Raw genomic sequence first — 49,020 nt, 5'->3', positions numbered from 1 at the left:
CCGAGTACATCCAGTACGAGGGCGTCCGGCCGGCACGCCGAGAGCACGCACCGGACGCCACTCCTTGACGGGCAAACGTTGCCTGCCGCGGCACTGGCCGGGGCGCGAGGACAGCTGCCGGCTTCTGCAGGCCGCCTGCCGGGCCGCGCCGCACCGGGCAGTGCCCCGCGCGAGCGGACGCAAGCCGGCAGGCGGCGCGGTCGCCGGGGTCGGCGCGCCGTGCTGGAGGAATGCGCCGGGGCGCCCTTTCCCGTTCGTGGTCCGGCAAGGGCGCGCTGCTGATCGGCACCGGGCGCGGGTGCACCTGACCGCGGCAAGCCGTCAAGCCGGATTACTCTTCACGCTCCGTGGACCGTGCTGTGTGGTGGGACGTGCTCCGACCGCGCTCGTAGGATGCACAGGAACGGCATCGACCACCTGCGGGGGACGTGTTGAGTGAGCCGGCCTGCGTCGCGCCCGAGGTCCGGGACCGGCTCGTCGTCCGGTTCGGCGCCGATGTGCTCGCTTGGTGTGACGAGTTGCCGGCCCTCGTCCATGAACTCACCGCTCGTTGGAACCTGGGTCTCGTCGCGTCGGGAGGGGGAGGCACCTCGCGGGTGTTCCGATGCTTGCGGCGTGACACTGGTGCCTCAGTGTGGCTGAAGCTCACGCCAGTGCCCTTGATCGCTCGCGAGGAGGCCGAAGCCCTGCGAGCCTGGGCAGATGTGCCGTCGGTCGTCACTTTGCTGGCAGCGGACCTAGCTGCCGGGGCACTGCTGCTGGAGCATGTGGAGCCGGGAGTGCCGGTGCGGGGAGCTCGGTTGGAATGTGGCCGAGGTCGCGGCCCTACTGCGAGACCTGAGGGTCTCGCCTGCCGTGCCGGGGGAGCACTCGGTACTGCGACCGCTCTCACACCGGATCGACTTCCTGTTCGACTTGACTGAACGCAGGCTGCCGGCGGCCCGCCGCACGGTGTGGTTGCCCCGACGGCGCTCGGTCAGGCCCGAGCGGCTGCTCTGGAGCTTGCAGCCAGTGGGCCCGTGGGACTCGTGCATGGTGATCTCCATCCAGCCAACGTGCTGTCTGGTCCGGGCGCCCGCATGGTGGCGATCGACCCGAGGCCGGCATGGGGCGACCCGGACTTCGACGCTGTGGACTGGGTGCTCGGAGGAGTTGCAGACCCAGCCGTGCTGGAGCAGAGGATCGAGGCGTTGGCGGCGCTGGTGCCTGGCCTGTCTCCTCATAGGGTGCTGCATTGGTGCCGGGCTCTGACCTCCCTCGTCGCGGTACCCAGAATGTGTGCGGGGCGGGACGACGCGGAGACCCAGTTCCTCCTTGCCCTGGCCGGCGGCTGATCCGTCCTCTGCTACCACCACGTGTCCCGAAGCGGTGCCCCTTGGGCCCCTCCTACGCCTGCGACGGCGCGCGGCATCGCCTGCCGTCTACGACGCCGTTCGACGCACTGATCCTCGTCTCAGCAGCGTGCCAGGGCACGTCCGTGCACCTGGGGCCGGTTCCGGCACTTCACCCTTGATGCATCTCTCCGGTGGACGCCTGGCCATGGCAGCGCCCCGAGCACCCGCTGCCGGCGCCCTTGCCTCGACCCCCGAAGTTCGGGGAACCAGAGCCGGCCGTGTTTGCTCTCGGTGTGGCTGTCGTCGTCGAGGCGGCGGGTTGACGGGGTCCTGTCTCCTACAGCTTGCGGCCGAGTGCTGCGGCGTGCTGTTGCATCACCGGGGCGATGTGGTTGCGGAGTTCGTCGACGGTGACGCGGGAGCTTGAGGCGCTGACGGAGATGGCGGCGATGAGCTGGCCGGCCGGATCGTGGACGGGTACGGCGATGGAGAGCAGCCCGAGTTCGAGCTCCTCGCTGTTGATTGCCATGCCTGCGGTGCGGACAGCCCGGACGCGGCTTTCGACTTCGGTGGCCGTGGTGGGGGTCCCTGGGGTGCGTGCGGGGAACGGAGCGGCGGCGAGGTAGTCGGCCAGCTCGGCTGCGTCCAGGGCGCCGAGCAGGACCTGTCCGGTGGAGGAGGCGTAGAGGGGGAGCCGGGCGCCGACTCGTATGCCGTTGTCGATGAGCCGGGTGCCTTCGCTGCGCGCGATGAACAGTGATTCGTTGTCGTAGCGCACGGCCAGTGAGGCGGACTCGTCGGTTGCGTCGCGGATGGCGGCCAGGTGCGGCTGGGCGAGTTGGGGGAGCGCGGCGGACTCGCTGTAGGTGGCGCCGATGCGCAGTACGCGGGGAGTGGGCGTGAAGAACTTCCCGTCGAAGGTGACATAGCCCAGCTCGGTGAGTGTGTTCAGGCAGCGGCGTGCCGTTGCCCGGCTCAGGCCGGTGGCGCGGGACGCATCGCTGATGGTGAGCCGGGGAGCGCCGTCCCCGAAGGCCTCGAGGACCGCGAGTCCTTTGGCAAGCCCTGCCATTCCTTCGACGGTCATGCGATCTCCCCCTTGACAGACGTGACTGCTGGCACATCTACTGGCGACGTTCGGAAAACGAGCACATGTTCGCATAGCGAACGAAAAGTTGTCAAGCACTGCTGGAGGTGCACGCATGAGCGCACGGAATGCCGGGACGGGTGCTGCCGCGCCGGCCGGGGTCTCGGAGCGCCGCTGGCCCGAGTCCCTGACCGAGGTGCCGTACTGGGTCTTCCAGGACGAGGACGTCTACCGGGCCGAGCAGGAGCGGATCTTCCACGGCCCGATGTGGAACTACCTCTGCCTCGAGGCCGAGCTGGCCGAACCGGGCGACTTCTGCGCCACTTTCATCGGCGAGCAGCCCGTGCTCGTGACGCGCGACCACGACGGCCAGATCTACGCCTTCGAAAACCGGTGCGCCCACCGCGGCTCGCTGATCGCCATGGAGCACTACGGCCACACCAGGGACTTCACCTGCGTCTACCACGCCTGGACGTACAACCTGCAGGGCGACCTCACCGGTGTCGCCTTCGAAGAGGGCATCAACGGCGAGGGCGGCATGCCGCCGGAGTTCTGCAAGGCCGCCCACAGCCCCCGGCGGCTGCGGCTGGCCACTGTGCACGGCCTGGTCTTCGGCAGCCTGGACAACGACGTACCCGGGATCGAGGAATACCTCGGCCAGGAGATCCTCGACCGGATCGAGCGGGTCCTCGGCGGCCGCAAGCCGGTCGTGCTGGGCCGGTTCACCCAGAGCCTGCCCAACAACTGGAAGCTGTACATGGAGAACGTCAAGGACTCCTACCACGCCAGCATCCTGCACCTGTTCTTCACCACCTTCGGGCTCAACAAGCTGAACCAGAAGGGCGGCATCATCGTCTCCGAGAACGGTGGCCACCACGTGAGCTGGTCGGCCATCAACCGAGAGGCGGAGACCGGGGAGCACTACAGGGACCAGAAGATCCGGTCCGACTCCGAGTACCAGCTCCAGGACCCGTCGCTGGTCGACAGCTTCAGCGAGGTCGGGGACGACATCACGCTGCAGATCCTCTCGGTTGCGCCCGGCTTCGTGCTCCAGCAGATCCAGAACTCCGTCGCCGTACGCCAGGTGCTGCCGACCGGGGTGGACTCCACCGACCTGCACTGGACCTACCTCGGCTTCGAGGACGACACCGAGGAGCAGCAGCTGACCCGCCTCAAGCAGTCCAACCTGGTCGGCCCGGCCGGCTATGTCTCCATGGAGGACGGCGCCATCGGCGGCTTCGTGCAGCGGGGCATCACCGGGGCGAGCAAGGAGTTCGCGACCGTCCAGATGGGCGGTGACCAGGCGGTCTCCAGCGAGAGCCGGGTCACCGAGGCCTCGATCCGCGGGTTTTGGAAGGTTTACCGCGAGGCCATGGGTTTCGCCGTCGGCGCGGGCGAGGGAGCACAGGCCTGATGGATGCACACCACCTGATCAGCCGCGCCCAGGGGCACTACGTCCGCGCCATCGATGACGGCCCGATCGAGGACTGGCCGGAGTTCTTCGCCGACGACGCCTTCTACAAGGTCACCACGGCGGACAATCACCGCCGCGGACTGCCGGCCGGGATCATCTGGGCGAACAACAAGGCGATGCTCAAGGACCGGGTCTCCGCGCTGAAGGAGGCCAACATCTACGAACCGCACGCCTACCGGCACATGCTCGGTCAGCCTGCGGTGCTGGAGGAGAGCCGGGCCGGCGCGACCAGCGAGACCTCCTTCCTGGTCATCCGCATCACCGGGAACGGGCCGGCCGATGTGTTCGCCAGCGGCCGCTACCTCGACGAGTACGTCTTCGAGGACGGCAGAGCCCTGATCAAGAAGCGGATCGTGGTCTGCGACAGTTCCCGTATCGACACACTGCTGGTGCTGCCACTGTGACCGGGACACCCAGACTGCTGCTCACCACCGGCGACCCCAACGGGATCGGGCCGGAGATCGCGCTCGCGGCCGTCGCCGAGCTCGCCGACCAGGCGCCGGTCGTGGTGGGCGACCGCCATGTACTCGAACCGTACGCCGAGCGCGCGGGGCTCGTGCTGCGCGCGGCGCAGCCGGGTGCGGCCGCCGAGCGCGGCGTGTGCGACCTGGTCGACGTCGGCGCCCTGGCCCCCGGTGACCTGGCGGTCGGCCGGGTCACCGCGCCCGCGGGCGCCGCCACCATCGCGTACACCGCCGCAGCGGTACGGCTGGCGATGGACGGCAGTTACGCCGGAGTGGTCGCCTGCCCGCACTCGGAGACGGCCGTCCACCGGGCCGGAATCGTCTTCGCCGGCTACCCGCCGCTGATCGCGGAGCTCACCGGCACCGCGCTCGAGAAGGTCTTCCTGATGCTGGTCGGCGGCGGTCTGCGCATCGCGCACGTCACACTGCACGAGCGGCTGGCCGACTCGCTGGCCCGCCTCACCCCCGAGCTGGTCACCGACGCCGGGCTGGCGCTGCACCAGGCGCTGCGGGCAACTGGCATCGCCGATCCCCGGATCGCAGTCTTCGGGCTCAATCCGCACGCCGGTGAAAACGGCCTGTTCGGCGACGACGACAAACTGGTCACCGAGCCCGCGGTGGCTGCTCTCCGCGAGCTCGGCGTCCGCGCCGAGGGCCCTGTCGGAGCCGACATCCTGCTCGGCGGCGCCCGCGACCACGACGCCTACCTGGCGATGTACCACGACCAGGGGCACATCCCGGTCAAGGTCCTGGCAGGACGTACCGCGGCCGCAGTCACCATCGGTGCCGGTGCGCCCTTCGCCAGCGTGGGCCATGGTCCCGCCTTCGACATCGCCGGGCAGGGCAGCGCCGACCCGGGCGCCGTGCTCGCAGCTCTCCGGCTGCTCGCCAACGACTGTTCAGGAAGGCTGAGATGACCTTCACCATCAGTGTCCGCGGCTCCGACATCGCCTTCGGCTGCGAGCCGGGGCAGAACGTCCTGGACGCCGCCGAGGCGGCCGGCTGGGCGATTCCGTACTCCTGTCGCAAGGGCGTGTGCGACACCTGCCTCGGCTCGGTGACCGCGGGCCCGCTGGACGTGCCGGGCAGCGAGGCCGTCTGCGGCCCGGCCGAGGTCCGGCTCTGCCGGGCACAGCCGGCCGGCGACATCGAGATCGCGCCGCGTCGGATCGCGGCACGCACCCCGCCGGTGCGCAAGCGGCTGACCACGACGGTGTACCGGCGCCGCCAGGTCGCCCCCGGCGTCACCGTTCTCGACCTGCGCTACCCCATCGGCCGGCGGACGCCCTTCCAGGCCGGCCAGTTCCTCAACGTCATCCTCGACGACGGCGATACCCGCTCGTACTCGCTGGCCAACGCACCCCAGCACAACGACCTCGCCCAGCTGCACGTCCGGCACGAACCCGACGGCGTGTTCTCAGCCCGGATCCTGCAGCAGCTGGAGTTCCACGACACCGTGGAAATCGAGGCGCCCTTCGGCGAGTTCTTCGTCGAGGACGGCGACGGGCCCCTCCTCCTGCTCGCCACCGGCACCGGGTTCGCACCCATGCGGTCGATCATCCTCGACCACATCGCCCGGCGCCTGACCCGCCCGATCCACCTGTACTGGGGCGCACGCACCCTCGAGGATCTCTACGCCCACACCACCCTCCAAGCCTGGACCCGGCGCTACCCATGGTTCCGGTTCACCCCCGTGCTCTCCCGGCCGCACACCGGCTGGGAAGGCGCCGGCGGTTGGGTACAAGCAGCCGCGATCGCGGACCATCCCGACCTGAGCAGCCACCACATCTACGCCTGTGGCAGCGAAGCAATGACCCGAACCGCCGCCGAGGAGCTGGCGCGCGAGCGCGATGTGACTCCCGACCGGTTCCACTCCGATGCGTTCGTCTCGGCCGCGGGAGCCCTCGCCGGCGTCGAGTAACCCTTCTCCATGTGGAGTGCATTATGTCCGACACCACTTCATCCCCGTCCGCCGCCGTATCGGACCCGCCGGAGCCGCTCAAGCTGCCCGGCTTCATCGACGGACGCCGCCCGGGCGGTTTCCAACTGCGCACCGTGCTGCTGTGCGGGCTGGTCATGCTGCTCGACGGGTTCGACACCCAGGCGATCAACTACATGGCCCCGGCCATCACCCAGGACTGGGGCATGTCCAAGGGCACCATGGCCACGATCTTCTCAGCCGCACTGGTCGGCCTGATGATCGGCTATCTGCTGCTGGCCCCGCTCTCCGACAAGTTCGGCCACAAGCGACTCGTCATGGCGGGAGTCGCCATCTTCTCGCTCTCGACCCTCGCCTCGGTGTGGGCCCAGAGTCCCGACCAGCTCCTGATCATGCGGGTGATCACCGGAATAGGCCTCGGCGCGGCCACCCCGAGCACCATCGCGCTCACCGCCGAGTACAGCCCCAAGCGGCTGCGAGCCAGCCTGGTCCTGGCGATCTACTGCGGTTTCTCACTCGGGTTCGTGGTCGCCAACTACGCCGCCGACTGGCTCATCCCCGCCCACGGCTGGCGCTCGGTCTTCGTGGTCGGCGCCGTGCTGCCCCTGGCCCTGCTCCTCGTACTGGCCTGGCAGCTGCCCGAGTCGATCTCCTACATGCTGCGCCGCGGGGAGAACGCCAAGGCGTACGCCCTGTGCCGCCGGATCGACCGGACGCTGCCGAAGACAGACAAGGCGCACATCGAGGCGGAAAGCGCCACCCCCGGCAAGCGGGTCAAGGTCACCGACCTGCTCTCCGGCCGCCAGCTGCTCGGCACGGTCCTGCTGTGGGTCGTCTTCGCGATCAACCTGGCGATGTTCTACGGCCTGCAGAGCTGGATGCCGACCATCCTTGCCGATCGCGGCTACTCCGCCGGCACCCTGGCGACCGCCGCGTCCATGACGACCATCGGCGGCATCGTGATCGCCTTCGTGGTCGGGCCCGCCATGGACCGGCTGGGCGCCTACGGCTCCCTGGGCACGCTCTACTTCGCAGGCTGCGGCTTCCTGGTCCTCATGGGCCTGGCGCTGGGCTCGCCCGTCTGGACGGTCCTGGCGACGATCTTCCTGGTCGGCTGCGCCGTCAGCGGCGGCCAGAAGAGCGTCATCGCACTCGCTGCGGCCTTCTACCCCGAAGAAGTCCGCTCCACCGGCGTCGGCTGGGCGTTGGGCATCGGCCGCGTCGGCGGAATCGTCGGCCCGATGATCGTCGGAGGCATGCTGGCCGGCGGCATGGGCCACGAGCAGCTGTTCCTGCTCCTCGCGATCCCCACCGCGCTGTGCGGTCTGATCGTCCTGTACCTCGGACACCGCGCGAAGCAGCTCAAGACGGCCTGATCCCGGACACCGGCACTGCGGGGGACGGCACCGGCCGGCACGGCCGGTGCCGTCCCCCGCACACGGTGTACGCGCCGATTACTGCGCCCGGGCAGGTCGGGCCGCGTGGGCGTCCTCGCCCCAAGGACGCCGCCGAGCCGATCACGTCGACGGATGTCCAGCTGGTCGAGCCTTCCTCGAGTTCCTCGCCCACATCCCCGGCGAGGAGCGGGAGCTCGGGCCTGCTGGCCAACCGGGCTCTGGAGCCGTACACCGGGCCGACGGACAGCGAGGAGGACCGGCACGAACTGGTCGTCAGAAAACGGTGTATACCCGCTTCCGCCGCTACGCCCTGGACGGCGTGTCCACCCGGGCCCTTCAGCAGATCCAGGCCCAGGCCGACGCGGCCGGCGACCTCGACTGGCCGGTCCAGACCGACTCCACCGTCGTCCGCGCCCCCGCGTAAACGCGGCATCGCACACGTCATCCCCGAGAAGACCGACCAGCGTCATACCTGCTCTGGGCAAGATCCGTTCGAAGACGGACCCTAGTAGCTGTCGTAGCTGGGCCTGCTGTTGGGCCGGTAGACGCCGACGACGGTGCCGCCCTTCGTCGTCGAGACGCTGACCGGCTCCAGCGCAGTGGGGATCGCTCCGTCGGCGAACAGCCGCTTGCCGGTGCCGATGATCACCGGATGGATGGTCAACCGGTACTCGTCGACGAGGTCGTGCCGCATGAGGGTCTGAGCGAGGTCGCCGCTGCCGACGACGTTGAGGTTGCCGCCGTCGGACGCTTTCAGCTTGCGTACGGCGTCGACGATGTCGCCCTCCAGCAGCGTGGAGTTCTGCCACTCGACGGACGTCAGGGTCCGGGACGCCACGTACTTGTGCATGCTGTTCATCCGATCGGTGAACGGGTTGTCGGGATCGGCGGTCGGCCAGTACGACGCGAAGATCTCGTACGTCTTGCGGCCGAGCAGCATCGCGTCAGAGTGCTCGTACCAACCCGCGATGGCCGTACCGACCTCGTCGTCGGCCACCGGTTTCTGCCAGCCGCCGTGCTCGAAGCCGCTCTCAGCGTCCTCGTCCGGACCGCCCGGCGCCTGCATGACGCCGTCCAGCGTCAGGAAAGTGCAAACGATGATCTCGCGCATGGTGCGCTCCCTTCGTCGGGGGGTAGACCGCACGACCGCTGGAAACTCATCGGCGGAACCTCCCGGGGACAGCACACCTGGCGCCGGGCCGGCGGCATCTCCCCAAGCCGTCGGCGCCACCGGACACGTCCACGTGATCAAGTCCTTGCACCGCTTCCGGGGAACACTGGCCGACAGCGGGCTCGCACGTCATCCCTGGGCCCGTGACGCGCTCGGTCCGCAGGTTCGCGACCTGATCGCGCCAGTGACGTAGGCGCTGACAGTTTCCACAGCGCGCATGATGGCGTCGATGGCGGCCAGCATGGCCTCGGTCACGGCGAGGCCGTTCGGGTCAAGGGCGGGCGGCGGGGACGTCACCTGGTACCACGTCAGGGAACCAGCGGCCCAGCCAGCACGGCCACCCCCGCCTCGCGGTCCCCGGCCCAGGTCACCGATCCGGTATCCCGAGGCTTGCGCCCCCACAGCATCAGCAGCAGGTCCTCAGCAAGGCCCGAGACCTCCGCGACCGGCTCACCGGTCCCATAGGTCCAACAGCGGCCCGAATCGGTGGCGGTGATCCGCACGGCCTGCTCGGCACGGATGGCGGCCCCCTTGGAGATCATGAGGGGCGCCATGGTGTCGAAGACCTCGGCAACACCGTCGGCGGCGAGTGCCGGATCCATCGGTGTCGTCGGGCCGAGCGCGTGCTCGGCGTCCCACCGGTGCATCAGCGTCTCCTGACTGCGGCGCCGACGCCAGAATCCGACTGTGTGCGGTGGGAAGAACGTCCACGCCTCGGTCGAGGGATCAACCGACAGCGCCTGCACGAGTGCGTCCGCCGTCTCGGCATACCAGGCTTTGAGGCCGGCAGGCTCACGGGGCGCGGCACCCTCGTCATAGCTGTAGCCATGCCCCTCCCGCACCGCCGCGACGACCCACAGGTTCCCCGCTCCCATGTGTACGGCCAGATCCACCAGCCTCCAATCGCCGCAGTGCTCGATCGGAGCCGACAAATCACCGTCCAGCACCGCGTCGAACGCATCCAGCTCGCGCCGAAGTTCCACCAGATAGTCCACGACGCCAAGGTACAGCCCACCAACCATGCGGGGCTTGCCGCACGACCAAGGCGAACGCTCCCTGATGGGGCGCCACTAGGATCCGTCTTCACAACGGACCCTGCCCAGAGCAGGAGCGTGGCGCGGGAGACCGCTGCTTCTCAGCGGCACATCTTGGACCTCGACTACTCACCCCCGGGAGGCCGCGAGTTGGTTAAAACTCAGGGCAGTTCGGTGAGAACTCAGGGGTCTGTCGCCCTCATGTCAGGGGTGGGCCCGTGGGTTCGCGGTGAAGTCGCGGGGTCGGGGTTGGTGAATGCTTGCCGGCTGTGCACGAGCAGCTCACGCATCCCCGGGGTCTGCGTGTTCTTCCAGATCAGGGCGAGCACTGCGGGGGTATCAACATCATGGATGGTGAGGGCGGTGAGCCGGTCGCGGTAGCTCGCGGCCATGGAGTCGCTGAGGACGGCGACGGCGAGCCCGCGGGCGGCGAGGCCGGCGATGGCGTCCGCGGCGCTGGCCTGCAGAGTGATCGCCGGTTGGAGGCCCTGTGCGGCGCAGGCCTGGTCGAATACCGTGCGCAGACCGGCGCCGGGCGGCATGCACACGATCGGGTAGGCCATCAGATCGCGCAGGGTGAGCTGTCGCTGTGTCGCCAGGGGGTGCCCGGCCGGCACTGCCGCGACGAGCCGCTCGCTGATGATGGTCAGCGCGTCCAGCCCGTCGGGGGTGGCGGTAGCGGCCCCTATGAGTGCCAGGTCGACGGTGCCGGTGCGCACCTTCTCGACGAGCCGGTCGGAGCCGTCCTCCAGCAGTGAGATCTCCACACCGGGATGTGCCTGGTGGAACGCGGCGAGGGCGTCGAACAGCGGGGTGAGGGTGCAGCCGATGACCATCCCGACGGTGAGGTGCCCCCGGATCAAGCCGGTCACCTCGCCCACCGCCTGGCCGACGGCCCCAGCGGCGGCGAGTGCGGCGCGGGCGTGTTCGAGTGCGGACTTTCCCGCGACGGTGAGGGTGACGGTGCGGGCCGACCGGTCGAACAGCTCGGCTCCGAGTTCCCGTTCCAGTTGGCGGATCTGGGCGCTGACGCCGGACTGGCTGATGTGCACCCGCTCGGCTGCCCGGGTGAAGTTCTGCTCCTCGGCGACCGCGACGAAGTATTCCAGCTGCCTCAGCTCCATGACTGCGGATTCTAGTTTCCAGAAGATTCATCTGTTGGACTTCTGGCCAGTCGGCGGCGACGCTGGGAAGCGCCAAAGCCCGACGTCAGGAGGAATTCATGCCGGAGTACGAGAAGGCCCTGCGGCCCGAGGACATCACCCGCTTGTTCGTCGAACGATCCAACGCCGGAGATGCGGCGGGGGTCGCCGCGCTTTACGAGGAGGGTGCGGTGATGGCCTACCCGCCCGGCGACCGGACGGTGGGCCGGGAGGCGATTCGTGCGCTGTGGGAGAAGGTACTGGCCAACGGTCCCCGTTTCGAGCAGGAACAGCCGCTGCCGACGCTGATCAGTGGCGACATCGCCCTCACCTCGACTCCTCCGAAGGACGGGGCCGGTGCCCGGGCGCAGGTCGTCCGGCGCCAGCCTGATGGAAGCTGGCTGCGCCTGCTCGACCAGCCCGAGTTCGTCGCACCCACCCGCTGACCCCTCGCCTCGTGAGTTCGCGGAACTGAAGGCTGTTGGGCGTGGCCCCGAGGGGTCGGTGCCCCCAGAGAGGCCGGATGCCAGGTAGTGGTGCTGGCCGCTTGCCGGCAGCCGCGTTGTCTGCACCAGCGGGTTGAGTGGTGCTCAGCCACTTGGAAGTGGGTCACTTTTGCGAAGTGTGGACGGTAGTCAACGTGGCGCGAAGTCCTCTTGAGACGGCCTGCAGGCGGCAAAAGACTGCTGCGTAGCAAGGCCGCGCCTGCATCCCGGGAGGCGCGGCACAGCAGTCACGATCGCAATGCGAGGAGAACGCCGATGCCCGACGCCGGCCGTCGAGACGCCGAACACTCGATCACGCTGACCGACGGCACCGCCACGCGGACCCGTGAGGCGGGCCCCGTCGATCTGGTGCCGGTCCAGGAACTGCACCGCCGCTGCTCGCCGGGCAGCCGAGCCCTGCGGTACCACGCGGGCAAGTCCGGGCTGTCACCTGCCGAATGGCGTCAGTTGTCCAGCCCGGAGCGCGGCACCACGCTGGTGACCGCTCCGGCCGATCGTACGGACCACATCATCGCCATGACCAACGTCATGCGCACACATCAGCAAGGGGTGGGGGAACTCGCGATCCTGGTCGAGGACGCGTGGCAGGCCAGGGGGCTCGGCACCGCGCTGGCCGAACATGCGGCGACCTTGGCCCGCCGCGAGGGACACCACACGCTGACCACCGCGGTGGTGGCGAGCAACAAGCCGATGCTCCATGTCCTGGGGAAACTGGATGCGACGCCGCTCGACGCCACCGGGCCCGTGCTCGACCTCCACATCCTGCTCTAGGTACGGCTTCGACGATCACGGGTGATGGATCACGACGGGGTAGCCGGACAGGTTCCTGGCCCCCGAACCGCTCGCGTCTCGCTCGCCCCCACCGGTCCGGTGGGTGAGCGCCCGGCGAGTTCCTGCAGGCGCCACAGACGGTACGTCACAGTGTTGCGGTGGCAGTACATCCGGGCGGCGGTCTCGGTGGCGGACCCACTGGCCGAGTAACCACACGACGTAGTCGTGGCGACAGTCCGCCCACGTCGACAATCCGCCCGCGTCAGACGTCGGCGGACACTGTGCCGCGGATGAGGTCCGCAGCCCGTTCCGCGATCATGATCGTCGGTGCGTTGGTGTTGCCCCTGACCACGGTCGGCATGACCGAGGCATCGACCACCCGTAGCCCCGCCACACCGTGCACGCGCAGCTCGTGGTCGACCACCGGGCCGATCGCGCAGGTGCTCGTCGGGTGGTACAGGGTCTGCAGCTCGCGCCGCGCGTAAGCCAGCAGGTCGGCGTCGCTGTCGGACGGCGGCGTCAGGAAGTCCGACCGGCGGTGGAGGCGCAGGGCGGGCTGTCCGACGATGTCCAGTACCAGCCGCAGCGCCCGGATCGCTGTGGCCCGGTCCTCCGCGGTGGACAGGTAGTTGTGCAGGATGCGCGGCTTGGCGCTGGGCAGCGTCGAGCGCAGCGTGACCTTCCCGCGGCTGGTGGGTGCGAGCAGCACCGCGCCGATGTGGAAGGCGTGATCGGTGGCGGCTCCCAGCCCCTCCTGGTGGAACATGGCCGGTACGGCGTGGATCTGCACGTCCGGGGCGTCGAGACCGCCTGTGGTGCGGAAGAACCCGCCGCCCTCACCGACGTTCGAGGTGAGGGGCCCGCGGCCTGCGGCTTCCAGCAGCCGCAGGTTCTCGGAGGTCTCAGCGGTGAGCAGGGATTCGGTGTCGGTGAGATGGACGACGGCCAGATGCGGGTGGTCCTGGAGATTCTCGCCGACCGGCAGGTTCACCTTGGGGGTGATGCCGAGGGTCGCAAGCTCGTCGGCGACGCCGATGCCCGAGAGCATGAGCAGCTGGGGTGAGTTGTAGGCGCCCGCTGAGAGGACGACCTCCCGTTCGCACCGAAGTTCCTGCGTCGCCCCGGCCCGGTCCACCTCGACACCGACGGCCCGTTCCCCGTCGAGGAGGACGCGGGTGCACTGCACCCCGGTGAGCACGGACAGGTTGGGCCGTTCGACGGCCGGCCGCAGGTAGGCGTCGGCCGTGCTGCACCGCAGGCCGCCGCGCTGGGTGAGCTCGTAATACCCGACGCCGTCCTGCTCAGGGCCGTTGAAGTCGAGGTTGACCGGATGCCCCGCCTGCTGAGCCGCTGCCAGGAAGGCGTCGATGAGGGGGTTGCGGGAGCGCCCGGGGTTGACCGGGAGCGGGCCGCCGGCGCTGTGCCATTCGGAGGCGCCGGAGTGGTGGTCCTCCGACCGCAGGAAGTACGGCAGTACGTCGTTCCAGCCCCAGCCCTTGGCGCCGACGGCGGCCCATGAGTCGTAGTCGCGGCGGTGGCCGCGGATGTAGATCATGGCGTTCATCGAAGATGAGCCGCCGAGCATGCGGCCGCGCGGCAGATAGCGCCGTCGGCCCTCGAGGCCGGGCTCGGGCTCGCTGAGGTAGTCCCAGTCGTACTTGGTCCGGAACAGCTTCGGGAACGCGGCCGGGACGTGGATCTCCTGGGCGTCGTCGGCCGGGCCCGCCTCCAGGAGCAGGACGCGTACGTCGGGGTCCTCGCTGAGCCGGGCGGCGAGCACACAGCCCGCGGATCCCGCACCCACGATGATGTAGTCGTACATGGTGTGCCCTCTCTCTCGGCGGCCGGACACGCGGTCAGTACTGGATGGCCTTGGTCTCCAGGAACTCCTTGAAGCCCGGGCGCCCGGCCTCCCGGCCCACGCCAGACTGCTTGTACTCCCCGAACGGGGCAAGGGGGTCGAATGCGCCACCGTGGACGGGGCGGGTTGCGGGGGGTGGCCAGGGCGTGGTGCGAAAGTGGATCAAGGTCGTGGTTGGTCACGTCCCACGCGGTGGACGGCGAGCAGCCGTGGGTCCGGACCACCGCACAAATATGTGATCACGGGGGACGAACGGGTGCTGACTTCGGCCGAGTGCCTGAACTGATCGCACCCACAGGCCGGCTGCAATCCTCGTGGCTCGCAGCACGGGACGAGTGGCCTCCAGGTGCCCACCAGGACGGGACAGGTCTGCGCTTCGCACCTGATGCCGACCTGGACAGCCCCCGCGTCCTCTCGGAGTGGGTCGAACGACTGCAACAGCAGTCGGACAGGTCAGTTGCTGTGGGCGAAGAACGCGTCCACGCCACCCATGGGTGGATTGTCGAGGGCAACAGCTACCTGGGAGCCATCGATCGGCGGCACTACCGTCCGCGGACGGCGGCGCCCCGGGAGACGAGACTCCGCGCGCGCTGAGGGAGACTGGCGGCCTCCAGCGCACTGTATCTCCCGCTCGCCACCAGCTGGAACTTGACACCCTCCCGGCCTTCCGGGTGCTCGTAGCCGTCGGGGAGGAACCGCCGGTAGTGCTCGCTGGCGCGTTGGAAGAACTGCGGGCGCTCGGAACGGGGGAGACATCCCTCCAGATTGAGAAGGAAGAGGTAATGACGGATCATACGGGTGAAGAGAAAGGGAGCCACAACGTCCAGGACGTCGCGCGCCTCGAGCAGGTCGAAGCTCTCTTCGTACCGGCCGAAGACGTCGAAGTGGGTGCCGTCCGGTGAGCCTGCGGGGTGTTGAGTGTGCCGGCGGCGGATCTGGACGCAGTTCCATTTCAGGACGGCGACCCGGTCGGCGCCGAGCATGGCGCGGTGGACGACTGTGACCTCCTCGTGGAGGCCGTCGGGGAACGCGAGTTCCTGCCGGATCCACAAGTCGCGGCGGATCAAACGGTCCCAGGAGTAGGCGGGAGCACCGAACAACTCGGGCTGATCGAGCGAGGCGAAAGACTCACGTCCCTGCCGGGCGAGCAGGTCGGCGGCGGCACCGGGCCACGAGCGGCCGCGATGGAGGCGCGTGTGCCCGAAGAGAAGAACATCCGGCTCGTCCGTCGACTGCAGCTGATCGGCCATCGCCTGAAGCGTTCCATCCCCGATGATGTGATCGCTGTCCAGGAACAGCAGGTAGTCACCGGCGGCGCGCTCCGCCCCCGCGTTGCGTATTCGGCCGATGTCGGCGACGCCCGTCAGCCGCACGACCGAGACCCGCCCATCGCGCCGGGCGTAGTCATCCACCAAGCCCGCAGGGCATTCAGCAGACTGGTCCAGGACCGCGACGACCTCCACGTCCCGGAACGATTGGTTCAGTATCGAGTTCAGGCAGACCCCCAGCTGTCCCTGAAGGTCGTACGCTGCGACTATGACGCTGATCATCGGCGTGAACTCCGCTCGAAACGCTGCGAGATGAACAGGGGGCGGGCCCGCCACGCTGTCTTGATGCTGCCCGCTTACCTCCCCCGGAGAGCAGGCGGCGTGACCCCGACCGGGGTCACTGTGTTCAGCGCGTCCCAGGTCCTGCGTGTCACAGGTGGCGGCGCTTCGTTACAAGATCGCCAAGCTTGTGCTCGATCTCCCGCTGCTGTAGTCGCGCGTGCTGCCATGGCTGGTCCCGGGCGGATGGTGCGTCGCTGCGCCGGGGTGCTTTGGCGACAGCACGACCGTGCACGGCCGGGCACCCCTTGACAGCCGGCATGCCGGCCCGGCCGACTGGACCCACCTTCGGCAACTACACCCCTACGGCGATCAACGCCGGCACGCTGCGGGCGTCAGCCTACGAGGCCGAGGACGTTTGCCATGAAGCCGTAGCTCTCGTGCACTGCTCCATGATTGCCCAGGCGGTGCGAAGAGCCGCGGCCGGCCGGCAGCTTGCGCCGTAGGCCGAGCGGGAGGTGGTCGGCCCAATCATTGAGCGACTCCTATTGGACGCCCACAACACCGCAGACACGCGGGAGACGGCGCAGGCCTGCTCGAGCGGAGGGACCTGGTCGGCCTGCGCCTGGTGCTGGTGGCGCTGTCGCGGGCTGAGGAGTGGTGGAGGCGGCGTACGACCCTGTCCAGCACGGTCGCCGCTGTCCCCGCCGTGGAGACGGCCCTGCACGACGGCGCCAGACCCGCCGGCCTCGCCGTCTGCGCCCTGTGCTGCCATGCTCTGGCTGGGTTTTCTGACCCTGGCCCAGTACCGTGTCCGCGTCCTGGCGCAGGAGGGCCTGCCCCGGCCCCCACGCCGTCGCTTGCCACGGCGGCGGCTCTGTACGCGGTCGCCCTGGCGGTGCGCGCGGCGACTCCGGTCGTCTAGGGCCTGTCCGGCGGATCTTTGAACCGCTTCGTGTCCCGGTCCGTTCGCATGGTCATGGGGCGGGGCGATCTCACGAACAGCGAATGGTCGCGGCTGCTGCCGCATCTACCGAAAACCGGCGGGCGGGGCGGACGATGGACCAGTCACCGCAAGATGATCAACGGCATCCTCTTCCGGGAGCGCACCGGCGTCCCGTGGCGTGATTTGCCAACGCGGTTCGGAAAATGGAAGACGGTCTATGAGCGACATAGACGCTGGTCAGCCGACGGCACGTGGGAGACGATCCTCGATGCCGTCCAGGCCGACGCGGATGCGGAAGGCCGTATCGACTGGAGCATGGTGAGCGTGGATTCGACGTCCTGCCGCGCTCATCAACACGCCGCCGGGGCCCGCAGGGATGCGCCGCGTGTCCCGAAAAAAGATCACGGTCTCGGCAGCACCGCCCTGATGAGGGACTCGGACGCTCCCGGGGCGGACCGACTTGCAAGATCCACCTTGCCAGTGAGGGCGGACGTCGCCCGCTTGCGTTCCTGGTCACGCCGGGCCAGTGGGGGGATGCCCCACAGTTCATCCCGGTCATGGAACGTATCCGCGTCGCCCGTCTCGAAGGCGGACGCCCGCGGACCCGGCCTGATCACCTCGGCGGCGACAAGGCCTACTCGTCTCGCCGCAACCGCCGCTATCTGCGGAGACGGCAGATCAAGCACACCATTCCTGAGCCACGAGACCAGCGGGCCAACCGCCGGCGCCGTGGCAGCAAAGGCGGTCGACCCGCCGGATTCGACAAGACGATGTACAAGCGCAGGAACGAGGTCGAGCGGACTATCAATGCCGTGAAGAACTTCCGGGCTGTGGCTACGAGGTACGACAAGCGAGCCTATGTCTTCCACGGCACTGTCACCGTCGCTGCGATCCGGCTCTGGCTCCGCACATGAGCTTTCATGCGGTCTCATCGCTGCCAGAGGAAGGCGGCCTCGCTACAGGGGTGGCAGTGAAAGACGTAGCCGCGGCCACCTCCGCCAAAGTTGGCGGAGGTCGCGAAGTCGGAGCCTTCCTCGAGTTCGGCCGTGAAGGTCATACGGGTTGTGCAGGAGGGACAGTCGGGGGTCTCGTCACCTTGGAGCCAGTCGGGTTCGCCACCCAGCCGTCCCAGAACCGGCTCTGCGGTTGGCGTGTCGGCTGGGTGGGGGTGCAAGGCGGTCACCGCAGCAAGCAGCGTCTCGCCCTCAGCGGGGACGGTGGCCGCCGATAGCTGACCTTTGAACACGAAGGCGCGGTTGGCGCCGGCGGTGGCGTCCCAGTCGTCACACATGCCCGGGTCATTCTGGCAAAAGAAGACCGCGACCGCCCCCAGATCGAGGGGCAGATGAGCGAGGAACTGCATGGGATCGCCGCATTCGCGGCAGTTCGGCCAGACGAATCCATCCGGGACGAGTGGCACTCCCCCCGTGCGCAGTACGGGAGCGTCAGCTACGGCTTCTCCACCGTTGACCAGCAGCATGCCCAAAGCCTAGGTGCAACGTTCCCCACTCCAACCTGAGGGGGCGACCGGGCGCAAGCCAAGATCCGCCGGACAGGCCCTAGTGCTCTGACCGCATACCTTCGCCGGGGTGGGCGGATGTGGGGCTATTAATGCCAGCTACCTGGCCGGGGCATCCGCCTATGCTCGGCTCGTGCAGCCGCTTTCCGACCGCAGCAATCCGTTGATCACGGCGTTCCCAGCCGAGCTTGCAAGCGATGCCGAGGCAGTCCTGGCGGTGATGCCTGATTCTCGGCTCCAGCCGCATGCCTCGTTCTCGGTCGTTGTCGAGGGCCAGCAGGTTTTGATCCCCGGGCGCCTCTACAACGACGAGCCGCCAACTGACAGGGTGGCGTCGCTTTCGTCGCGCCAACAACAGCTTCTGCACTGCCTGTACTCAAGGCACTGCGACGGCATGGTCAGGCAGCGCCACCTGGAGAAGGTCGTTGGTTCCACGGACCCATGGGTCGTCCCCTTCGTCGTTCAGTTGGTTGGCGAGTACGTCTTGGAGATCCTGGTCGTCATCTGCGATGAGCTCCGTGATCTCGCCACGCCCGGCACCTACGGCCACCTCGTTTACGGGCAGTTCCTCGTGGACAACGCTGCCTTCTTCGCGCGCACTCAACGGCGGGTCGTGAGCTACTGGAGCTGCTACTACCGGGGCACCTACGCGAGTTTTCGGGGCTACCCCGGGTGCACGATTCTTGACCTCCTACGGTCCGCTGCCTCCGACAGAGCAGGACATCCCTGGCCCAACCTCGCTCCAGCTGGCGCCAGGGTGGACGGCTACTGCTAGAACCCGGCCGGGCAAGGTCGCCGGGCTGGTCAAGCGGCATCGGCGAGGGGACGTCCGCCCCAACGGACGCCCTTCTCGCTGCGGATGCGAGCGCGCTCGCGGCGCTGGGCTGCCAGCACGTCGGGGTGACGGGCATTCGCGTTGCGCCAGCGCAGATGGGCGTGCAGGGCCCGGGTCTGCACGGTGTGGTTGCGGTGGTTGCGGTGGTTGGAGTTGGCGATGGTGAACTGCCGCAGCGGCCCGAAGTGCGCCTCGATTGGGTTGGCCCAGGACGCGTATGTCGGCGTGAAGCACAGCTCGACTCGGTTCTTCTTCGCCCAGCGGCGAATCGTCTCGCCCTTGTGGGCGGACAGGTTGTCCAGGATGACGTAGATGGGGCCGCCGTCCGGTCGGGCAGCCCGGACCGATCTGAGCGCGGCCAGCGTGTTCGCGGCGCCCTTCTTCCGGCGGTTGACGCCCCAGAGCGTGTCGTCACCAACCGAATAGCAGCCGTGGAAGTACCTGACGCCATGCGTGCGGTGGTAGGTCGCCGGGTGCCGCTCGGGGTGACTGGCCGGAGCCCAGCCCGAGCCGGCGGTGGGGCGGATGCCGAGCGGGCCGAACTCGTCGAAGGCGAAGACCCGGTCCGGGAAGCGGTCGAGGACTTCCTCGATCCGGTCCAGCTTTGCCTCGCGGTCGGGGTCCGGGGATTCCTTCCAGGTCTTGGTGCGCTGGAAGGTGATGCCGCGGCGGGCGAGCAGACGGCGTAACGCCTCGCGGCCGATGCGGATGACCTGCCCGTGGACTTTCCTCAGGTGGGCCAACAGTTTGCGGATGGACCATCGAATGAAGGGCTGACCGAGCTTGGTGGGGCGGGTGGTGGCCGTCTGGATGACGAAGTCCTCGTCGTCAGGGGTGAGCAGGCGGGGACGGCCTCCCGCCCACTGAGGGTCCAGGCAGGCCAGGCCGATCTCGTTGAACCGGTGGATCACCTCCCGGACGGTGCCGTCGTCGGCCTGCACCAGCTGGGCGATCACCGGGACCCGGTTCCCGCCGGCCGACGCCAGCAGCATCATCGCCCGTCGGAAGCGGACCGAACTGGTGCTGCCCCGACGCACGATCTGCTGCAGCTTCTGCCCCTCCTGATCGGTCAACCTGCGCACGCGGACAGGCGCAGCCACCACACCCCCAGCACTCGGATCGAACGTCACGCAACATCCAACCGCCCCGACCACCAACCCGGCGAACCAATGTGGTCAGAGCACTAGCCGGGCCAGCCGAGCTAGAGGGCGCCCTCGTAGTCGGGGGCGGGTTCGGGCCAGTCCACCTTCACCACGATCTTGCCCCGGGTGCGCCCCTCCTGGTTCAGCCGCTGCGCTTCTGCCGCCCGCTCCAGCGGGAACGTCTGCGACACGTGCACGGACACCACGCCCTCCTCGGCCAGCTCGGACAGCCGTGTCAGGTCGTCGGTGTCGGGACGGACGAAGTAGTAGAGGCCGCCGTAGCTGACCACCTCCGGGTCGGCGATGGAGACCAGGCGGCCCTCCGGCGTCAGCAGATCCGCCGAGGTCTTCGCCGTCTGGCCGCCGATCGTGTCCAACGCCGCGTCCACTCCCGCGGGCGCGAGCGCCCGCACCCGTTCGGCCAGCCCCTCGCCGTACGTCACCGGTTCGGCGCCGAGCGAGCGCACGTAGTCGTGGTTGTACTCGCTCGCCGTACCGATGACCCGGGCGCCCAAGTGCGCGGCGAGCTGGACGGCGATCGAGCCGACCCCGCCCGCGGCGGCGTGCACGAGCACGGTCTCGCCCGCCTTGACCTCCATCACCTTGGTCAGCGCCTGGAAGGCGGCGAGCCCGGCGAGCGGCAGCCCGGCCGCCTCCTCGAAGGGGAGGTTGCGCGGCTTGCGGGCCAGCGTGCGTACGGGGGCGGCCACGTACTCGGCGAAGGTGCCCCGGGAGAGGAAGTCCTCGCGCACGTAGCCGATGACCTCGTCGCCGACGGCGAACTCGGTGACCGAGGCGCCCGGCTGCACCACCACCCCGGAGACGTCCCAGCCCGTGATCACCGGGAAGACGGCGTCGAGGATGCTGTCCAGATGGCCCTCGCGGCACTTCCAGTCGACCGGGTTCACCGCTGCGGCCCGCACCTTCACCAAGACCGTGTCGGGTCCGACCTTGGGGTCGCGAACCTCGCCGTACTCCAGCACCTCGGGGCCGCCGTACCGGCTGTAGCTGATCGCCTTCATGGCTTCGACCCTCCTGGGTATGCGAACGCCACGCAAGCCAGATGACCCGATATGAGCTGCATGCGTGGCACCCTTTCACCAGTCAACACCTCGTACCCCTGGAGGTGAGCACCATGACCCCGCTTCACCAGGAACACGCCTCCCACGACGTGGCTGTGTGGTTGTGCGGGACACCTCGGATCACCTTTCGAGTCGCCCCCGCAGGCGAGGGGAACACGCAAGATCGTTTTTGCCATCGAGGCAGCGGTTTCCTCCCTGGGCAGCAGGGAGCAGACGACGGGGGGCCGCACTTACCTGCCCCTTGTACGCGACTGCTCGCTCAAACGAGGGACGAGCGAGCGCCACGGGACCCCTGTGTCCTGGGGTACAGCGTCCATCGGTCCGGCGGTGTCACAGGCTGCGCACCCGGGGCCGGTGGGCGGGGAACAGTGCGCACTGATGCGAGCAGGAGCAGGCCCGGTCACGGGGGGAGACCGGACCTGCTCCTGCGGCGCCCGCATGTCTCCCCCCGGAGGCTGGGCGCCATGACCCCGCCCGGGGTCACTTCCATCAGCGCTCGGCACGACAGGAGTGTCACGGGTTGACGGTGATGGTCGCCAAGTTCGCACGTCGGTGAAGACGCACACCTGACATCGCCGCGTACCGGTCATGGGAAGCGCACACAGCAGGGCTGGGCGCCTGGTAGCCGGGACCTTGCCCCGAGGGTTGCTGCGCCGAGGGCAGCCCCGTGGACTGATCTCCGAAAAACCCCGCAAGAGAAGGTCACGCAGCTCACGAGTCCAAGGCCCATGCCTTTCCCCACCGTGCCCTGGCCGCCCGGTGAGCAGCGCACAGGGACGGCGCACCTCCCGCGCCGCGCGTGCCTGACGCCTGGCGCCGCTGCGCGTCCGACATAGTCAGTGCCGGACGCGCGCTCCGGCGAGGTCGAAGAGGCTGCCTGACCATTGCGACCGGCCGGTACGGACGACGCTTCCGCACCACTCGTCCACGGCATGCATTCGCCCGCAAGGCCATGCGGCGGCCGGCCCGTGAAACGGGCCGGACCACGGTCAGGCCAGCGGATCGAGGAAGGTCAGCACCGAGGCGCTCTCCTCGATCAGCGGGGCGAGGGCGGCGTTGAAGGGGCCGCCGTAGGGGGCCTTCAGGTGGGCCTGGAAGGCGTCCTCGTCCCGGTACGCCTCGAAGATCCAGTAGGCGCGCGGGTTGGAGGCCTTGGTGTAGACGTCGAAGGCGAGGTTGCCGTCTTCCCTGCGCACCTTCTCGGCGTAGTTCCGGATGAGGTCGGCGACCTCGTCCTGCGCTCCCTGGCGTGCGGTGAACTCGGCGAGCAGAGTCTTGCTCACGGTATGGGGTCCTTCGGTCGGGTCCGGTGTGGAGGTCAGTCGCGGTAGGAGCCGAGGTGCCAGATGTGGGCCCGCTCCAGCTTCACCGAGCCGTTCTCGGCGAAGACCTGCACTCCCTGGCCGGCGGGGTCGGGGAAGATCTGGTCGGTGATCACTGCTTCGCCGTTGCCGCCGAACACCTCGACGGACGACCAGTCGACAAGGATCCGAAGCTTCACCTTGCCGTCCTTTGCCTCCAGGGGGGCTTGCTGGACGCCGGGGAAGGAACTGTTGAAGTCCACGGCGCCGGAGTGGGTGCGGTCGACGTACAGCTCCTGCGTCGTGGTGTCGTAGCCGATGAGGGTCTCCTCGCCCGCAGCGCCGGTGCGCACCTTCAGGCCGAAGCGTTCGGCGTCCTTGAGGGAGAAGGTGGCCTCGATGTCGAGGGCCTTGCCCTTGGCCGTGGGGCCGGCCAGGGGCCTGCTGGTGTTCTTGACGGTGAGGCCGGCCGCGGTTGTCGGGGGCTCTTGGCGCAGGGACTTCAGGCTGTTCACCGGCTTGCTGGTCAGGCGGATCCGGCCGTCGACAGTGCGCAGGGCCATCTCCCGGGGCGTGCTCTGAGCGCCCCGCCAGGGGGAGGTGGGGATGGCACCGCTGTAGTCCCAGTTGTTCATCCAGCCGATCATGTAGCGCTTGCCGCCCGGCGCGTTCTCCCAGGACACCGCCGCGTAGTAGTCCTTGCCGTAGTCGGCCCAGTCGGCGCGCTGCAGGGCGGACTGAGCGGGCTTGTCAGCGGCGGTGAACTGGTCGGCCAGGATGTGGCCCCAGCCGGCGGTGTTCATGTCGACGACCTGGACCTGGGCCTTCTTGCCGGCGTAGGGGCGCAGGTCGAAGGAAGCCCAGTCGAGGGTCTCGCTGTTGGAGCCGGTGGCGCTGCGCACGACCTGGCCGTCGACGACCAGGTCGACGGACGTCTCCTGGGAGACGGGCTGAGCCTTGGTGTCGGACAACATGATGTGGTCGACATTGATGTGACCCCAGCCGCCGGTGTTCTCGTCGACGACCCTGATCTGCGCCTTCTTGCCGGCGAGGTCGCTGACGTCCCAGGAGGCCCAGTTGAGGGCCTCGGCGTCCCCTCCGGTGGTGCTGCGCACGATCTGGCCGTCGACGAGGAGTTCTACGGCGGTGGGTTCGGCGGCGCCGGCGGGGTGGTGGCCGCCGCCGATGAGGAAGTTGATGTGCTTCTTGTCGAGGGTGAATGCGGGCGAGGTCAGCGTGCCGGTAGTGGAGTCGCCGTTCAGGAAGGTGTTGACCAGGCCGCTGCCCCGGAATCCGGAGACTTCCTGCTGGCCGGGGAGGGTGCCGGTGGCCGGCGCGGCGCCGAAGGCGTCTCCAGTCTTCGTCCAGTCCCCGTAGCTGCCGCCTTCGAAGTCAGCGAGGACCGTGCCTGCGGGTGGCGGTCCCTGCTCCAGGACGGTTCCCGGCTCGTGCGGGTGGCGTCCGCCGCCGACCTTGAAGTTCAGGTAGGGGCTGTCGACGGTGAATGCGGGGGAGGTGAGGGTGCCGGTGCTGCCGTCGCCCGAGTGGAAGCTGTTGGCGAGGCCCTTGCCGTCGAAGCCGTCGATGGTGCCCTGCCCGGCCAGTGCACCGGCCGAGGGCCCGTCGCCGAACGCTGTGCCGGTGGCCGTCCACGTCCCGAAGCCGGTGCCCTCGAAGTCCTGCACCGCCTTCCCGGCGGGCGGGGTGTAGGTGCCCTTGTCCTCGGCGGTGAACGTCGTGCCGTCGAAGTCGCCGATGAAGTACTGGGCGGCCGAACCGCCTGCGATGCCGCCGGGGTTGATGTTGACGACGAGGACCCATTTGATGTGGTGCGGGTCTCCGTCGACCGCGAGGGGGAAGAGGTCGGGGCACTCCCACACGCCGCCGGTCGCGCCGGCCGGGCCGAACTCGCTGAGCAGGTCCCAGTCCTTGAGGTTCTTCGACGAGTAGAACCGCACCTTGTGCTCGGTGGACAGCGACACGGTCATCAGCCAGCTCTTCGTGGGTGCGTACCACTGCACCTTGGGGTCGCGGAACTCGCCGGAGCCGATGTCGAGTACGGGATTGCCCTGGTACTTGGTCCAGGTGCGTCCGCGGTCGGCGCTGTAGGCCAGCGACTGGGCCTGCTTGCCGCCGTTCTTGTAGGCGCTGGTGTAGATCGCCACCATGGGCGGGTTCTTCTTCGTGCCGAATCCGGTGGTGTTGTTCCAGTCGACGACCGCGCTGCCGGAGAACACCATCTCCTGGTCGTCGTGCGACAGAGCGAGCGGCAGCTCCTTCCAGTGCACGAGGTCCTTGCTCACCGCGTGTCCCCAGGACATGTCGCCCCAGGAGTTGCCGTTGGGGTTGTACTGGTAGAACAGGTGGTATTCGCCCTGGTAGTACACCAGACCGTTCGGGTCGTTCATCCAGTTCTTCTGCGGGGTGAAGTGGAACTGGGGCCGGTAGGTCTCGGAGTACGGCCGGGTGTCGGCGGCCAGGGCCTGCGGGGCGAGCGGGGCCGCGGACAGGGCGCCGACGGTTGCCACCGCCGCGATCATCCGTGTGCGGGCACGTCGGGATACACGTCCAGAGCTCATGGTGTCTCCTGTGCTGCGGGTGTCCGCACAGCGGAGTCTGCTGCCCCGGCGCGGAACCAGCCGAAATTGACGTCCCGCCGGGCGCTGACGTCCACGGCGCCCGACAAGGAAGCGTCATCGTTGACTTGTGTCAGCGATGACATCGAGTGGCCCGATGATGGGGCAACCCGGCCAACGCGTCAACAGTCCGGGCGCCAGGTCACCTGCAGCCGCCACGCCCGTATCTCATGCTCGGCCGGCAGTGGCGAGCTGCGCCAACTGGCTGTGCAGCGGCGGGTTCGGGCCGGCAACCGAGCAGGTCAGGGCCGCAACCCTGGCAGCGAATCGGCAGGCGTCCGCGACGTCCCCGAGACGGAGATGCGTCAGCCTGCCGCCGAGGAGTTCACGGGCGGTCAGGTGGTGCAGCAGCCCGGCGGTGAAGGAGTCTCCCGCCCCCACCGTGTCGACGACGCGTGTGGGCACGGCGGGCATCACAATGCGTTCGCCGTTGAGCGAGGCCAGGACGCCGTCGGCACCGAGCGTGATCACGACGAGCGGCGCCCCGGCCGCGTGCCAGGTGTCGCACGCCTGCTCGGGCGGCGTGCCCGGCAGCAGGAGTTGCAGGTCGTCATCGCTCAGCCGCAGCACATCGGCCAGGGCGCACCAGTGCGCCAGCCGGTCGCGGTAGACCTCGGGATCCACCAGCAGCGGCCGGACGTTGGGGTCGATGCTGATGGTGGCCCGGGGAGCCGATGCGGCCAGAAAGTCCTCCACCACGCGCGCGCCGGGTTCCTGCACCAGGGCCAGGGAACCGGTGTGCACGCAGGCGGTCCCGGACAGGTCCACCTCCGCCAGCTCCTCGGCTGTCCACTGCCAGTCGGCCGTGTTCTGCGCGTGGAAGGAGAACGCGGCCTGGCCCCGCTCGTCCAGCTCCGCCACGGCCAGCGTGCTGGCCTCTGCGGCCGCGACGGCGCCCGTCAGGTCCACCCCGGACGACTCCAGGTGGGCCCGGAACAGACGGCCGAACACGTCGCCGGACAGCCGTGCGAGGAAGCGCGCCGGGGTGCCCAGACGGGCCAGGGCCACAGCCGTGTTCGCGGGTCCGCCGCCGGGCAGCACCCGCAGCGCGAGCTCGCTCGAGGTGCCCGCCGGTTCGGTGAACGCGTCCGCGACGCACTCTCCCAGGACGGTGATCTGACGTGGGCTGCTCATGGGCGGCTCTCCTCTTCGAACGCACAGGCGGGAAGCGGGCACGGACCGGGCATCCGCCGCGGCCGTTACGGACTTGTGTCTCGCGCAAGGCATTGACGTTGCCGGGAGCCGGAGTCCATCATCCTCGGCAAGCAGTGTCAACGATGACATAAGTCAACTGCTGTTATCCCGGGCGGCATGTGTCTCGATCCCGCCCCGTGCCGCTCGCTATCCCCCAGGAGTCGAACATGTCTCGCACCACCCGCCTGCGCTCCTCACTCCTCAGAGCCGCCGCTGTCACGGGCGTCGCGGCGCTCACCCTGACGGCCTGCGGTTCCGGCTCCGGATCGGGCTCGTCCGGCGCCGGTTCAGGCGGCGTGAAGGTCGGCCTGATCACCAAGACGGACACCAACCCGTTCTTCGTGAAGATGAAGGAGGGCGCGGAGAAGGAGGCGAAGGCCGAGGGCGTCAAGCTCATGACCGCAGCCGGCAAGTTCGACGGGGACAACGCCGGCCAGGTCACTGCCATCGAGAACATGGTCGCCTCCGGCGTGAAGGGCATCCTGATCACCCCGAGCGACTCCAAGGCCATCGTGCCGGCGATCGAGAAGGCCAAGGCCAAGGGTGTCCTGGTCATCGCGTTGGACACACCGACCGACCCGCAGAGCGCGGTCGACGCTCTCTTCGCCACCGACAATCTCAAGGCCGGCGAGCTGATCGGCGCATACGCCAAGGCCGCCATGAAGGGCAAGGCCGCCAAGATAGCCACCCTCGACCTCGCGCCCGGTGTGTCCGTCGGCGTCCAGCGGCACGACGGTTTCCTGAAGGGCTTCGGCATCAAGGAGGGCGACTCCTCCGTCGTCTGTTCCCAGGACACCGGCGGCGACCAGGCCAAGGGCCAGACGGCGATGGAGAACTGCCTCCAGAAGGAGCCGGACATCAACGTCGTCTACACCATCAACGAGCCCGCCGCGCTGGGCGCCTGGACCGCGCTGAAGGCCAAGGGTCGCGAGAAGGACGTGCTGATCGTCTCCGTCGACGGTGGCTGCACCGGGACCCAGGCGGTCAAGGACGGCAAGATCGCCGCGACGTCGCAGCAGTACCCGCTGAAGATGGCCGCCGAGGGCGTCAAGGCCGTCGTGACGTACGCCAAGGACGGCAAGAAGGCGTCGGGCTACACCGACACCGGCGTCACTCTGATCACCGACAAGGCGCAGGCCGACGTCACGGCCAAGGACACCGGCTACGGTTTGGAGAACTGCTGGGGCTGAGCCGCCCCCGAGGACCGTACGACACCGCATGCCCCCCGCGCGGCGGCCGTCCCTCTTTCCCTGACCGGGGGCGGCCGCCCCCTTGTTCCCCTGTCCTCCGACGCGGACGCACAAGGACATCTGTCTTCCGACAAGGACTTCGCATGACAGCCACGACCACGCCCCCGGACACGTCCAAGCCGTACGCCGGGCTCACCGCACCGAGCACGGCCCGCAGACTGCTCACGCAGCCGACCACCGGCCCGCTGGTCGCCCTACTCCTGGCCTGTGCCTTCTTCTCGTTCTCGACCGACCAGTTCCTCACCGGCGGGAACTTTTCGCTGATCGTGCAGCAGGTCATGGTCGTAGGCACCCTCGCCATCGGCCAGACCTTGATCATCCTCACCGCGGGCATCGACCTGTCGTGCGGAGCCGTGATGGCGTTCGGCAGCATCATGATCGCCAAGATGGCCGCCGAGGGCTCCCTGCCACCGCTCGCCGCCATCGCGCTCGGCCTGGTCGTCTGTAGCGGCTTCGGGCTGCTCAACGGGGCGCTGGTGCAGAAGATCCCGCTGCCGCCGTTCATCGTCACTCTCGGCATGCTCAACGTGGCGTTCGCACTGACCCACATCTACTCCGAAGAACAGACCGTCACCGGCCTGCCCGGATCCCTGACAGTTCTGGGGAAGACCTTCCCGCTCGGCAACACCGACATCACCTACGGCTCGCTGGTCACCATCGGCCTGTTCCTCCTGCTCGCCTACGCCCTGAGCAGCACCGGATGGGGCCGGCACGTCTACGCGCTGGGCAACAGCCCCGAAGCAGCACGGCTGAACGGCATCCGGACCTCCCGCCTGACCATCGGTGTCTACACCGTGGCGGGTCTGCTGTACGGCATCGCCGCCCTCCTGCTCATCTCCCGCACCGGAGTCGGCGACCCCCAGGCCGGCCAGACCGACAACCTCGACAGCATCACCGCCGTGGTCCTTGGCGGCACCAGCCTCTTCGGCGGCCGCGGCTCGGTCCTGGGCACCTTCATCGGCGTCCTCATCGTCGGTGTGTTCCGCAACGGCCTGCAGCTGATGGGCGTCGCCTCGATCTACCAGACGCTGATCACCGGTGTTCTGGTGATCCTGGCGGTGACCGTCGACCAGATCTCCCGGAAGAAGGCACGATGAGCGCGACCCCCACCCCCGTGCTGCAGGCCCGCGGCCTGGTCAAGAGGTACGGACACGTCACCGCCATCGACGGCGCCGACTTCGACTTGATGCCCGGCGAGGTCCTCGCCGTCATCGGCGACAACGGCGCCGGAAAGACGAGCCTGATCAAGGCCCTCACCGGCGCTCTGACCCCCGACGCCGGCGAGATCCGCCTCAACGGCCGGCCCATCACCTTTTCCGGACCGCAAAGCGCCCGTGCCCACGGCATCGAGACGGTCTATCAGGATCTCGCCGTGGCCGCATCCATGGACATCGCCTCGAACATGTTCCTGGGACGCGAACTGCTCCGACCAGGCGTCCTGGGAAGCGTCTTCCGCATGCTGGACAAGAAGCGCATGCGCCAAGAAGCCGCCGAGCACATGGCCGACCTGAAGATCGGCCTGCGCTCGCTGACCCAGGCGGTCGAGACCCTCTCCGGCGGACAGCGGCAGGCCGTCGCGGTCGCCCGGTCCGTCGCCTGGGCCCGCAGCGTCGTCGTCATGGACGAACCCACCGCCGCCCTCGGCGTCAAGGAGTCCGGACAAGTCCTCGACCTCATCCGCCGCGTCCGGGACAAGGGCATGCCGGTCGTCCTGATCAGCCACAACATGCCGCACGTCTTCGAGATCGCCGACCGCATCCACGTCCACCGCCTCGGTAAGCGCGCGGCTGTGATCAAGCCTTCCGACTACTCCATGGCCGAAGTCGTCGCCATCATGACCGGAGCGCTCACCGTCGACGAGGCGGGAGGTACCGTCGTAGCGGATTCCCAGGCGGCGAAAGCTGCGGGAGTCCAGGCCAACTGACCTACGACCAGACACTCATGGGTTCCGGCCGCGGGCGACACACCGCGCCACCGTGGCCGGACCCGACGAGCAGGGGAGACTGTTTACTCCATGGCAGCGAACCGCCGCCCCACCCTCGCAGACGTGGCCCGGGAAGTGGGCGTCAGCGCCAAGACGGTCTCCCGCGTCCTCAACGAGGACGGCCCCGCCTCAGCCAAGACCCGGGAGCAGGTGCTCGCCGCCGTGGCCAGGCTCGGCTTCCAGCCGAACCTCATGGCCCGCAACATCCGCGTCGGCGGACCCGACACCACCATCGGGCTGGTCATCCCCGACCTCGGCAACCCCTTCTTCGGTGCCGTGGCCCGCAGCATCGAGGACACCGTCCGCGACCGCGGCCTGACCCTGCTCATGGGCTCCTCCGCAGACGACCCCGACCGCGAACGCGCGCTGACGGACAAGTTCCTCGCCCGCCGCGTCAGCGTACTGATGGTCGTGCCGTCCGTCGGGGCCGACCACTCCCATCTCAAGCCCCACCGCGCCACGGGCCTGCCCGTCGTCTTCCTCGACCGTCCCGGGGTGGGCCTGTCCACGGACATCGTCGTCAGCTCCAACCGAGCCGGCGCCCAAGCCGGCGTCACGCACCTCATCAACCACGGCCACCGACGCATCGGCTTCGTCGGCGACCTCCCCACCAAGCTCTACACCCGCCGCGAGCGCCTGGCCGGATACCGTGCGGCGCTCGACGAAGCCGGCCTCCCCTACGACCGTTCCCTGCTCACCAATGCGCACGACCAGCACGGGGCCGCCATCGCCACCGCCGAGTTGCTGAGCCTGGCCGATCCCCCCACCGCCCTGTTCGCCGGCAACAACATCGTTGCTCTGGGAGTCGTCACCGAACTCGCCCGCACGAGACGCAAGGACGTGGCCTTCGTCGCCTTCGACGACGTCCCGCTCGCCGAGGTGCTCGAACCGGCCTTGACCGTTGTCGCCCAGGACCCCAAGGAAATCGGCAGAGCAGCAGCGACCGCCGGCCTGGCCCGCCTCGACGGCGACCGCTCCCGCGCCCGCACCGTTACCGTCCCCACCCGACTGATCGTGCGCGGTTCGGGGGAGCAGCACCCGGCCCCGCAGCTGCTGCAGGAGGCGTAACAGGCTCGCTCACCTTCCAGCACCAAGCCGAAGGCTACGTAGTGCGCCGGCCACTGACGTGCTCCCTCGGCTGGACCGCTCCCGCGGCGGGCCAGGTACGACGGGAGTCGCTTGAGCGCGAGGCGGCCTTGCCCGCACACCACGAGCTACCGCACCGGTATCAACAGCTCTGCCTCAAGGAGAGACGGCGTGCGATGTGGAGCCGGTCTGTCAGCTCCAACATCCCGGACCGTCAGGGTGCGTCGATTCAACGGCCGATCCTGGTTGCCGGGGTGTCAGTTGTTGCTCGGGTCAAGCGGCCCTTGAAGGCGATCTGGAAGGCTTTCAGGGGTGCCTTCCAGCGCATGGTGGAATAACTAGCCGGACTCCCTGGCCGGGACAATCCGGGACTCAATCCGATCCTCGAACTCATGACTCGCGACGAGGCCGAGCCGAGGGCGCGGCGCCTCGCGCCGCCGAAAACGCTCTGGACATTCCGAAAGTGCGCGCCACACCTGGACAAACAGGTGGCCACGGGTACGGGCCCTCCGCGGTGAGGCCTCCCTCACCGTCGAACTCGACGGTTCGCATGGAGGACCGCTGACCCCAAAGGGGTGAGGGCGTGCACCACCGTGTTCCGTTGCCGGGTGGAGGTGATCAGCCCCGCCTCACGCAGGGTGGAGGTGTGGAGGCTGGCGCTGGCGGCGGAAACGCCGCAACGGCGAGCCAGTTCGCTCGTGATACAGCCGTCCTCGATGAGGCGCAGACATGTTGCACGAGTGGCTCCCAACAGAGCTTCCAGTCCCGTGGAGCTGGGCGGATACTGCGAGCCGATCACATCAGCCAGGAGCCGCGTGTGCAGCTCCGGCATCTCCGTCACGCCGCTGCCCGGCTGCGGGCGGCGAGCTGGGGGGAAAGCCTCTTCCCACAACCGAGGCCGCGCCGGCGGGCGACCTACACCCGCCCGCACGGAGTCCGGCACCTGTTCGCCGGCTACGACCTGGGCAAGAGCGGGGCGACGCGGTATGGCTGGTGGTGACTCACTCGTACGCGACGACGAGCGTGCATCACCTGACGGCCTCCAATACGGTGAAATCGCCCGACTGAGACAGGAGGGCAGGGTGTGGCGGTCCCGCGCTTCGTTCGCACGTCGCGCGGGACGCCGAAACAACGTCCTCGGTGCTGCCTTCACCGGACCAGTCGCGATCCACAGGCCCCGACCGGCCCAGTAGTGCAACGTTCCTATGCCGAAGCCGCAGCCTTCTCACCGTCGGCCGCTGAGCCGTCGGTGACGGTTTGAGCAGCAGACCGGTCGGTGCTGGAGTACAGCACAGTTCGCTTCTGCCGCGTCCGTTCGATCTCGCCCTTGGCGACCAGCCGTTCCAGAGTGTTGCGCACGATGGTGACGTTACGCGCCCGCTCGGGGTATCGCCGCTCCAACTCCTCACCGATTTCCAAGGCTGTGCGCGGCTCTCCGGCATGGCCGTCCAAAATCGCCTTGAGCAGCACCCCCAACGCCGGGGTGGCCGCGGTGCTCACAGCGGACTTCGCCCCAGCAGCCTGGGCCGAGGTCTTCTTGGCCGTGACCTTCTTCGTTGCAGTCTCTGCCGCGGTCCTCTTCTGCGCGGTCCTCCGGCCTCCCGCAGGCTGCGCCACCTTCTTCCGCCCCCTGCCGAGCTGCTGCGGCAGGGACGCCTGCTCAGGCGTCTCGGAGGAGCCGCACTCGGCCCCGTCGTCGGCGGGGCTGCTGTCTTGAGCACCGCCCGGACCGGCCAGGGACGCCTGGACGCCGGCTAGCCACGTCTCCTCCGAGCGCAGCTGCTCCAGGCGCGTCTGGAGCAGCTGAAGCTGTGTAGTCACTTCTTGTTGCTCTGCACGGTTCTTCTCCAGGTCGGCGGTGACCTGCTGTGCGTACCGGTCCTGAATGGTCGTGGCGCTCGTTTCATCAGTCACGCCGAATCACACTCCTTATCCGTATTTGGGTGCGCCGGATGCTACCCCGCTGGTGACTCCGCTTACGACTCCTAACAAAAAGAGGCTTCTGGACCATCGGAATGACGGCGTGTCAGTTCCCGTTGATGCTGGCCGAAGGGGGTGCGAGCCAGTCGAGACGAGGAAGACCGCTGCCACACCGCGGGAGATCGACGACGAGGTATGGGTGCGCATCGCGCCGCTGCTGCCGGTCGTCCCGCGTAATCCGCAGCGTCCAGGTCATAAGCGTCTGGATAGTCGCAAGGTGCTGTGCGGGATCCTGTTCGTGCTGTACCCCGGGATCCGCTGGGAGTTTCTGCCCCAGGAGCTGGGCTTCGGCTCGGGGATGACCTGCTGGCGACGGCTGCGGGACTGGAACGAGGCCGGGGTCTGGCAGCGCTTGCACGAACTGCTGCTCTCCGAGCTGCGGGCCGCAGACCTGCTGGACCTCTCCCGTGCAGGGGTGGACTCCAGCCACATCCGCGCGATGAAAGGCGGACCGGCCACCGACCCGTCCCCGGTGGACCGGGGCAAGGCCGGCAGCAAGCACCACCTCATCGTCGAGGCGCACGGCATTCCGCTCGCGGCGATCACCACTGGCGGCAACCGCAACGACGTCACCCAAATGATCCCGCTGATCCAGGCCGTCTCGCCGATCCGCGGCAAGCGCGGCCAGCCACTGCGCCGCCCCAAACACCTGTACGCCGACCGCGGCTATGACCACGAGGTCTACCGGGACAAGGTCCGCAGGTTAGATGGCGTGCTCGATGCGTGAGAGCGCATACGTGGCAGTGCGGCCCACGCGGCCTCACATCCGAGATCTCAGCACGTCGACCTCACAGCCCGGCGCGAAGGGGTCGAAACCCTGCTCGATCAGCGGGCGAACCGCCAGCAGGCTTCGCAACGACGACCACCCGTGGACCACGTCGAGGTCGAGGCCGATGTCGTTGCCGTAGCCGGTGATGACGTCGTCGAGGTGGTCCTCGTGTCCGAGCATGAAGGTGGCGAGGTCGTACAGGGCATCACCCTGACCCGCCTCCGACCAATCGATGATGCCGGTGACCTCGTCGCCGTCAACGAAGACGTGCGCGATCTGCAGGTCGCCGTGCGTGAAAGCCGGAGTCCACGGCCGCAGTGCGGCCTCGGCGACCTTGCGGTTGCGGGTGACTAGGTCGGCTGGCAGGACGCCGTTCGTCACGAGTAACTCGCACTCGTCGGCTAGCTCCTTCGTCAACTCGTCGATGCTCCGGCCGGCCCGACCAGGCCAGGGCGGCAGCGGCGCGTCGTGCAGCTTCCGGATGGTGGCGCCCGCCGCGGCCCACGCCGCCGGCGACCCGGTCGCCGGCCCGCCGAGGCACCCAAGCGTCGTCCCCGGGAGTGCAGCGGTTGCGAGCACGGGCGGCTTGCGCCACAGGACCTCCGGGGTCGGCACCGGCGCGAGGGACATCGCCTCGACCTCGACGTCGAGGCGCGCCTGATCGGCGTCCACCTTCAAGAACACGTCGCCGACGCGCAGAGTCGCGCGCTCGGAATGGGCGACGACGACTTCGACCTTATCCACGGGCGACCAGTATCCCGGGGATGATCGCCGACGTCGCCACGTTTATCGAGTGCGATCACACGGCTGACTGCGTCCCGCTGCCCCGGCGGCCTCGTGGACGATCACCGACCTCTGACCAGATCGCGCCCACCACTTCTGTTACGAGTCCTTACTCACCAGAACGGGACCGCCCTGGTGCTGTCTCACGGGTCGGCGGGTGGCGTCCTTGCCCCTCTTCGAGCTGCAACGCCCGCTGCCCACGCTGCATACCCCCGGCACAGCCGATCTGATGAGTCGTCGCCTGCTTGCGCTCGTGTCACTGCCACCTACTAGGGTTCTCACCTGCAATGCGTGTTCGACGTACGCGTGCGATGCGGTGCAACGGGGGAGGAAGACGGGGATGGGTTACACGATCCCAGGCTGGCTGGACGAGGTCCTGGACTTCATCGGAATCAACTTCCCGAACGTCGACGAGGACGACTACCGCGAGATGGCAGAGGCCATGCGGGAGTTCGCTGAAAAGTTCGAGGGCCATGGCGCGGACGCGCACAAGGCCTTCTCCCGGATCCTGTCCTCCTCCGAGGGCTGGGCCGTTGATGCGATGGAGAAGCACTGGAGCCAGGTGAAGGCCAGCCACCTGGAGAAGCTTCCGGAGCTCGCGCGGCTGTTCGCGGATGCCTGCGACGCGCTCGCGGAAATCATCTTCTGGATGAAGACCAAGGCGGAGGCGGAACTGGCGGTGATGGCCGCGTCGGTGGGTCTGTCCATCGGGCTTGCCTGGGTCACCGGCGGTCTGTCCGCCGTGCTCGGCGCAGCCGAGATCGCGGCCATGCGGCAAGCAGTCAAGCGCATCATCGACGAGGCGGTGGACCGCATCGTCGACGAGGTGATTGCCAAGCTGACCGAGCCGGTCAACGCCAAGCTGGAGTCGATGGTCGAGGACATGGTGCTCGACCTGGTCGACGGCGCTTTTTCCATGCCGTCCGCAGACGGCAGCGTCGGGCACGGTGGCAAGGGCGGCCACGGCGGAATGCATCTCGCCTCGGCAGGCGGCCCGGCAGGTCCCGGCAGGACCACCAGGATCGACCACACCGAGTTCGAAGACGGAGCCGGCAAGGTCTCCAGGCACGGGCACGAGCTGCACCTGGCCGCCTCCGACCCGCTACGGCGGGCCAGGGGAGCGTTCGGCCGCAGCAAGGGGCGTGACCCGTTCACGCAGGCCTTCGACAGCGTGCTGCACGGCGCGCTCAAGGGCTCCGAAAAAGCCCTGAAAAAGATCGCCAAGCACATCACGGAGACTCTGCCCGAGCGGGTGACGGGGGCTTCCCGGCTCCACAAGGCGAAGGATCACGGCGTACGGGACCGGGTCAACGCCATCGACGGCGGCAAACACGGGGACGGCAAGGGCGGGGGAGGCCGCCTCGGCTCGGACGGCGGCCGCGGCGACCGCCTGCGGGACAAGACGAAACTCGCATCTTCCCAACTGGCCCAAAGGGCCCGCGCGATGAAGAACAAGTTCACGTGCGGCGACCCGATCGACATGGCCACAGGCCAGATGATCCTCGCCCAGACCGACATCGAACTACCCGGTGTACTGCCGCTGGCACTGCGTCGCACCCACTTGTCCGGCTACGCAGAGGGCCGCTCCTTCGGCCCGTCGTGGGCCGCCACGCTCGACGAACGCCTTGAGCAGGACGAGTCGTTGGGCGGCCTTTGGTGGTACCGGGAGGACGGCTCCGCTCTGGCCTACCCGCGCCTGCCCGACCTGCCCGGTGACCGGGTCGACCCCGCCGAGGGGCCCCGGCTGCCGCTCACCTATGTGACGCGTGCGAGCAGCTACGTCCTGACCGTGCAGGACCCGCACAGCGGCCTGACCCGGCACTTCGAGCCCGCAGCCACCCAAGACGGCGTGTGGTGGCTCGTCTGCCTCGAGGACCGCAACGGCAACGCCGTCACCGTGGAGCGCGACGAGCACGACGTCCCGCTCACCGTCACCCACAGCGGCGGCTACCGCGTCCACGTCATCTCCGACGCCGAGCAGGGACGCGTCACCGCGCTTTCGGTACTCACCGACGACGGGCCCATACGCCTGCGGACCTTCCACTACGACGACGCCAGGGATCTCACCGAGATCCACAACGCCGTCGACGCGCCGCTTCACTTGGGCTACGACACAGCCCACCGCATCACCTACTGGCGCGACAGCAACGACACCGCGTACTCCTACACCTACGACGACCAACACCGCGTCGTCACCACCCGCGGCACCGACGGAATACTCGATGCCCGCCTCACCTACGAGGGCCCGGACACCGACGGCACCACCACCGCCACCTACACCAACTCGCTCGGCAACTCCACGGTCTACCGCGCCAACCGACACGGCCAGGTCACCTCGATCACCGATGAGCTCGGCAACACCACGACCCAGCGCTGGGACCGTCACGACCGTCTGGTCGCGCGTACCGATCCGCTCGGCCGCAGCACCCACTGGGAGTACAACGAGGCCGGTGACCTCATCCTGGTCACCACCTCCGACGGCGCCACCACCCGCATCGGCTACAACGACCTCCACCTGCCCGTGGAGCTCACCGGTCCCGACGGCAGCCGCCTCCACCAGGAGTTCGACGCCCGCGGCAACCGCACCGCCCTCATCTCCGCGGACGGCGGCGCCCTGCGCTTCACCCACCACGCCAACGGAGCGGTGGCCAGTGCCACCGACCCACTCGGCTCACACGTCAGCGTCCTGACCAACCCGGCAGGCCTGCCCACCCGCGTCACCGATGCGCACGGCGCCACCAGCCATGCCCGCTACGACGCCCTCGGCCGCACCGTCGAACTCGTCGACCCGCTCGGGAAGGTCACGACATCCGCCTGGGACGCAGAAGGACGACTGCTGCACCGCACGGCAGCCGACGGGACCACCGAGTCCTGGACCTGGGACGGCGAGAGCAATTGCACCAGCCACACCGACCCGCTCGGCGGCATCACCCGCCACACCTACGGGACCTTCGACCTGCCGGCCTCCCGCATATCACCCGACGGGGCCACGCACACCTTCCGCTACGACACCGAACAACGCCTCACCCACGTCACCAACACAGCCGGTCTGACCTGGACCTACACCTACGACCCGGCCGGACGCCTCATCACAGAGACCGATTTCGACGGCCGCACGTCCCACTACGCCTACGACGCCGCCGGGCAACCCACCTCACGCACGAACGCCGCAGGCGAAACGATTACCTACACCTTCGACGCAGCCGGGCGGCTGAGCGTCAAGAGCACCGACGGCGAGCGCACCGAATACCACTACGACGCGGCGTCCCGGATGACCCGAGCCGTCAACCAGGACCACGTACTGGCCTTCACCTACGACAGCACAGGACGCCTCACCTCGCAGACCGTCGACGGCGCCACCCTCAGCTTCACCCACGACCGGGCCGGGCACCGCCGCAGCCGCACCACCCCGGCCGGCACGATCACCACCTGGACCCACGGCCAGGACGACAACACAGCCCGCATGACCGTAGCCGGCCGCGCCATCGACTTCACCTACGACGACGCAGGACGGGAGGTCACCCGTCACATAGCCGGATTCGCGACACTGACCCACACCTACAGCCCCTCAGGCCGACTCGTCGGCCAAGCCATCACGGCGGGCACCGACCAACGTCTGATCCAGCGCAGGACGTACACACACCGCGCCGACGGCCATCTCACCGCCATCCACGACCTCCACGCCGGCCCCCGGCGCTTCGACCTCGACGCCGCAGGGCGGATCACCGCCGTCCACGCCGCAAACTGGAGCGAGTCGTACGCCTACGACACCATGGGGAACCAGACGACGGCATCCTGGCCCACCCGCCACGCCGGCCGTGACGCCACCGGAACCCGCGAATACACCGGCACCCGTATCACCCACGCCGGTCACGTCCGCTACGAACACGACGCCCTCGGCCGCATCGTGCTGCGCCAAAAAACCCGTCTGTCACGCAAGCCGGACACCTGGCGCTACGAATGGAACACCGACGACCAGCTGACCGCCGTCACCACCCCGGACGGCACCCGCTGGCGCTACACCTACGACCCTCTCGGTCGGCGCACGACGAAGCTGCGCATGGCCGCCGACGGCGTCACCGTCCTCGCGCGCACCACCTTCACCTGGGACGGCACCACCCTGTGCGAGCAGACCGCCCACAGCCATGGCTCCGCAGAGCTGGTGATACTCACCTGGGACCACGACGGCCGCACCCCGGTCGCACAGACCGAATCCAAGGCACTCGCGGCCGCACCCCAGGACGTCATCGATCAGCGATTCTTCGCCATCGTCACCGACCAGATCGGCACACCGACCGAATTGGTGGACGAGGCGGGCACAGTGGCCTGGCGCACCCGCGCCACTGTCTGGGGCGCCACCACCTGGAACAAAGACGCAGCCGCTTACACCCCCTTGCGGTTCCCAGGCCAGTACTACGACCCCGAGACAGGCCTGCACTACAACTACTTCCGCCACTACGACCCGGAATCCGCCCGCTACCTCACCCCGGACCCGCTCGGGCTGCTGCCAGCCCCCAACCCCGTCGCCTACGTCGACAACCCGCACTCGTTCAGCGACCCGCTGGGCCTCACTCCCTGCGACGAGAACGACGTCAGCTGGGGCGACCGAGTGCAGTACGGCCCACTCGGCCCGCACGACCGTGCCACCTCGATGCACGCCACCATCACCCGCGACATGCTCGGGGGCAAGACCAACCCCCAAGTCGACCCGGCCGGCTGGGAGTCAGGTAAGGGATACAACCGCGCCCACCTGCTGGCAGCCATGATCGGAGGCTCCAACAAGGACCCCCGCAACTTCGTGACCATGCACAGCTATGCCAACTCACCCGTCATGCGCCAAGTCGAACTGCAGGTGCGCAACGCCGTACGGAACGGCGAGATCATCCAGTACAGCGTCAGAGCCGTATACGCTGACGACAATGCGAAGATCCCCCTCGGCGTGACCATCGAGGCTCACGGCAACAACGGCTTCCAGATGCACCCGCACGGCAGCAACGGGGGCGGAACCAACATCTTCACCATCTGGAACCGCAAGCGGTGACGAAAGGACCCTCACATGACTCCCGACCTGACCCGACTCACGGAGCTCCTCGCCCCCCCTGAGGGCACCGCCCCGGTTCCGGACTGGGCCGCCGCTGAGGCCGCTCTGCGCACGGCCCTCCCCGCGGACTACAAAGAGCTCATTGAGACGTACGGAGGTGGCCTCATCGACGGCTACCTCCTGCTACTGGAGCCGAACTGCCCCAACGACGTCTACGACCTCCTCAAGATCTCAGCGGAGCGCGAGGAAGCCAATGACTCGTTGTGGCAGTTCGAGGACAAGCCCGAAGAGATGGAGACCCCAGGCAGCCGCCTGGTCTGCTGGGCCACCACGGACAACGGTGAGTACCTGTACTGGCTCGTGCAGGTGGACGACGATCCCGACGCCCGTCCCATCGTGATCAACAGTGAGTCGGGGGAGGACTGGGAGCGATACGACATGACGGTGACCCGCTTTCTGGTAGCCGTTCTCACCGGGGAGATCCACTCGGAAATCCTGTGGGACAAGTTCCCGCTGCCGCATCACGAGTTCCGCCCAGCCCGCGATATGCAGGACTAGGGTCCGGTCTGTCAATCGAGTGGTGTAACTGGGGTGGTTGGGTTACTGGCGGGCCGCAGAGAGCCGACCGTCGAAGGTGATGTCGAAGGCGTTCAGCGCGGTCTTCCAGCGCATGGTCCACCATCTCGTCGACGCCGGTCAGGCGCTTCTGCCGCTTCTTGACGATCTTCGGTTCGAAGGAGCCGCCCCGGTCACGGGGCACGGCTGTCTCCACCGGCCCGACCTCGGTCAGGACGGTCTTGGAGCGTGTGCCGTTGCGGGAGTTGCCGCCCTCCTTGCCCGCCGGATCGTGCTTGTCATAGCCGAGGTGGTCGGTGATCTCGCCCTCGAGGGCGGACTCCAGCAGCCGTTTGGTCAGCTGCTGGGGCAGCCCGCCCTCGCCGGTCAGCTGCAGGCCCTCTGCCTGGGCCCGACTCACCAGCTCGTCGATCAGCTGGTCGTCCAGCCGCGACGCGCTGCAGCGCCTCTTCCCCCGCAGCGGCCACCCCCTGGGCATGCAGCTGTTCAGCGCGAAGGAGAGCGTCTCCAAGGCGTGGTTCCCGCTGACCGGGCGCTGGCTGGACTTCGATCAGTGCGCGATCACGCCCGACCCGGACCGCGGCACGTTCACCGCGGTCCTGAAGGTGCCCGGCCCGGTGGTGGGCGGCGTACGCCTGGACCGCCTCGACGGACGGTTGCGGGTCCGGCGCCGGCTGGTCGTGACCGCCGTGGTGATCCCCGCGCCTACCAGTGAGCGGGCCGGCTGAGCGTCGGCGGCAGTACGGTGGCCGTGTCGCCCTTGGCCGCGTTCAGCTGCGCCTGGGTGAGGAACAGCGCACCGGTGAGGTCCGCGCCGCGCAGGTCGGCGTCCCGCAGGTCGGCCCCGATCAGGTCGGCGTCGCGCAGATCGGCCCCGCTGAGGTCGGCCGCGACGAGGAGGGCGCCGCGCAGGCTCGCTCCCCTGAGGTCGGCGCCGGACAGCTTCGCGCCGATCAGATCGGCTCCGCGGTGGTTCTTCTTACGGCCCGGAACCTGGGCCCGCGCCAGCTCGCTGGCCCGCAGCAGCAGTGTGTTGACCTCGCCGCGCAGCGCGTTCACGTCCAGCGCGGTGATCGACTCGGCGCTGCCGCGGGTCAGACCGTCGATGCGGGCCAGCGCCTTCCGCAGCTCCTTGTGGACGGGGCGGGCCGGTGCGAGGTCGAGGGCCTCGGTGACGTACCAGAGCAGCTCGTGCAGCTGCCGCATCACGGGGAAGACCTCGAACATGGAGCGCGCCGTCTTCGGCGCCTGACGCCAGTCAGTGCCCCCGAAGGTGATCTGGGAAACCTTCTGACCGGCGCCGAAGCAGTCGAACACGGTGCAGCCCTGGTAGCCCTTGTCGCGCAGCTGCGCGTGGATGCCGCAGCGGAAGTCCTGCTGGAGGTGCGAGCACGGCTGGCCGGCGGGCTTGTTGACGGCGAAGTCGGCGGAGCGGGCGAAGGGCAGGGCCACGCAGCACAGGCCGAAGCAGTTGCCGCAGTCGGCCTGGAGGTCCTTGCCGTCCTCGGAGGCCTTGTGGTCCTCGGAGACCTTGCGGTTCTGGCCCGCCTTGTGGTTCGTGGGCGCCTTGTGGTCGTGGGGGGTCTTGCGGCCCTGGGGTGCCTTGCGGTCGTTCCGCGGGGGCCTGCGGTCCTGGCCCGCGCTGCCTTGCTCTCGACCCTGGCCCGCCGTGCCGCGCTCTCGGTCCTGGCCCGCGGCGCCGCGCTCGCGGCCCTGGCCCGCGCTGCCGCCGTCTCGGCCCTTGCCCGCGGACGGACGCTTGCGCTCGTCCGCCTGGGACGGGCGGCCCTGCCCGTCGGCGGCAGGCGACCGTCGGCGTCCCCCGGTGGAGGAGGACTGCTTGCGGCCCTCGCACGCGGAGGGGCGCTTGCGCCCCCCGGAGGAAGAGGGGACACCGTGCTGTGGCGACACCGTGCGTGCTCCTGTTGGGCGACGAACACCGCATACCGCGGCGCTCCTGGAACGGCTTCCATTCTCGCAGACGGCGTGTGGTGCCCGACCGAGCCCACACAGACCGGCCTCGGTGACCGGCCTCAGTCCACGTAGAGCGGCGGTCGCCGGTCCTTCCACGGCACCGCCTGTTCCAGCTGGGAGGCCACCTGGAGGTGCAGGTCCTCTCGACCGTGGGCGGCGACGAGCTTGACGCCGATGGGCAGGCCCTCCCGGCTCCGGCCCAGCGGCAGGCTGATCTCGGGATGGCCGGAGACGTTGAACGCGGCCGTGAAGGGCCCGTGGGCGAAGATGCGGCGCAGCCAGGAGCGCGCGCTCTGGCCGGGGGCGTCGTAGGCCAGGGTGCCGTGCGGCGCCGGCACGGCGGCCAGGGTCGGGGTGACCAGCAGGTCGTGGTCGAGGAAGAAGCGCCCCACAGGCCGGGTCACACGGTCCTGGGCCTCATCGCCGCCAGCACGTCGCGAGCGGTGAACGCCTCGGCCTCGGCGAGCACCGCTCGCGACACGGCCTCCAGCGAGGCGGGGTCCGGGCGGCGGGGGGCGCCCCTGAGGACCGCTCCACCCGTGGAGACGACGCTGAGCATGGCCGCCTCGACGATGTCATCCGGCTCGATCCGCGTACCCGCGTCCTGCTGCGGGCTCGTGGGCCTCAAGCCGAGCCGCGGCCGCACCCCGTGCGGCCCGCTCACCGGCGAAACCAGCACATCAAGGAGCAGCCCGCCCCGCTGCGCACCCTGCGCCCGGACGCGCCCGTGGAACTGGAACGGTTCGTCGACCGACTCCTGGCCACGGACCCGGCTCAGCGGCCGGCCTCCGCCGGGAAGGTCTGGGACGTCCCAAGGAGATCAACGACAGGCACTTCGGGTCCACTCCGCCCAGCCGCGGCAAGGACGTCGCGACCGAGGTGCTCGTCACCCAGGAGGAAGCCACAGACGGCGCGATCATCCCCCTGCGGATTACCTCCCACAACGCCTGCCCCGTCTGCGCCACCGGGACAGACGAGAAGGCGGCATAGTCCTGCACCACCTGCAAGGGAGAGGGCCGGATCGTCCGCGAGCAGCACTCCTACAAGGTCCGCATCCCCGCCGGCATCAAGGACGGCCAGGAGGTCCGCATTCGCGAGCTCGGCGGCCCTGGCAAGAACGGCGGTGCGCCCGGAGACTTGTACGTCACCGTGCACGTCCACGGCTGATCCACCGCGCGGTATTCGGCCAGGTCCGATGGCTCTGTGCCATTCGTGCGCAACCCGTCTCCAACATCACTGAGGCGCCGCTACACAGGAAGGCTGGGGCGGCGTTCTGCCGTCACGGTGTAGTGGTGGCCGGTCGGTGGGGGAGGTTGGGAGGGTTGCTGACCATCAACGTGGCGGTGATGCTCGCAGTCATCGTCGTCTGGCGATTGCGGCGTCGTACGGAGGCCCGTAGCCGCTTCGACGAGAAGCTGACCGTCCTCATCGTCCTGGCGCTGGGCGTCCTGATCGCGCCCACCCCGGCAGGTCAGGGGATCGTGAACATCCTGGGGCAGCTTGCGAGCGGCGTTACCCAGGCCAGCCGATGACCCCCGCACGGGCCGGACGGCGCCCATCGGTGCGCACCGCGAATCACGGGGCGGGGGAGTGGGGGAGTCATGGCGGCACGCCGACGACGTCGGCGCTTGAAGAAGCGGACGCGCAGGCAGCTGCAGCTCTGGGGCGCGCTGGCGCTGGTAGTCCCCGGTGTGTGGGTGGCCGGTCACTGGTCGGTGGTGTGGCCCGTCCTCGTGGCCGTCCTTACCGCGGCCGTGGTAGGCGGGGTCGGCTGGGTGCTGTTGAGGGCGCACCGCCTGGCGGTCGGCGAGGACCGTGCGTGGCGGGCGCAGGAGGAGGCCAGAGCGCGGGAGTTGTCGATGGCCGAGGTCGATGCGCTGTCGTGGCAGGAGTTCGAGGCGTACGTCGCCGATCTGTGCCGGCGGGACGGCTGCACGAAGGTCGTCGTCAGCGGCAGGACTGGCGACCTGGGAGCGGACGTCGTCGGCTACCTGACCGACGGCCGCAAGCTGGTGATCCAGTGCAAGAAATACGCGCCGTACCGGAGCGTGTCTTCGCAGGACATGCAGAAGTTCGTCGGCACCGCCCGCCTTGAGCACGGCGCGGACGTCGCGCTGTTCGTCACGACCTGCCGCTCGTTCACGAAGGCCGCCCTGGGCCTGGCGCTGCGCCAGGACATCGTGGCTCTACACCGCGACCTGCTGGGCGCCTGGGTCAAGGGCGCGCACCTGGAGACCCTGATCCCGCTGAACGGCCGCGGCGGCGGCACCAGGCGGCGCCCTTCTGCCTGACGGTGCCCCCAGCGGGGGGACCGAGGCGGCGGCCGTGCTCCGCGCAGACGCCAGCGAGGGCCTCCTGTGGTACTCGTCACATGCCGCCGCCATCGACCTCGTCGACCAGTGGGTGGCGTTCTTCGGCTTCTCCTCCAGCGTCTTGACGATGACCCGCTCGACGTCCGCGTCGGTGATCTTCCGCGGGACACCGGGCCGCGGCTCGTCGGACAGGCCGTCCAGGCCACGTTCGATGAATCGCCGCCGCCAGGTGCGGACCGTGTCCGGAGAGGCACCCAACCGGCGGGACACCTCCACGATCGAGTGCCCCTCGGCGCACTCCAGCACGATCCGCGACCTCTGGGCCAGCGCCTGAGCCGTCGAGCGACGACGCACCCAGCCCTCCAGCACGGCCCGTTGGGCATCGGTCAATGCCAACGGCGGAATCGTCGGACCCGGACGACTCATGCCAAACCAACGACGAATCTCCGACTCAGGTCACTAGTAGGGCTTGGTCATGGTCAACTTCACTCGTGGTGGCGTGTCTGCTGGGTTGTGGGTGCCGTTGAGCTGGTGTGACACCTGAGGAGTCGGCCGGGGTCCGGAAGGACCTGCCTGGCCCCACACGCCGACGCTCGTCTCGCCCCATGGCGCGGGAGTGAGGGTGGCTTGTGCGGAATGCGGTAGTCGGGCGGGGCGGCGCCCCGCCCGGCCCCGGACCCTTTCGTCACGCCAGGGCGTAGGCGCGCGGTACCTGGTTGAGTTCCGTCACGAGGTCGCCGTCTACGGGATCGACCTGGAGGAGGCCGGCCTCGCCTGGGCCACGGGCCGGCTACAGCCGCTCACCGAGCGGCCCGCCGCGACCGGCGGCGCGGCAGTGGTCTTTTTCGAGGCCGAGCCGGGCCGGCTGACCGCCGTCGAGGGCGCCGACGAGGTTCGGGAGCACCCCCGCGTCGTTGAGTTCCACATCAACTTCCAGGTCGGCCAGCACATCCCGCGGGTCCGCTGGTCGCTGGACCGGGCCGGGTACGTGGTGGTGACGGCCGAAACGGCGCAGGCCGCGCTGGGGCTGGCCCGGTCACTGGCCTCCCGGGTGCGGTTCGTGACGGAGCCGGAGGCGGTGGCCGAGGAGGACGGCGCCCACGACCTCCGTCGGCACCGCACATCGTGTTGATCCGGTCGCCCCCGCGCCGGTTGTGGCCTTCTACCACGCGGGGCCCGGCCGGCGTGAGCTTCAGCTCGGTGTGCGACAGGCCGTTGCGGAGACCGACCGCGTCCAGGAAGTCGGCCACCGTCCGGCACACCTCCTCCTCGAGTCCCGGATCCAGCCGGGCCGGCATGGTGTGCCCGAACTCGACGAAGCCGGTTCCGGTGATCTTGTCGATGATGGCGATCGGCACGTGGCGGCCGTCGAAGGAGAGCGCGTCGACGCTGATCTCCGGGCCCTCGAGGTACTCCTCCAGCAGGAACTGCTCCAGGCCGAGCGCGGTCAGCGCGGCGTGCGCGGACGCGGCTTCCCCGGCGTCGTCGATCTTGTGGATGCCGATGCTCGCGGAGCCGCCCAGCGGTTTGGCGATCAGCGGGTAACCCGTCTCGACGCCGAACCGCCTGATGTCCTCGATGCTCGACGCGAGGGCCGCCCGTACGACGCTGACCCCGCGCTCGCCGGTGTGGCGGCGCATACGCCACTTGTCGGTCAGCAGTGCCACGCTCTCGGAGGAGACGCCGTCCAGGCCGAGCTCGTCGTTTAGCAGAGCCGCGGTGATGACGGCCTCCTCCTGCACCGTCACCACGGCTGCGAACGGCGCGTGGTCGTGCAGTGCGCGGACGGCGTCCACCAGTTCCCGCGGGTCGGTGCGGTGCCGGAGGACCAGGCAGAGCTCGTCCTGTACGGCGTCGTCGGGTAGCTTGCGGAATTCCTCGGGGGTGTAGACGCAGACCGCGTCCAGTCCGAGCTGCCTGGCCCGCTGGAGCATGGGCGGTTTCGGCGAGACGAGGCAGACGCGCGTGTTCATGGGGTTTCCTTCGTGTGATCATGATGCGGAAGGCGCCTTGCGAGCGCCACGGCGTCCTGGGCCAGTGCCGTGGCGGGGTCGAAGACCGGCAGGTGCTCGACCCGGTGGCCCAGCACCAGGGGGAGTTCCGTGCAGGCAGCGACGATCATCTCGGCTCCGGCCCCGGCGATGTTTCTGACCGCCGGGGCGAGTGCCTGCTCGGCGGCCTCCGGCTTCCCCGCCTTGATCAGGCGCACGGCCCGCATGACGGACCGCTGCTGGAGCAGCGGCGGGGGGACGACCGCGTCGATGCCTCGCTGGCGCAACCCGTCCTGGTACAGGCCGGTCACCAGCGTCCCGGTGGTGGCGAGCAGCCCCACCCGGGAGAGTGGTGGCACGGCTGTGCACAGCTGGCGGACGCTGGCGTCGATCATGCTGAGGATGGGCACCGTGGAGGCCTTGCGCAGTTCTGGGAGGAAGGCGTGCGCTGTGTTGCGGGGCATCGCGGCGAACACCCATGCCTCCGCGCCCGCCGGCCCCGTCGTCCTCGGCATCTCGGCCCACTTCCATGACTCGGCGGCGGCGCTGCTGGTCGGCGGCCGCCTCGTCGCCGCCTCCCACGAGGAGCGCCACACCCGGCGCAAGCAGGACCCCGACCTGCCGATCGGCGCCGTGCGCGACTGCCTGGACCAAGCCGGGCTACGCATCACCGACGTCGATTGCGTGGCCTACTACGAGGACCCGGTGAAAAAGCTCCACCGCCAGCTGTGGACCGGCCTGCCGGCCCTCCCGGACAGCAGCACGGCGGCGCTCTACCGCCTGGACGCCGACCGGCCACTACGAGAGATCCGGGACCTGCTCGGCTGGGAGGACCGGATCGAGTTCGTCGATCACCACCTCTCCCACGCCGCCAGCGCCTACTACTTCTCCGGATTCGACGACAGCGCCGTGCTGACGGTGGACGCGGTCGGCGAGTGGGCCACCACCAGCTGGGGCGTCGGCCGAGGCGCGTCGCTCGAACTGACCGAGCAGGTGGAGTTCCCGCACTCCCTGGGCCTCCTCTACAGCGCCGTCACCGGCTACCTCGGCTTCGAAGTGAACGAGGGCGAATACAAGGTGATGGGACTCGCCCCCTACGGTGAGCCCCGCTTCCGGGACCAGATCGGAGAACTGATCCACGTCACCGAAGACGGGTCCTTCCGGCTCGACCTCGACTACTTCGACTTCACCAATCCAGACGGCATGCTCGGCGAACGGTTCACGTCCCTGGTCGGCGTGCCGCCACGGGCGCCGGAGTCCACGATCGAGAAAGTGCACCACGACCTCGCGCGCAGTATCCAGCTGGTGACCGAGGAAGTCCTGCTGCGCATGGTCGACAAGGCACACCGCATCTCAGGCAGTGACAACCTGTGCATGGCCGGCGGCGTGGCCCTCAACGTCGTGGCCGTGCGCCGCATCGTCGAAGAGAGCCCGTTCGCCCGGGTGTTCGTGCAACCGGCCGCCGGTGACGCGGGCGGCAGCCTGGGGTGCGCGGCGGTGGCCCACCAGCGCCTGACCGGAGAACGGCCCCGCAAGGACCGTCTGAGCTCGGTGCTCCTCGGCTCCGGCACGGACTCCGACGCGATCGCTCGGCTGCTCGGCGCGTACACCGGGAACTCCTTCGCCGACTTCCGTGGAGACGAGGCAGGCCTTCTCGACGCGGTCGCGCGGCGCTTGGCCCACGGCAAGGTGGTCGGCTGTTACCACGGGCGCGAGGAGTTTGGGCCCCGTTCCCTGGGCGGACGGTCCATCCTGGCCGACCCACGGGGCGACGACACACGGGACCGCATCAACGCCTCGGTCAAGATGCGCGAGGCGTTCCGGCCGTTCGCACCCGCAGTGCTGGCCGAGCATGCCCACCAGCATTTCCGGATCGACCACGAGTCACCGTTCATGCTGGAGACCTGCGAGGTGGTCTCGCCGCTGTCGCTGCCGGCCATCACCCACGTGGACGAGTCGGCCCGCGTGCAGACCGTCACCGAGCACGCCAACGGCCGCTTCTACCGCCTCATCAAGACGTTCGCCGACCTGACCGGCTGCCCGCTGCTGCTGAACACGTCGTTCAACCTGCGCGGAGAGCCGATCGTCCACACCCCCGTCGACGCCCTGCTCTGCTTCCTACGGTCGGACATCGACTGCCTGGTCCTCGACGACTTCGTGCTGGACCGCGACGCCGTCCCCCAGTCCTGGGTGACGTGGTTCAAGGGTACCCGGCCACCGCGCCGAAGCCGGGTCAGCGACAGTGTCTACACCCTGCTTTAACGGCTCAGAGCATCTGACACCGGTCGTAGGCGACGGCCGGCGTGAGGCGCAGCCGACCGTGTCCGTGCGGGCGGGTCTGCGGTTGGTGTGCTTGCCCGGCAACCCCGGCCGCAGACCCGGTAGGGGCGACGATAGTGCCAGCACGAATGAGATGGCTGCGGGGCATGAGGGGTAGCCCCCGCTCGGCGGCGAGCTCCCGGCGCATCCCCGTGGAGGCCATGTCCGCCGTCTCGATCTCCTGGCAGCAACCCAGCCCGGGCCGCAGATGAAGTCTCACAGTTATCTTCTTCGCGGTCCTGCAAGAGGGCCGCTGGCCTCCGGGCCCGGTACGACTGTTGCCCCCTGTCGAAGGGATGCCCTCGGGGTGGTGTCACCGGGCCCGAGGGGTGCCGTCGGAGACGCTGATCAGAGGTCCGACCACTGCCCGGCCGGGCGCAATGCCCGGCCGCTTGCGGGCGGCAGGTCTGCATAGCGTGGCTGCGCGAGAACGGCTCCCGACCTCGGGGCCGGCACGCGTCGACACATGTGGGGGCATGGTGATCAGCATCGACGGGGTGGGCGTCTTCCTGGGCCTGGACGTCGGCAAGCAAACGCATCACGGCCACGGGCTGACCCCGGCCGGGAAGACGG

General features: G+C 68.9%; 42 protein-coding genes and 7 pseudogenes. 26 read left to right on the top strand and 23 right to left on the bottom strand.

The window, feature by feature from the left end:
• Positions 1 to 953 precede the first annotated feature (953 nt).
• Positions 954 to 1,334 carry an aminoglycoside phosphotransferase family protein gene (locus tag ACWDNY_RS20060; RefSeq protein WP_451647112.1) on the top strand — a complete coding sequence of 127 codons (381 nt, stop codon included), beginning with the start codon at positions 954 to 956 and terminating at the stop codon, positions 1,332 to 1,334.
• A 337-nt stretch (positions 1,335 to 1,671) separates the two neighbouring features.
• Here ACWDNY_RS20060 and ACWDNY_RS20055 read toward each other — a convergent pair whose 3' ends face one another.
• Positions 1,672 to 2,421 (bottom strand): IclR family transcriptional regulator domain-containing protein, encoded by a 750-nt coding sequence (locus ACWDNY_RS20055; protein WP_451647111.1) that lies wholly within the window; start codon positions 2,419 to 2,421, stop codon positions 1,672 to 1,674.
• 115 nt (positions 2,422 to 2,536) lie between these two features.
• Here ACWDNY_RS20055 and ACWDNY_RS20050 point away from each other — a divergent pair, with 115 nt between their 5' ends.
• The 6 genes from ACWDNY_RS20050 to ACWDNY_RS20025 all read left to right on the top strand — a co-directional run bounded on the left by ACWDNY_RS20050 (position 2,537) and on the right by ACWDNY_RS20025 (position 8,119).
• Positions 2,537 to 3,835, top strand: coding sequence for a Rieske 2Fe-2S domain-containing protein (locus ACWDNY_RS20050; protein WP_451647110.1), 1,299 nt, complete (start codon positions 2,537 to 2,539; stop codon positions 3,833 to 3,835).
• Positions 3,835 to 4,299, top strand: coding sequence for an aromatic-ring-hydroxylating dioxygenase subunit beta (locus tag ACWDNY_RS20045; protein ID WP_451647109.1), 465 nt, complete (start codon positions 3,835 to 3,837; stop codon positions 4,297 to 4,299). The genes ACWDNY_RS20050 and ACWDNY_RS20045 overlap by 1 nt, the downstream gene beginning before the upstream one ends.
• Complete coding sequence (locus ACWDNY_RS20040) at positions 4,296 to 5,276, top strand: PdxA family dehydrogenase (protein ID WP_451647108.1); 981 nt, start codon at positions 4,296 to 4,298, stop codon at positions 5,274 to 5,276. The genes ACWDNY_RS20045 and ACWDNY_RS20040 overlap by 4 nt, the downstream gene beginning before the upstream one ends.
• Positions 5,273 to 6,280, top strand: a complete 1,008-nt coding sequence (locus ACWDNY_RS20035; RefSeq protein WP_451647107.1) for a 2Fe-2S iron-sulfur cluster-binding protein — start codon at positions 5,273 to 5,275, stop codon at positions 6,278 to 6,280. The genes ACWDNY_RS20040 and ACWDNY_RS20035 overlap by 4 nt, the downstream gene beginning before the upstream one ends.
• Positions 6,281 to 6,303: 23 nt before the next feature.
• On the top strand, positions 6,304 to 7,674 hold the full coding sequence (locus ACWDNY_RS20030; protein ID WP_451647106.1) for an MFS transporter: 1,371 nt from the start codon (positions 6,304 to 6,306) through the stop codon (positions 7,672 to 7,674).
• A 304-nt stretch (positions 7,675 to 7,978) separates the two neighbouring features.
• A complete protein-coding gene (locus tag ACWDNY_RS20025; protein ID WP_451647105.1) occupies positions 7,979 to 8,119 on the top strand; it encodes a hypothetical protein in 141 nt (46 codons plus the stop codon).
• 81 nt (positions 8,120 to 8,200) lie between these two features.
• Here ACWDNY_RS20025 and ACWDNY_RS20020 read toward each other — a convergent pair whose 3' ends face one another.
• The 3 genes from ACWDNY_RS20020 to ACWDNY_RS20010 all read right to left on the bottom strand — a co-directional run bounded on the left by ACWDNY_RS20020 (position 8,201) and on the right by ACWDNY_RS20010 (position 11,024).
• Positions 8,201 to 8,806: a dihydrofolate reductase family protein gene (locus tag ACWDNY_RS20020; RefSeq protein ID WP_451647104.1), complete on the bottom strand. Its 606-nt coding sequence runs from the start codon at positions 8,804 to 8,806 to the stop codon at positions 8,201 to 8,203.
• A 368-nt stretch (positions 8,807 to 9,174) separates the two neighbouring features.
• Positions 9,175 to 9,861, bottom strand: a complete 687-nt coding sequence (locus ACWDNY_RS20015; RefSeq protein ID WP_451647103.1) for a maleylpyruvate isomerase family mycothiol-dependent enzyme — start codon at positions 9,859 to 9,861, stop codon at positions 9,175 to 9,177.
• A 221-nt stretch (positions 9,862 to 10,082) separates the two neighbouring features.
• Positions 10,083 to 11,024, bottom strand: coding sequence for a LysR family transcriptional regulator (locus ACWDNY_RS20010; protein WP_451647102.1), 942 nt, complete (start codon positions 11,022 to 11,024; stop codon positions 10,083 to 10,085).
• A 98-nt stretch (positions 11,025 to 11,122) separates the two neighbouring features.
• Between ACWDNY_RS20010 and ACWDNY_RS20005 the strand changes: the two genes are divergently transcribed.
• Together ACWDNY_RS20005 and ACWDNY_RS20000 are read left to right on the top strand one after the other, a co-directional pair.
• A complete protein-coding gene (locus ACWDNY_RS20005; RefSeq protein WP_451647101.1) occupies positions 11,123 to 11,488 on the top strand; it encodes a YybH family protein in 366 nt (121 codons plus the stop codon).
• A 315-nt stretch (positions 11,489 to 11,803) separates the two neighbouring features.
• Positions 11,804 to 12,319 (top strand): N-acetyltransferase family protein, encoded by a 516-nt coding sequence (locus ACWDNY_RS20000; protein ID WP_451647100.1) that lies wholly within the window; start codon positions 11,804 to 11,806, stop codon positions 12,317 to 12,319.
• A gap of 29 nt (positions 12,320 to 12,348) precedes the next feature.
• Here ACWDNY_RS20000 and ACWDNY_RS19995 read toward each other — a convergent pair whose 3' ends face one another.
• The 3 genes from ACWDNY_RS19995 to ACWDNY_RS19985 form a co-directional block, all read right to left on the bottom strand.
• Positions 12,349 to 12,585, bottom strand: a complete 237-nt coding sequence (locus ACWDNY_RS19995) for a helix-turn-helix domain-containing protein (RefSeq protein WP_451647117.1) — start codon at positions 12,583 to 12,585, stop codon at positions 12,349 to 12,351.
• On the bottom strand, positions 12,582 to 14,141 hold the full coding sequence (locus tag ACWDNY_RS19990) for a GMC family oxidoreductase (RefSeq protein ID WP_451647099.1): 1,560 nt from the start codon (positions 14,139 to 14,141) through the stop codon (positions 12,582 to 12,584). The genes ACWDNY_RS19995 and ACWDNY_RS19990 overlap by 4 nt, the downstream gene beginning before the upstream one ends.
• Before the next feature lie 581 nt (positions 14,142 to 14,722).
• Entirely contained in the window at positions 14,723 to 15,730 is a 1,008-nt protein-coding gene (locus tag ACWDNY_RS19985; protein WP_451647098.1) for a glycosyltransferase family 2 protein, read from the bottom strand.
• Positions 15,731 to 16,706: 976 nt separating this feature from the next.
• On the opposite strand from ACWDNY_RS19985, the gene ACWDNY_RS19980 reads away from it, so the two are divergent.
• Positions 16,707 to 17,587, top strand: a protein-coding gene (locus tag ACWDNY_RS19980) for an IS5 family transposase (protein WP_451647116.1) whose coding sequence is annotated in 2 segments (ribosomal slippage) — positions 16,707 to 17,067 and positions 17,067 to 17,587 — 882 coding nt in all. Because the reading frame shifts where the segments join, the coding sequence is not laid out codon by codon here.
• A 14-nt stretch (positions 17,588 to 17,601) separates the two neighbouring features.
• Here the strand turns inward: ACWDNY_RS19980 and ACWDNY_RS19975 are convergent.
• Positions 17,602 to 18,153, bottom strand: coding sequence for a hypothetical protein (locus ACWDNY_RS19975; protein WP_451647097.1), 552 nt, complete (start codon positions 18,151 to 18,153; stop codon positions 17,602 to 17,604).
• A 172-nt stretch (positions 18,154 to 18,325) separates the two neighbouring features.
• Here ACWDNY_RS19975 and ACWDNY_RS19970 point away from each other — a divergent pair, with 172 nt between their 5' ends.
• Positions 18,326 to 18,967: a hypothetical protein gene (locus ACWDNY_RS19970; RefSeq protein WP_451647095.1), complete on the top strand. Its 642-nt coding sequence runs from the start codon at positions 18,326 to 18,328 to the stop codon at positions 18,965 to 18,967.
• Positions 18,968 to 18,996: 29 nt separating this feature from the next.
• Here the strand turns inward: ACWDNY_RS19970 and ACWDNY_RS19965 are convergent, their stop codons facing one another.
• From ACWDNY_RS19965 to ACWDNY_RS19945, 5 genes are all read right to left on the bottom strand, one after another.
• Positions 18,997 to 20,127, bottom strand: coding sequence for an IS630 family transposase (locus ACWDNY_RS19965; protein ID WP_451647094.1), 1,131 nt, complete (start codon positions 20,125 to 20,127; stop codon positions 18,997 to 18,999).
• A 101-nt stretch (positions 20,128 to 20,228) separates the two neighbouring features.
• Entirely contained in the window at positions 20,229 to 21,191 is a 963-nt protein-coding gene (locus ACWDNY_RS19960; protein ID WP_451647093.1) for an NADP-dependent oxidoreductase, read from the bottom strand.
• A gap of 1,049 nt (positions 21,192 to 22,240) precedes the next feature.
• Positions 22,241 to 22,534 (bottom strand): putative quinol monooxygenase, encoded by a 294-nt coding sequence (locus ACWDNY_RS19955; protein ID WP_451647092.1) that lies wholly within the window; start codon positions 22,532 to 22,534, stop codon positions 22,241 to 22,243.
• Between the two features lie 35 nt (positions 22,535 to 22,569).
• On the bottom strand, positions 22,570 to 25,131 hold the full coding sequence (locus tag ACWDNY_RS19950) for a GH32 C-terminal domain-containing protein (RefSeq protein ID WP_451647091.1): 2,562 nt from the start codon (positions 25,129 to 25,131) through the stop codon (positions 22,570 to 22,572).
• 225 nt (positions 25,132 to 25,356) lie between these two features.
• Positions 25,357 to 26,322: a carbohydrate kinase family protein gene (locus ACWDNY_RS19945; protein WP_451647090.1), complete on the bottom strand. Its 966-nt coding sequence runs from the start codon at positions 26,320 to 26,322 to the stop codon at positions 25,357 to 25,359.
• 227 nt (positions 26,323 to 26,549) lie between these two features.
• Here ACWDNY_RS19945 and ACWDNY_RS19940 point away from each other — a divergent pair, with 227 nt between their 5' ends.
• The 5 genes and pseudogenes from ACWDNY_RS19940 to ACWDNY_RS19920 form a co-directional block, all read left to right on the top strand.
• Positions 26,550 to 27,572, top strand: coding sequence for a substrate-binding domain-containing protein (locus tag ACWDNY_RS19940; RefSeq protein WP_451647089.1), 1,023 nt, complete (start codon positions 26,550 to 26,552; stop codon positions 27,570 to 27,572).
• Positions 27,573 to 27,715: 143 nt separating this feature from the next.
• Positions 27,716 to 28,729 carry an ABC transporter permease gene (locus ACWDNY_RS19935; protein WP_451647088.1) on the top strand — a complete coding sequence of 338 codons (1,014 nt, stop codon included), beginning with the start codon at positions 27,716 to 27,718 and terminating at the stop codon, positions 28,727 to 28,729.
• Complete coding sequence (locus tag ACWDNY_RS19930; protein ID WP_451647087.1) at positions 28,726 to 29,556, top strand: ATP-binding cassette domain-containing protein; 831 nt, start codon at positions 28,726 to 28,728, stop codon at positions 29,554 to 29,556. Before ACWDNY_RS19935 ends, ACWDNY_RS19930 begins: the two co-directional genes overlap by 4 nt.
• A 54-nt stretch (positions 29,557 to 29,610) precedes the next feature.
• Positions 29,611 to 30,684, top strand: a pseudogene (locus ACWDNY_RS19925) (LacI family DNA-binding transcriptional regulator); the annotation flags it as partial.
• A 910-nt stretch (positions 30,685 to 31,594) separates the two neighbouring features.
• Positions 31,595 to 31,672, top strand: a pseudogene (locus tag ACWDNY_RS19920) (transposase); the annotation flags it as partial.
• 233 nt (positions 31,673 to 31,905) lie between these two features.
• On the opposite strand, the gene ACWDNY_RS19915 reads toward ACWDNY_RS19920, so the two are convergent.
• On the bottom strand, positions 31,906 to 32,616 hold the full coding sequence (locus tag ACWDNY_RS19915) for a hypothetical protein (protein WP_451647086.1): 711 nt from the start codon (positions 32,614 to 32,616) through the stop codon (positions 31,906 to 31,908).
• A 187-nt stretch (positions 32,617 to 32,803) separates the two neighbouring features.
• On the opposite strand from ACWDNY_RS19915, the pseudogene ACWDNY_RS19910 reads away from it, so the two are divergent.
• A pseudogene (locus ACWDNY_RS19910) lies at positions 32,804 to 33,382 on the top strand (IS5 family transposase); the annotation flags it as partial.
• 60 nt (positions 33,383 to 33,442) lie between these two features.
• Here the strand turns inward: ACWDNY_RS19910 and ACWDNY_RS19905 are convergent.
• A complete protein-coding gene (locus tag ACWDNY_RS19905) occupies positions 33,443 to 34,195 on the bottom strand; it encodes a phosphotransferase family protein (protein WP_451647085.1) in 753 nt (250 codons plus the stop codon).
• 379 nt (positions 34,196 to 34,574) lie between these two features.
• On the opposite strand from ACWDNY_RS19905, the gene ACWDNY_RS19900 reads away from it, so the two are divergent.
• Together ACWDNY_RS19900 and ACWDNY_RS19895 are read left to right on the top strand one after the other, a co-directional pair.
• Entirely contained in the window at positions 34,575 to 39,275 is a 4,701-nt protein-coding gene (locus ACWDNY_RS19900; protein ID WP_451647084.1) for a DUF6531 domain-containing protein, read from the top strand.
• A 15-nt stretch (positions 39,276 to 39,290) separates the two neighbouring features.
• On the top strand, positions 39,291 to 39,833 hold the full coding sequence (locus tag ACWDNY_RS19895) for an SMI1/KNR4 family protein (RefSeq protein ID WP_451647083.1): 543 nt from the start codon (positions 39,291 to 39,293) through the stop codon (positions 39,831 to 39,833).
• Between the two features lie 118 nt (positions 39,834 to 39,951).
• Here ACWDNY_RS19895 and ACWDNY_RS19890 read toward each other — a convergent pair.
• Positions 39,952 to 40,251 (bottom strand): annotated as a pseudogene (locus tag ACWDNY_RS19890) (transposase); the annotation flags it as partial.
• On the opposite strand from ACWDNY_RS19890, the gene ACWDNY_RS19885 reads away from it, so the two are divergent.
• Positions 40,148 to 40,579 carry a 4'-phosphopantetheinyl transferase superfamily protein gene (locus tag ACWDNY_RS19885; RefSeq protein WP_451647082.1) on the top strand — a complete coding sequence of 144 codons (432 nt, stop codon included), beginning with the start codon at positions 40,148 to 40,150 and terminating at the stop codon, positions 40,577 to 40,579. The pseudogene ACWDNY_RS19890 and the gene ACWDNY_RS19885 overlap by 104 nt on opposite strands.
• On the opposite strand, the pseudogene ACWDNY_RS19880 reads toward ACWDNY_RS19885, so the two are convergent.
• The 3 genes and pseudogenes from ACWDNY_RS19880 to ACWDNY_RS19870 form a co-directional block, all read right to left on the bottom strand.
• Positions 40,557 to 41,348: pseudogene (locus ACWDNY_RS19880) on the bottom strand (pentapeptide repeat-containing protein); the annotation flags it as partial. The gene ACWDNY_RS19885 and the pseudogene ACWDNY_RS19880 overlap by 23 nt on opposite strands.
• 536 nt (positions 41,349 to 41,884) lie before the next feature.
• Positions 41,885 to 42,229, bottom strand: coding sequence for an amidase family protein (locus tag ACWDNY_RS19875; RefSeq protein WP_451647081.1), 345 nt, complete (start codon positions 42,227 to 42,229; stop codon positions 41,885 to 41,887).
• The gene (locus ACWDNY_RS19870) at positions 42,226 to 42,384 is read right to left on the bottom strand and encodes a hypothetical protein (RefSeq protein WP_451647080.1); all 159 of its coding nucleotides are present in this window, start codon (positions 42,382 to 42,384) and stop codon (positions 42,226 to 42,228) included. The genes ACWDNY_RS19875 and ACWDNY_RS19870 overlap by 4 nt, the downstream gene beginning before the upstream one ends.
• Here ACWDNY_RS19870 and ACWDNY_RS19865 point away from each other — a divergent pair.
• From ACWDNY_RS19865 to ACWDNY_RS19850, 4 genes and pseudogenes are all read left to right on the top strand, one after another.
• Positions 42,383 to 42,460 (top strand): annotated as a pseudogene (locus ACWDNY_RS19865) (amidase family protein); the annotation flags it as partial. The gene ACWDNY_RS19870 and the pseudogene ACWDNY_RS19865 sit on opposite strands and share 2 nt — an antisense overlap.
• A 385-nt stretch (positions 42,461 to 42,845) precedes the next feature.
• Positions 42,846 to 42,992, top strand: a complete 147-nt coding sequence (locus ACWDNY_RS19860) for a DnaJ C-terminal domain-containing protein (RefSeq protein WP_451647115.1) — start codon at positions 42,846 to 42,848, stop codon at positions 42,990 to 42,992.
• A gap of 155 nt (positions 42,993 to 43,147) precedes the next feature.
• Positions 43,148 to 43,357, top strand: coding sequence for a hypothetical protein (locus tag ACWDNY_RS19855; RefSeq protein WP_451647114.1), 210 nt, complete (start codon positions 43,148 to 43,150; stop codon positions 43,355 to 43,357).
• Between the two features lie 69 nt (positions 43,358 to 43,426).
• Entirely contained in the window at positions 43,427 to 44,116 is a 690-nt protein-coding gene (locus ACWDNY_RS19850; RefSeq protein WP_451647079.1) for a restriction endonuclease, read from the top strand.
• Here ACWDNY_RS19850 and ACWDNY_RS19845 read toward each other — a convergent pair.
• Both ACWDNY_RS19845 and ACWDNY_RS19840 read right to left on the bottom strand, forming a co-directional pair.
• Positions 44,012 to 44,563 (bottom strand): helix-turn-helix domain-containing protein, encoded by a 552-nt coding sequence (locus ACWDNY_RS19845; protein ID WP_451647078.1) that lies wholly within the window; start codon positions 44,561 to 44,563, stop codon positions 44,012 to 44,014. The two genes, ACWDNY_RS19850 and ACWDNY_RS19845, sit on opposite strands and share 105 nt — an antisense overlap.
• A gap of 364 nt (positions 44,564 to 44,927) precedes the next feature.
• On the bottom strand, positions 44,928 to 45,062 hold the full coding sequence (locus ACWDNY_RS19840) for a hypothetical protein (protein WP_451647118.1): 135 nt from the start codon (positions 45,060 to 45,062) through the stop codon (positions 44,928 to 44,930).
• Here ACWDNY_RS19840 and ACWDNY_RS19835 point away from each other — a divergent pair.
• Positions 45,003 to 45,269 carry a hypothetical protein gene (locus tag ACWDNY_RS19835; RefSeq protein ID WP_451647113.1) on the top strand — a complete coding sequence of 89 codons (267 nt, stop codon included), beginning with the start codon at positions 45,003 to 45,005 and terminating at the stop codon, positions 45,267 to 45,269. The genes ACWDNY_RS19840 and ACWDNY_RS19835 overlap by 60 nt on opposite strands.
• Positions 45,270 to 45,282: 13 nt before the next feature.
• Here the strand turns inward: ACWDNY_RS19835 and ACWDNY_RS19830 are convergent.
• Both ACWDNY_RS19830 and ACWDNY_RS19825 read right to left on the bottom strand, forming a co-directional pair.
• Positions 45,283 to 46,071, bottom strand: a pseudogene (locus ACWDNY_RS19830) (ATP-grasp domain-containing protein); the annotation flags it as partial.
• A 35-nt stretch (positions 46,072 to 46,106) separates the two neighbouring features.
• The gene (locus tag ACWDNY_RS19825) at positions 46,107 to 46,643 is read right to left on the bottom strand and encodes an aspartate/glutamate racemase family protein (RefSeq protein WP_451647077.1); all 537 of its coding nucleotides are present in this window, start codon (positions 46,641 to 46,643) and stop codon (positions 46,107 to 46,109) included.
• Between ACWDNY_RS19825 and ACWDNY_RS19820 the strand changes: the two genes are divergently transcribed.
• On the top strand, positions 46,579 to 48,390 hold the full coding sequence (locus ACWDNY_RS19820; protein ID WP_451647076.1) for a carbamoyltransferase family protein: 1,812 nt from the start codon (positions 46,579 to 46,581) through the stop codon (positions 48,388 to 48,390). The two genes, ACWDNY_RS19825 and ACWDNY_RS19820, sit on opposite strands and share 65 nt — an antisense overlap.
• Positions 48,391 to 49,020 lie beyond the last annotated feature (630 nt).

It is taken from the genome of Streptomyces sp. NPDC003697 (assembly GCF_053587115.1).
Note: the sequence above shows the minus strand (reverse complement) of the source record. Positions and strands in the feature narration are given on the sequence as shown.

Excerpts from the sequence above, each read along its gene's own strand:
- ACWDNY_RS20055 (WP_451647111.1), bottom strand. The coding sequence starts at position 2,421 with ATGACCGTCGAAGGAATGGCAGGGCTTGCCAAAGGACTCGCGGTCCTC.
- ACWDNY_RS20050 (WP_451647110.1), top strand. The coding sequence starts at position 2,537 with ATGAGCGCACGGAATGCCGGGACGGGTGCTGCCGCGCCGGCCGGGGTC.
- ACWDNY_RS20045 (WP_451647109.1), top strand. The coding sequence starts at position 3,835 with ATGGATGCACACCACCTGATCAGCCGCGCCCAGGGGCACTACGTCCGC.
- ACWDNY_RS20035 (WP_451647107.1), top strand. The coding sequence starts at position 5,273 with ATGACCTTCACCATCAGTGTCCGCGGCTCCGACATCGCCTTCGGCTGC.
- ACWDNY_RS20030 (WP_451647106.1), top strand. The coding sequence starts at position 6,304 with ATGTCCGACACCACTTCATCCCCGTCCGCCGCCGTATCGGACCCGCCG.
- ACWDNY_RS20020 (WP_451647104.1), bottom strand. The coding sequence starts at position 8,806 with ATGCGCGAGATCATCGTTTGCACTTTCCTGACGCTGGACGGCGTCATG.
- ACWDNY_RS20010 (WP_451647102.1), bottom strand. The coding sequence starts at position 11,024 with ATGGAGCTGAGGCAGCTGGAATACTTCGTCGCGGTCGCCGAGGAGCAG.
- ACWDNY_RS20005 (WP_451647101.1), top strand. The coding sequence starts at position 11,123 with ATGCCGGAGTACGAGAAGGCCCTGCGGCCCGAGGACATCACCCGCTTG.
- ACWDNY_RS20000 (WP_451647100.1), top strand. The coding sequence starts at position 11,804 with ATGCCCGACGCCGGCCGTCGAGACGCCGAACACTCGATCACGCTGACC.
- ACWDNY_RS19990 (WP_451647099.1), bottom strand. The coding sequence starts at position 14,141 with ATGTACGACTACATCATCGTGGGTGCGGGATCCGCGGGCTGTGTGCTC.
- ACWDNY_RS19985 (WP_451647098.1), bottom strand. The coding sequence starts at position 15,730 with ATGATCAGCGTCATAGTCGCAGCGTACGACCTTCAGGGACAGCTGGGG.
- ACWDNY_RS19975 (WP_451647097.1), bottom strand. The coding sequence starts at position 18,153 with ATGCTGCTGGTCAACGGTGGAGAAGCCGTAGCTGACGCTCCCGTACTG.
- ACWDNY_RS19960 (WP_451647093.1), bottom strand. The coding sequence starts at position 21,191 with ATGAAGGCGATCAGCTACAGCCGGTACGGCGGCCCCGAGGTGCTGGAG.
- ACWDNY_RS19950 (WP_451647091.1), bottom strand. The coding sequence starts at position 25,131 with ATGAGCTCTGGACGTGTATCCCGACGTGCCCGCACACGGATGATCGCG.
- ACWDNY_RS19945 (WP_451647090.1), bottom strand. The coding sequence starts at position 26,322 with ATGAGCAGCCCACGTCAGATCACCGTCCTGGGAGAGTGCGTCGCGGAC.
- ACWDNY_RS19940 (WP_451647089.1), top strand. The coding sequence starts at position 26,550 with ATGTCTCGCACCACCCGCCTGCGCTCCTCACTCCTCAGAGCCGCCGCT.
- ACWDNY_RS19935 (WP_451647088.1), top strand. The coding sequence starts at position 27,716 with ATGACAGCCACGACCACGCCCCCGGACACGTCCAAGCCGTACGCCGGG.
- ACWDNY_RS19930 (WP_451647087.1), top strand. The coding sequence starts at position 28,726 with ATGAGCGCGACCCCCACCCCCGTGCTGCAGGCCCGCGGCCTGGTCAAG.
- ACWDNY_RS19900 (WP_451647084.1), top strand. The coding sequence starts at position 34,575 with ATGGGTTACACGATCCCAGGCTGGCTGGACGAGGTCCTGGACTTCATC.
- ACWDNY_RS19895 (WP_451647083.1), top strand. The coding sequence starts at position 39,291 with ATGACTCCCGACCTGACCCGACTCACGGAGCTCCTCGCCCCCCCTGAG.
- ACWDNY_RS19870 (WP_451647080.1), bottom strand. The coding sequence starts at position 42,384 with ATGCTCAGCGTCGTCTCCACGGGTGGAGCGGTCCTCAGGGGCGCCCCC.
- ACWDNY_RS19850 (WP_451647079.1), top strand. The coding sequence starts at position 43,427 with ATGGCGGCACGCCGACGACGTCGGCGCTTGAAGAAGCGGACGCGCAGG.
- ACWDNY_RS19845 (WP_451647078.1), bottom strand. The coding sequence starts at position 44,563 with ATGAGTCGTCCGGGTCCGACGATTCCGCCGTTGGCATTGACCGATGCC.
- ACWDNY_RS19825 (WP_451647077.1), bottom strand. The coding sequence starts at position 46,643 with ATGCCGAGGACGACGGGGCCGGCGGGCGCGGAGGCATGGGTGTTCGCC.